Source organism: Marinobacter sp. 1_MG-2023, assembly GCF_030549045.1.
Taxonomy (GTDB): Bacteria; Pseudomonadota; Gammaproteobacteria; order Pseudomonadales; family Oleiphilaceae; genus Marinobacter.
The window spans coordinates 113,815-170,612 of sequence record NZ_JAUOST010000001.1 but is presented as its reverse complement, the minus strand read 5'-3'; the positions used below and the strand labels follow the sequence as shown (position 1 = coordinate 170,612).

The 56,798-nt window shown below is 54.8% G+C and carries 56 protein-coding genes and 1 pseudogene (2 of these 57 only partly in view); 30 read left to right on the top strand and 27 right to left on the bottom strand.

The annotated features are described in order from the left end of the window. Positions 1-1,057: the 3' portion of a DUF3422 family protein gene (locus Q4606_RS00835; protein WP_303606381.1), read on the top strand. It extends 251 nt beyond the left edge of the window; the window shows 1,057 of its 1,308 coding nt (coding positions 252-1,308); its start codon lies beyond the left edge, outside the window; the stop codon is at positions 1,055-1,057. 9 nt (positions 1,058-1,066) lie between these two features. On the opposite strand, the gene Q4606_RS00830 is transcribed toward Q4606_RS00835, so the two are convergent. From Q4606_RS00830 to Q4606_RS00810, 5 genes and pseudogenes are all read right to left on the bottom strand, one after another. After that, positions 1,067-1,849: an ATP-binding protein gene (locus Q4606_RS00830; RefSeq protein ID WP_303606380.1), complete on the bottom strand. Its 783-nt coding sequence runs from the start codon at positions 1,847-1,849 to the stop codon at positions 1,067-1,069. A gap of 180 nt (positions 1,850-2,029) precedes the next feature. Next, positions 2,030-2,608, bottom strand: a complete 579-nt coding sequence (locus tag Q4606_RS00825) for a porin family protein (protein WP_303594839.1) — start codon at positions 2,606-2,608, stop codon at positions 2,030-2,032. 295 nt (positions 2,609-2,903) lie between these two features. Next, positions 2,904-3,425 carry a hypothetical protein gene (locus Q4606_RS00820; protein WP_303594841.1) on the bottom strand — a complete coding sequence of 174 codons (522 nt, stop codon included), beginning with the start codon at positions 3,423-3,425 and terminating at the stop codon, positions 2,904-2,906. After that, a complete protein-coding gene (locus tag Q4606_RS00815; RefSeq protein WP_303594843.1) occupies positions 3,425-3,748 on the bottom strand; it encodes a YqjD family protein in 324 nt (107 codons plus the stop codon). Before Q4606_RS00815 ends, Q4606_RS00820 begins: the two co-directional genes overlap by 1 nt. A 162-nt stretch (positions 3,749-3,910) precedes the next feature. After that, a pseudogene (locus Q4606_RS00810) lies at positions 3,911-4,033 on the bottom strand (hypothetical protein); the annotation flags it as partial. Positions 4,034-4,746: 713 nt separating this feature from the next. Between Q4606_RS00810 and Q4606_RS00805 the strand changes: the two are divergent. From Q4606_RS00805 to Q4606_RS00790, 4 genes are all read left to right on the top strand, one after another. After that, a complete protein-coding gene (locus Q4606_RS00805) occupies positions 4,747-5,295 on the top strand; it encodes an HNH endonuclease family protein (RefSeq protein WP_303606379.1) in 549 nt (182 codons plus the stop codon). 481 nt (positions 5,296-5,776) lie between these two features. After that, positions 5,777-6,583, top strand: a complete 807-nt coding sequence (locus Q4606_RS00800; protein ID WP_303606378.1) for a DUF2971 domain-containing protein — start codon at positions 5,777-5,779, stop codon at positions 6,581-6,583. A 99-nt stretch (positions 6,584-6,682) separates the two neighbouring features. Continuing rightward, positions 6,683-7,330 (top strand): hypothetical protein, encoded by a 648-nt coding sequence (locus Q4606_RS00795; RefSeq protein WP_303606377.1) that lies wholly within the window; start codon positions 6,683-6,685, stop codon positions 7,328-7,330. Between the two features lie 382 nt (positions 7,331-7,712). Further along, entirely contained in the window at positions 7,713-7,973 is a 261-nt protein-coding gene (locus Q4606_RS00790) for an acyl-CoA-binding protein (RefSeq protein WP_303606376.1), read from the top strand. Positions 7,974-8,057: 84 nt separating this feature from the next. Here Q4606_RS00790 and Q4606_RS00785 read toward each other — a convergent pair whose 3' ends face one another. Beyond that, positions 8,058-8,516, bottom strand: coding sequence for a hypothetical protein (locus tag Q4606_RS00785; protein WP_303594853.1), 459 nt, complete (start codon positions 8,514-8,516; stop codon positions 8,058-8,060). A gap of 146 nt (positions 8,517-8,662) precedes the next feature. Between Q4606_RS00785 and greB the strand changes: the two genes are divergently transcribed. Further along, a complete protein-coding gene (greB, locus tag Q4606_RS00780; protein ID WP_303594855.1) occupies positions 8,663-9,136 on the top strand; it encodes a transcription elongation factor GreB in 474 nt (157 codons plus the stop codon). A gap of 251 nt (positions 9,137-9,387) precedes the next feature. Next, positions 9,388-9,669, top strand: a complete 282-nt coding sequence (locus Q4606_RS00775) for a hypothetical protein (RefSeq protein ID WP_303594856.1) — start codon at positions 9,388-9,390, stop codon at positions 9,667-9,669. A gap of 3 nt (positions 9,670-9,672) precedes the next feature. On the opposite strand, the gene Q4606_RS00770 is transcribed toward Q4606_RS00775, so the two are convergent. The 8 genes from Q4606_RS00770 to ftsY form a co-directional block, all read right to left on the bottom strand. Continuing rightward, entirely contained in the window at positions 9,673-11,154 is a 1,482-nt protein-coding gene (locus tag Q4606_RS00770; RefSeq protein WP_303594858.1) for a HAMP domain-containing sensor histidine kinase, read from the bottom strand. Continuing rightward, positions 11,141-11,821, bottom strand: a complete 681-nt coding sequence (locus tag Q4606_RS00765) for a response regulator transcription factor (protein WP_303594860.1) — start codon at positions 11,819-11,821, stop codon at positions 11,141-11,143. Before Q4606_RS00765 ends, Q4606_RS00770 begins: the two co-directional genes overlap by 14 nt. Positions 11,822-11,929: 108 nt before the next feature. After that, the gene (hyi, locus tag Q4606_RS00760) at positions 11,930-12,703 is read right to left on the bottom strand and encodes a hydroxypyruvate isomerase (RefSeq protein WP_303606375.1); all 774 of its coding nucleotides are present in this window, start codon (positions 12,701-12,703) and stop codon (positions 11,930-11,932) included. Positions 12,704-12,709: 6 nt separating this feature from the next. Further along, positions 12,710-13,621, bottom strand: a complete 912-nt coding sequence (locus Q4606_RS00755; protein WP_303594863.1) for an NAD(P)-dependent oxidoreductase — start codon at positions 13,619-13,621, stop codon at positions 12,710-12,712. A gap of 235 nt (positions 13,622-13,856) precedes the next feature. Next, entirely contained in the window at positions 13,857-14,717 is an 861-nt protein-coding gene (gene rpoH, locus Q4606_RS00750; RefSeq protein ID WP_303594864.1) for an RNA polymerase sigma factor RpoH, read from the bottom strand. Positions 14,718-14,913: 196 nt separating this feature from the next. Further along, positions 14,914-15,927 (bottom strand): permease-like cell division protein FtsX, encoded by a 1,014-nt coding sequence (gene ftsX, locus Q4606_RS00745; RefSeq protein ID WP_303606374.1) that lies wholly within the window; start codon positions 15,925-15,927, stop codon positions 14,914-14,916. After that, on the bottom strand, positions 15,917-16,606 hold the full coding sequence (gene ftsE, locus Q4606_RS00740; RefSeq protein WP_303594867.1) for a cell division ATP-binding protein FtsE: 690 nt from the start codon (positions 16,604-16,606) through the stop codon (positions 15,917-15,919). The genes ftsX and ftsE overlap by 11 nt, the downstream gene beginning before the upstream one ends. A gap of 51 nt (positions 16,607-16,657) precedes the next feature. Then, the gene (ftsY, locus tag Q4606_RS00735; protein WP_303606373.1) at positions 16,658-17,869 is read right to left on the bottom strand and encodes a signal recognition particle-docking protein FtsY; all 1,212 of its coding nucleotides are present in this window, start codon (positions 17,867-17,869) and stop codon (positions 16,658-16,660) included. A 181-nt stretch (positions 17,870-18,050) separates the two neighbouring features. Between ftsY and rsmD the strand changes: the two genes are divergently transcribed. Then, positions 18,051-18,710 carry a 16S rRNA (guanine(966)-N(2))-methyltransferase RsmD gene (gene rsmD / locus Q4606_RS00730; protein WP_303606372.1) on the top strand — a complete coding sequence of 220 codons (660 nt, stop codon included), beginning with the start codon at positions 18,051-18,053 and terminating at the stop codon, positions 18,708-18,710. Here rsmD and Q4606_RS00725 read toward each other — a convergent pair. Continuing rightward, entirely contained in the window at positions 18,686-19,864 is a 1,179-nt protein-coding gene (locus Q4606_RS00725; RefSeq protein WP_303606371.1) for a fatty acid desaturase, read from the bottom strand. The two genes, rsmD and Q4606_RS00725, sit on opposite strands and share 25 nt — an antisense overlap. 158 nt (positions 19,865-20,022) lie before the next feature. Between Q4606_RS00725 and mutM the strand changes: the two genes are divergently transcribed. The 6 genes from mutM to Q4606_RS00695 all read left to right on the top strand — a co-directional run bounded on the left by mutM (position 20,023) and on the right by Q4606_RS00695 (position 25,233). After that, positions 20,023-20,835 (top strand): bifunctional DNA-formamidopyrimidine glycosylase/DNA-(apurinic or apyrimidinic site) lyase, encoded by an 813-nt coding sequence (mutM, locus tag Q4606_RS00720; protein ID WP_303606370.1) that lies wholly within the window; start codon positions 20,023-20,025, stop codon positions 20,833-20,835. Positions 20,836-21,038: 203 nt separating this feature from the next. Then, complete coding sequence (locus Q4606_RS00715; protein WP_303594874.1) at positions 21,039-21,371, top strand: hypothetical protein; 333 nt, start codon at positions 21,039-21,041, stop codon at positions 21,369-21,371. A gap of 105 nt (positions 21,372-21,476) precedes the next feature. Further along, entirely contained in the window at positions 21,477-22,166 is a 690-nt protein-coding gene (gene yrfG / locus Q4606_RS00710) for a GMP/IMP nucleotidase (protein WP_303594875.1), read from the top strand. 41 nt (positions 22,167-22,207) lie between these two features. Further along, positions 22,208-22,615 carry a ribosome-associated heat shock protein Hsp15 gene (hslR, locus tag Q4606_RS00705; RefSeq protein ID WP_303594876.1) on the top strand — a complete coding sequence of 136 codons (408 nt, stop codon included), beginning with the start codon at positions 22,208-22,210 and terminating at the stop codon, positions 22,613-22,615. A gap of 57 nt (positions 22,616-22,672) precedes the next feature. Then, positions 22,673-23,527, top strand: a complete 855-nt coding sequence (gene hslO, locus Q4606_RS00700) for an Hsp33 family molecular chaperone HslO (protein WP_303594878.1) — start codon at positions 22,673-22,675, stop codon at positions 23,525-23,527. 173 nt (positions 23,528-23,700) lie between these two features. After that, positions 23,701-25,233, top strand: a complete 1,533-nt coding sequence (locus tag Q4606_RS00695; RefSeq protein WP_303594879.1) for a phosphoenolpyruvate carboxykinase — start codon at positions 23,701-23,703, stop codon at positions 25,231-25,233. A gap of 82 nt (positions 25,234-25,315) precedes the next feature. On the opposite strand, the gene Q4606_RS00690 is transcribed toward Q4606_RS00695, so the two are convergent. Further along, positions 25,316-27,379 carry a TRAP transporter large permease subunit gene (locus tag Q4606_RS00690; RefSeq protein WP_303594880.1) on the bottom strand — a complete coding sequence of 688 codons (2,064 nt, stop codon included), beginning with the start codon at positions 27,377-27,379 and terminating at the stop codon, positions 25,316-25,318. A 39-nt stretch (positions 27,380-27,418) separates the two neighbouring features. Then, the gene (locus Q4606_RS00685; RefSeq protein ID WP_368502297.1) at positions 27,419-28,528 is read right to left on the bottom strand and encodes a hypothetical protein; all 1,110 of its coding nucleotides are present in this window, start codon (positions 28,526-28,528) and stop codon (positions 27,419-27,421) included. Between the two features lie 307 nt (positions 28,529-28,835). Between Q4606_RS00685 and Q4606_RS00680 the strand changes: the two genes are divergently transcribed. Continuing rightward, the gene (locus Q4606_RS00680; protein ID WP_303594881.1) at positions 28,836-29,108 is read left to right on the top strand and encodes an HU family DNA-binding protein; all 273 of its coding nucleotides are present in this window, start codon (positions 28,836-28,838) and stop codon (positions 29,106-29,108) included. A gap of 51 nt (positions 29,109-29,159) precedes the next feature. Here the strand turns inward: Q4606_RS00680 and Q4606_RS00675 are convergent, their stop codons facing one another. From Q4606_RS00675 to gshB, 8 genes are all read right to left on the bottom strand, one after another. After that, on the bottom strand, positions 29,160-30,209 hold the full coding sequence (locus tag Q4606_RS00675) for a putative solute-binding protein (protein WP_303594883.1): 1,050 nt from the start codon (positions 30,207-30,209) through the stop codon (positions 29,160-29,162). A 213-nt stretch (positions 30,210-30,422) separates the two neighbouring features. Then, positions 30,423-31,724: a dihydroorotase family protein gene (locus Q4606_RS00670; protein ID WP_303594884.1), complete on the bottom strand. Its 1,302-nt coding sequence runs from the start codon at positions 31,722-31,724 to the stop codon at positions 30,423-30,425. After that, positions 31,721-32,743 carry an aspartate carbamoyltransferase catalytic subunit gene (locus Q4606_RS00665; RefSeq protein ID WP_303606369.1) on the bottom strand — a complete coding sequence of 341 codons (1,023 nt, stop codon included), beginning with the start codon at positions 32,741-32,743 and terminating at the stop codon, positions 31,721-31,723. Before Q4606_RS00665 ends, Q4606_RS00670 begins: the two co-directional genes overlap by 4 nt. A gap of 27 nt (positions 32,744-32,770) precedes the next feature. After that, entirely contained in the window at positions 32,771-33,280 is a 510-nt protein-coding gene (gene pyrR / locus Q4606_RS00660) for a bifunctional pyr operon transcriptional regulator/uracil phosphoribosyltransferase PyrR (protein WP_303594887.1), read from the bottom strand. Positions 33,281-33,295: 15 nt separating this feature from the next. After that, the gene (gene ruvX / locus Q4606_RS00655; RefSeq protein WP_303594889.1) at positions 33,296-33,727 is read right to left on the bottom strand and encodes a Holliday junction resolvase RuvX; all 432 of its coding nucleotides are present in this window, start codon (positions 33,725-33,727) and stop codon (positions 33,296-33,298) included. Continuing rightward, positions 33,720-34,286, bottom strand: a complete 567-nt coding sequence (locus Q4606_RS00650) for a YqgE/AlgH family protein (protein WP_303594891.1) — start codon at positions 34,284-34,286, stop codon at positions 33,720-33,722. The genes ruvX and Q4606_RS00650 overlap by 8 nt, the downstream gene beginning before the upstream one ends. Beyond that, positions 34,283-35,149: an energy transducer TonB gene (locus tag Q4606_RS00645; protein WP_303594893.1), complete on the bottom strand. Its 867-nt coding sequence runs from the start codon at positions 35,147-35,149 to the stop codon at positions 34,283-34,285. Before Q4606_RS00645 ends, Q4606_RS00650 begins: the two co-directional genes overlap by 4 nt. Positions 35,150-35,194: 45 nt before the next feature. Further along, positions 35,195-36,154, bottom strand: coding sequence for a glutathione synthase (gene gshB / locus Q4606_RS00640; RefSeq protein WP_303594896.1), 960 nt, complete (start codon positions 36,152-36,154; stop codon positions 35,195-35,197). Between the two features lie 300 nt (positions 36,155-36,454). On the opposite strand from gshB, the gene pilG reads away from it, so the two are divergent. From pilG to Q4606_RS00585, 11 genes are all read left to right on the top strand, one after another. Beyond that, complete coding sequence (gene pilG, locus Q4606_RS00635; protein ID WP_303594897.1) at positions 36,455-36,841, top strand: twitching motility response regulator PilG; 387 nt, start codon at positions 36,455-36,457, stop codon at positions 36,839-36,841. Between the two features lie 38 nt (positions 36,842-36,879). Continuing rightward, a complete protein-coding gene (gene pilH / locus Q4606_RS00630) occupies positions 36,880-37,242 on the top strand; it encodes a twitching motility response regulator PilH (RefSeq protein ID WP_072795640.1) in 363 nt (120 codons plus the stop codon). A gap of 20 nt (positions 37,243-37,262) precedes the next feature. Further along, a complete protein-coding gene (locus Q4606_RS00625) occupies positions 37,263-37,808 on the top strand; it encodes a chemotaxis protein CheW (protein WP_303606368.1) in 546 nt (181 codons plus the stop codon). Positions 37,809-37,899: 91 nt separating this feature from the next. Then, entirely contained in the window at positions 37,900-39,975 is a 2,076-nt protein-coding gene (locus tag Q4606_RS00620) for a methyl-accepting chemotaxis protein (RefSeq protein WP_303606367.1), read from the top strand. A gap of 27 nt (positions 39,976-40,002) precedes the next feature. Then, positions 40,003-40,902, top strand: a complete 900-nt coding sequence (locus Q4606_RS00615; RefSeq protein WP_303594901.1) for a protein-glutamate O-methyltransferase CheR — start codon at positions 40,003-40,005, stop codon at positions 40,900-40,902. An 11-nt stretch (positions 40,903-40,913) separates the two neighbouring features. Beyond that, positions 40,914-48,398, top strand: a complete 7,485-nt coding sequence (locus Q4606_RS00610) for an Hpt domain-containing protein (RefSeq protein ID WP_303606366.1) — start codon at positions 40,914-40,916, stop codon at positions 48,396-48,398. Then, a complete protein-coding gene (locus tag Q4606_RS00605) occupies positions 48,398-49,450 on the top strand; it encodes a chemotaxis protein CheB (RefSeq protein WP_303606365.1) in 1,053 nt (350 codons plus the stop codon). Before Q4606_RS00610 ends, Q4606_RS00605 begins: the two co-directional genes overlap by 1 nt. Positions 49,451-49,461: 11 nt before the next feature. Further along, positions 49,462-49,920: a chemotaxis protein CheW gene (locus tag Q4606_RS00600; RefSeq protein ID WP_303594907.1), complete on the top strand. Its 459-nt coding sequence runs from the start codon at positions 49,462-49,464 to the stop codon at positions 49,918-49,920. Positions 49,921-50,036: 116 nt separating this feature from the next. Next, positions 50,037-50,525: a Fur family transcriptional regulator gene (locus Q4606_RS00595; RefSeq protein ID WP_303606364.1), complete on the top strand. Its 489-nt coding sequence runs from the start codon at positions 50,037-50,039 to the stop codon at positions 50,523-50,525. Next, on the top strand, positions 50,522-51,322 hold the full coding sequence (znuC, locus tag Q4606_RS00590) for a zinc ABC transporter ATP-binding protein ZnuC (RefSeq protein ID WP_303594911.1): 801 nt from the start codon (positions 50,522-50,524) through the stop codon (positions 51,320-51,322). The genes Q4606_RS00595 and znuC overlap by 4 nt, the downstream gene beginning before the upstream one ends. Continuing rightward, a complete protein-coding gene (locus Q4606_RS00585) occupies positions 51,309-52,133 on the top strand; it encodes a metal ABC transporter permease (RefSeq protein WP_303594912.1) in 825 nt (274 codons plus the stop codon). The genes znuC and Q4606_RS00585 overlap by 14 nt, the downstream gene beginning before the upstream one ends. Positions 52,134-52,188: 55 nt before the next feature. On the opposite strand, the gene Q4606_RS00580 is transcribed toward Q4606_RS00585, so the two are convergent. Both Q4606_RS00580 and Q4606_RS00575 read right to left on the bottom strand, forming a co-directional pair. Further along, positions 52,189-53,271 carry a patatin-like phospholipase family protein gene (locus Q4606_RS00580; RefSeq protein ID WP_303606363.1) on the bottom strand — a complete coding sequence of 361 codons (1,083 nt, stop codon included), beginning with the start codon at positions 53,269-53,271 and terminating at the stop codon, positions 52,189-52,191. A gap of 119 nt (positions 53,272-53,390) precedes the next feature. Further along, a complete protein-coding gene (locus tag Q4606_RS00575) occupies positions 53,391-54,305 on the bottom strand; it encodes an alpha/beta fold hydrolase (protein WP_303594914.1) in 915 nt (304 codons plus the stop codon). Between the two features lie 234 nt (positions 54,306-54,539). Between Q4606_RS00575 and folE the strand changes: the two genes are divergently transcribed. The 4 genes from folE to Q4606_RS00555 form a co-directional block, all read left to right on the top strand. Further along, a complete protein-coding gene (gene folE, locus Q4606_RS00570) occupies positions 54,540-55,109 on the top strand; it encodes a GTP cyclohydrolase I FolE (protein WP_303606362.1) in 570 nt (189 codons plus the stop codon). 25 nt (positions 55,110-55,134) lie between these two features. Further along, positions 55,135-55,509, top strand: a complete 375-nt coding sequence (folX, locus tag Q4606_RS00565) for a dihydroneopterin triphosphate 2'-epimerase (RefSeq protein ID WP_303594917.1) — start codon at positions 55,135-55,137, stop codon at positions 55,507-55,509. Between the two features lie 24 nt (positions 55,510-55,533). Then, a complete protein-coding gene (locus Q4606_RS00560) occupies positions 55,534-55,971 on the top strand; it encodes a CoA-binding protein (protein ID WP_303594919.1) in 438 nt (145 codons plus the stop codon). Positions 55,972-56,073: 102 nt separating this feature from the next. Beyond that, positions 56,074-56,798: the beginning of an EAL domain-containing protein gene (locus Q4606_RS00555; protein WP_303606361.1), read on the top strand. The gene runs 1,522 nt beyond the window's last position; only the first 725 of its 2,247 coding nucleotides appear in the window; it begins with the start codon at positions 56,074-56,076; the stop codon falls past the right edge of the window.

Here is a 56,798-nt window from a genome sequence, read left to right as displayed (position 1 = left end):
GGAGATGCACCTGGAGTTTGCCTCCTACACGTTCATTAACCTGGCCGCGAGCGATTCGGAACCTTTTGCCGAAACCGGTATCAGCCCGCTGCCGCAAGCCTGGCTGGAACAACTGCCCGGCACGGTCGTTGCGGCCTTCCATCTGGACATACTTCCTGCAGAGGCAGGCGCCGAGGGTGACCCCGACGACATTCGTAAACACTTTGAGGGATTACGACTGGTTGGCAGCAGCCCCCAGGAAGGCGCCGCAAAGGTGTGGGGCACATTCAGGCTGCATACAGATGGTTTCGGGCGCTTTATGGTAGTGAACCATAAGATGTCAGATAGCCAGCTAGGCCGCCTGACCCAGCGGCTTATGGAGATTGAAACCTACCGACTAATGTCACTGCTGGCGCTGCCCGTAGCCCGGGAGATCACGCCATCGCTCAACGACATGGATCAGAAGCTGGCCATCATCACTCAGGCATTGGCCGACAACCACGATGTGGACGAGCAGCAACTGCTGGCGCAGCTAACCAATATAGCCGCCCGTATTGAAGCGTTCAGGGCGAACGCCACCTTCCGGTTCTCCGCCACTCGCGCCTACCACCGCCTGGTACTGACACGACTGGAAGAACTCAGGGAAGATGAGCTTTCCGGGCACCTTACCCTTACGGAATTCATGACCCGCCGCCTGACTCCGGCCGTCAAAACCTGTGAAGCCGTCAGCGAACGCCTGGAAGATCTTTCAAAACGTGTAGACCGCGCCTCAGACATGATGCGCACCCGGGTAGAGCTGGCGATTCAGAGCCAGAACCAGCAGTTACTCAGTTCCATGGACAGGCGTTCGAAAATCCAGCTGATGATGCAGCACACCGTTGAAGGTTTCTCGGTTGTCGCCATCACCTACTACCTGATTGGCCTGCTGAAGCTGATCCTGGACTCGGTTTACGAAGCCGGAATCATCTTCAACAAAACCCTGACTCTGGGCATTGCCATTCCGGTCACGCTGGCGCTGGTGTATCTGGGCATACGATTCGTGCACCACCACTTCATGCGTCTGGCCAAACGGCAATAGCCGCAGGCTTCAACCAGGGTTCTCGTTTCCGGAAAACTGCCGATAAAACTGTTGCGCCGTGCGCCCGTTTCGTACGCCCTTGGAAGTTGCAAAGCGGATAGCTTCACGGTGCAGGTCTTCCCGGTCGGAAACCTCTGGAAACAGAGCATCCACTGCCTGAAGGTAAACCTCCTGAGAAAACGCGTAGAAGGACAATTGCAGGCCAAAACGATCAGCCAACGAAACCTGTTCTTCTATTGCTTCAGCAGGATGGAGCTCCCCGTCCTGAACTTTGCTGTTCAGGTTGTCGGACATGAACTCCGGCATCAAATGACGACGATTGGAGGTGGCGTAGACTCGAACATTGTCGGGCGGTAGCTCCAGCGACCCTTCAAGCACACTTTTCAGCGCCTTGTACCCGGTTTCACCTACGTCGAAAGACAGGTCATCACAGAAGATGATAAAGCGAAATGGCAGGTCGCAGATATCATCAACAATCTCCGGCAGGTTCACCAGATCGTCCTTGTCTACTTCAATGACGCGCAGGCCATTTTCTTTATAGCGGTTCAGCAATGCCTTGATCAGGGACGATTTGCCGGTTCCCCTGGCCCCCCAAAGAAGCACGTTATTCGAAGGATCTCCCGCAAGAAAGCGTTCAGTATTGCGCGCCAGAGCCTGTTGCTGACGATCAATACCAGTCAAAGCACCCCATTGAACAGGATCAAGGCGCCTGACTGCACGAAGACCTGCGCGATGGCGGCGCCAAACTGCGGCGGGAGTTGAAGACCAGTCAAAGGGTATATTTCCAGACATTAGCTCTTTTCCTGAACAGCATTAAAGGTCTGTGCCCAGGCTTGTTCCCGGAGCACCGAAAGCTAGTATATCTGCAAGAGCGGCAGACGAGCTATCGGCCGAAGAGAAGGCACAAAAACAAGCAAAAAAAAGGTGCGGAGACAAAGTCTCCGCACCTTTTTGGGGGTCACATCACTTCGATCAGAACTGGAACTTGAGACCAACCTGAGCGGTATCAAAGTCCGGACCAGAATTGTTCAACTGGCCATTAAAATCATCTTCGTCGATGTCGACGTTATAACGATTGTACTCCAGGAACGTAGTCAGGTGTTCAGTGATGCGGAAGTCTACACCGGCACCGACAACAGGGCTTACATCGTCGTAAGTCTCATCTTCATCGAAAGCATCAACATCAAGCGCGGCAGCAAACGCACCGGCTTTGGCATACACACCGAAGCTCTCGGTGACCGGCAAGCGGCCTATAGCGACAAGCGCTCCACCCTTGAGCTTACCTTCGACATCGTCTTCACCGAAGTTGCCAAAATCCACATAGTTCGCTTCCAGAGCGAAGAATTCGTTGAACTGATAACCGAGGCCTGCTCCGTACAGATCATTCGAATCATCGAAATCGCCGCCGTGTGACTTGTAACCGCCGTAACTACCTTTGATGTACGGGCCAGATGAGTCACGGTCGGCTGAGCTCTGGGCGAGAGCCACAGGAGCTGCGAACACGCTGGCGGACAAAACGGTAGCTAGTGCAATACGAGAGTTAGAGTTCATAATGATTCTTCCTCGCTAGTTTGAGTTCCATTCGTTGGTGCGTTTCTAGAGTCACGAAAAGAATTGATCGCTGCCTCTGAAATGCATGCCACTACCCTAGTAGTTCTGTTCCTCGGTTTGGGTTACATCCGGACTAAAATCTATTCATCTTCTCTTAATTTTTTTCTTAAAAGGAAAAAATTAGCTTTTTAATCATAAACTTAAAAAAATAGCTCACGCACACCTGAACCAAACACAGGAACCTTGCCAAGCTTGCAGTAAAGAGAATTACGGGGTTATCAGAGGGGCAAACAGATTATTCGGAGGGCGAATTATCCGTCGAATGCGCAGGCGCCTCTTCGGATTCATCACTTTGGGGACTGCCGCCAGAGCCGGCAGATTGTCGCATCAGAGTCATGCCTCCCTGAAGCAACAGGTTTTTCAGTCTCGGGTCACCCTGTTCCACAACACCGACGGCAAAAGCCATCAGAGCTGCCTCGATCGGATTGCCCTGGATCAACGAGCGCAAAACTTCGACGGGTGAACCGCTTCCTGAGCCAGACGGTTTACTTTCATTATCGCTATCGCGCAGCTTTCTGGCGGGACGAGTCATGCGGTAGAAAAACAGGGCCAATAGACACAGGCATGCAAGCCCGGTGATTGCCATAGCACCTGGCTCGCCCACAAGGGGAGCCAAGGCCAGGGTTGCTGCGTTAACCAGAAAATAGAAGCCGGTGATCAGCAACGCCGTAAGAAGTACCAGAGCCAGCACGACCCCGGTGAGGGCCGCTACTGCCTTACGAAGGGTGCTCTGGATAGTTGCAGAATCAGGCAGCATCAGCGATCAAGCATTTTGCCAACAATCACGCCCGCCAGGAACATGAGGATAATACTCAGAAACGGCCGCTCCTCAATTTTATGCTCCACACTCTCAACGGACTTTGAGCCAGCCTCAGTAGCGCGGTTCAGAGCCTCATCGCCTCGCTTGCGAAGCTGATCCAACACCGCCCGGGTTTCACGGCTGATTTCACTTTTCAGGTCATTAGCGTTGGACTTCTGGCCATCAGCAACCGCTTTGGTCAGCGATGCCATGTCCTCTCGTAAAAGTTGAAGATCCTCTTTCACGCGGGCGTACTCGTCTTGTGCTGTTTGCTTTTCCATGAGCTGTCTCCTGATTGATTTCTGACTACATTCGACAACGGCCTGGGATGAGCGACTACAAGAGCCCATAAAGCCATACACAAATCACTCTAGCACATGGCCTGATACGCATGACAAGTTACAGCCCAGACAGAAGCACCCAATAAAACCCGAAAAACCGTATTACGCCGCAAAGCAGGACGGTTCGGGCTCGTCCTCTCGCACACGCAAAAAGCTTGCGAAACGTGGCAAGCCGGTTGCCGTATGGCCGTAATATTTGAAGGTGATGCAGGTGCCAGGTGCGGGTAGGTTTTTGCCGCGCATAATCTGGGTTTATTGTGCAGAATAACGAAGCCAAGCCTCTCCTTGGCAGTCACACCACTATGCAGGTGTCGCGCTTTCCTGGCATCCATGCCGGAGGTAAGCCGACACTGTGCTAGCTAGTCGACTCTGCTGCAGATTAAACACTGCGCGCCAAAACTTCTGTAAGCAAAATCTCACACCAACGTAAGCTTTTGCACACACTGTAACTCCGGAGTTACAAGCTTTATTCTTCGAATTCATCGACGCAACGAGCACTCTTTAAGACAGCCTCGGACGCTAATGGTTGTGATCGCTGTAGGTCGTCTAATAGAATTCCCGACCGCCGGGCTCCCCGCAATGACGTATAAGCCGCTAGCATTATTGGCTTTTCTGAGGCGGCATTGAAACTAATAATGGCTGTAGTAACGCCTTTGGTGTTTTCTGCTTGGCCACTTGGCAAACCCATAGCATTCACCTCTAGAGCGGCTTAAGACACCGCCTGCCGCGGACAAGATTGACCAATGCAACGCAGTATCAGAATAGTTATTTTCTTGGTTGTGAGCACTTTCGGACTGATCAGCCAAACGGCGATTGCCGACGTAGTGAAAATGTCCAGCAGCGGCCTATGCCATCCTCCACAGAGCAGATGGTATGAACAAACACAAAACTATCGGGCTTTTCAATCGCTGGATGACTGCTCAGATGCCGGAGGCAAATTGCCTAAAGGTGTAACTGAAAAGACCACATTGATCCTGTCTCAACAAACTCTGGCAATGTCACAAACCTATGAGTATGAGCGCTCGGCGTTCGGGCATGGTTGGGATGATACAGACGGGGATTGCCAGGACAGTCGAGCTGAAGCCCTTATTGCGACCTCTACCACACCGGTACGGTTTGCTACGGACAAGCGCTGTCGTGTCGTTACCGGCCGCTGGATCAGCTCGTTCACAAACCAAGTTATTCAGAACGCATCCGACATCGATATCGACCATGTGGTGCCGTTAGCCTGGTCTTGGGATCGTGGGGCAGCGCAGTGGTCACGTGAAAAGCGCGAACGATTTGCGAATGACCCAGTGAATCTTTGGCCAGTCGAGGCAAGTTTGAATCGCAGCAAAGGAGCCAAAGGACCTAACGAATGGTTACCGCCTGCTGGGCATTGCGGGTATGTGGCTCGCTTTTACCGAATAGTGAAGATCTACAAACTCGAGCCGCGACTGGCTGAAAACGAGTGGACACGAGTCTTCCTGAATGACTGCCAAAGCTGACGACCTGTTAGATTGGGGGGGGGATTACACGTTCAATAAGGCATGAACTTTACCTGTTCGTTGCGAACAGTAAGGCTTTGTTGGTTTGGCTGAACAAAGGATTGACCTGACAGTGGCCCCGTCTCAGGGCCACTTAGAATTGCGGGACAATAACTTAAAATACTGTCGGGGCTCAGTTGATCACTTCAATTACATCCGCCTTTAAACAAAAGCGAACGTTCGATTCAGGGCCTTCCCCAAGAGGCTCCAAGTTAATCACAGCCATTTCATCCCGTATGATTGGCGGAGCATATTGCAGGCGCTGAATGGTTACATGGCAAAGAGGGCCATGCTCGGCTAAGCTATTGTTTTATCGATTTATGTGCAGCGCGATTGATGGATCAAAGTCAGTAATAATGACGCAGTCAAATTGCTGCAATGACAAAGCGCGCCGCCTAATTTCTGTTATGAGATTGTTGCCAAAAAATAAGGTAGCCGCTATATGGAACTTTTTCACTACACAAGCGCGTTTGTTATTCAAGAAATTGTGCTTAAAAGAAAGATATGGGCTACCAACATAAACTACATGAATGACAGCAAAGAAGGTGCCATACCAAGGGAAAGATTGCGGAGGTACGTTAATTCGAAGGGTGCGCATGGACTTGGAGTTGATGAATATCTAAAAGAAGCTATCGAGTATTTTTTGAACAAAAACAAACATTCCTTTGTCGCTTGCTTTTCTGCCGGCCATGATAATCTCAGCCTATATAGAACCTACACGCCTCCGGATGGCGGATACGCCATCGGTTTTGAAAGCGATTATTTAAATAAGATCCCCACAACTGAGCTGATCGGATGTGAGTACGCCCGTGACAACCATGACGGAGAAATACTCCGCTACTTAAAAGATCTTATACAAGCATTAAAGAGCTATGATAGGAGTGGAATTTCCCCATTAGAGTTATGCAATAACTTTAAGGAAACTGGGCAATTTTTGAACCGTCTGGCACACATGTCTGACGCCTTTAAGTCTGATTCGTTCGCATCAGAAAATGAGTCTAGGCTAGTTGGCAGAGATTGGGAAAAGAGAGAACTTCGCGCCTCATCAAGAGGAAATTTTCTTATTCCTTATGTGCCCATAGAGCTACCGAATATAGAGACCAATGTTAGGATTTCCATAGGTCCAAATTCTAATCTTGATCTAGCTATAAAGGGTATCCAAGAGTTGCCAGATATTGCTCGTCGGCAGGGATGCAAATGGAACATTTCGATTGGTGGTTTTGGCGGGGCTTCTTATAGATATATTTGAAGCCGAGAACTCATTAACCAGTGAATTAAGCCGACCAATTTTCCGCTGACGCTCCAAGTTGGCGGCTTATTCAAGGCGTTATGCGATATGAGGTGCACGGTGGATCTTGTATTTTTTCTGAGAGACCGGCTGGAGTTTGCTAAATACTTTTATAGCAATGCTTCAAAGCCGTTCACGAATATAGTGGCGGCGATCGAAAACGAAGAGCCACCATTTGTTCCGGAGTATAATGAGCCTGAGGAGCCTCCTTATCTTCAGGAATGGCAGGATGCTAAAACCGGACTGGAGTCCTTAGGCTTGACGGCATTGTCAATGGTGGCTTCATCACTCCAGCTTTTCCTAAATGACTGGGTTCACTTGCGGCATGAGCGACAACGTGGCGAAAAGTACAAACGAAAGCACGCTAAGGGATGGTTTCATGCTTATCGTAAGATTCTCGAGGATGTTGGCCTTGATATGGAGGGGTGCCCTGCGGATCTGGACTTGATCGAGCAGGCTGTTCTTGCCCGAAATCGGGGCCAGCATCCGGAAGTCTTAACCATGCTACAGACAACTCATTCCAAAAGTGACTTGGAGAAATATCCATCTCCATATTTTGTTTCTGAAGCTGATCAAAAAGCCATCAGCTTTGACGATGGGGAGTTGTCCTGGTGGTTGTCTCCGAATGTGTATGTAGATGAGGTTAAGCTAGAGGCCGTCATCGCCGAGGTCGAGAAGTTATGCAAGTGGCTTGAGGCAGATTGCTGACATCCAGATAGGCATAACCACTGCGGGCACGGGGACGCCCATTACATTACGCCTTTGGCTCCATTCCAAGGGCGCGCATGCTGCAAGCGTTATCGCACCATCTGAATGTTCGCTTTGCGACCGAAGCTGTCCTGTAATCCTCCCGATAAAGAGCTGTGATCAGAAGTGGAGTTTTCCGTAAGCTACACGGAGGGAGATTCCGCATGAAAAAATCACCAAACTTTAATCATGTGCAAACTTTTTCGAAACCGGATGCCACTGTGCCTTACTGGCAATAGCAACCGGAGATTCGGTCAATGACTGCTCGCAGTGCCATAGCTATACTCCTATGAATACTTTCGGAACATCTCTGCAAGATCCCATTACCAAGGAGCAAACAAATATGAGCGACCTGAAAGCCAGATTCGACGAAGCGGTAAACTACATCCAGAATGCGGAAGGCGACTTCAAGCCTTCCAACGAAATGAAGCTGGAGTTTTATGCCTTATACAAGCAGGCAACCGCCGGAGATGTATCGGGCAAGCGCCCGGGCATGATGGATTTTGTTGGCCGCGCCAAATACGACGCCTGGGAAAAGTGCAAGGGCATGTCCAAAGATGATGCCATGCAGAAATACATCGATAAACTCGAAGCGCTCAAATAACAAGCCAGCTTGCGTTCCGATCCCGGCAGATATCCGTCGGGATCAAAATCCCCATGCAGGGCATCTGTTAATAGCGTGTACCTGTCAGCGGTCGGTCATATTCACATTGAGTGCATCGTACGTGCGATTCTCCGGTGGACGAATCACGTAATTGTTGCTGTGTGTCTGTCCGGGGATGGACTTGGGCGTGCTGAAGCGAAACTCTACCGGTATCTCTGAACGGCCGAGATCTGTCCGGCTATCGCCAGGCTGCAACGCCAGAGGGTCCAGATAAAAATCATCGTCACCTGCCGGCTGCACAGGAACCCCTTCCGCAGGAGCCGCCAGGCCGCCCTCAATCACCGTATCAGACAGGTCGTCTTCAGCGATGGATCTGAAAGGAATGGTTTCCAGTGTTGAACGTTGCTCCAACTCGAACACCAGGCCGTCTCCGGCGTTGCTTTGCGCACTGACAGATCCTGCCACCATGAGCAGGAAAGCTATGGAGATAAGCGCAGAGCGTGTCAATTCAGACGATCTGGCAATAGGATGCAAGACATTCATGGCGCCCTTCCTGAGCTGAGACACGCCTTCGTTGAAAGGTGTCAATTTTTGATCAGTCTATCGCCAAGTTAGTCGTATTTCTCGATTGATTGACCGATTTGTGACAAGTTTCCAAACTCACTCTCAACGCATTAGCCGGAGCAGCCTTGAAAACACCACTTATTACCCGCCAGGGCTATGAAGACTTGCGGAAAGAGCTTGATGAGCTCTGGCGGTTCGAGCGCCCGGAAGTCACGAAAAAAGTGAACTGGGCGGCTAGCCTTGGTGATCGCAGTGAAAACGCTGACTATCAATACAACAAGAAGCGGCTTCGGGAAATCGACCGGCGTGTGCGCTACCTGAGGCGCTGCCTCGAGAATCTCAAGGTGGTTGATCAACGCCCGGAGCAGGAAGGGAAGGTCTTTTTCGGTGCCTGGGTGGAAGTGGAAAACGACGATGGCAAGATTTTGAAATTCAGAATTGTTGGCTACGACGAAATCTTCAATCGCACCGATTATATTTCTATCGATTCGCCAATGGCCCGGGCACTGCTGAAGAAGGAAGTGGGCGACGAGGCGGAGGTAAGAACTGAGGCCGGGACGATTACTTGGTATATCAATGCCATTGAATACAAGGCATAAAAAAACCCCGTCAAAACGGGGTAAGGCTAGCGCTGTGCTGGAGGAAGAAGCAAGCGGCTATTGATGCTTGCTTCTATCTACAGTGCCTATTCTCCACACCCGGTATTACCACGCCCTTGCTGATGGATTACCTTTTAGTCAGGGTGAGAACACAACAGCCGGCACACCGAATTAGGTTGTACACTCTAGGGAACGGCGATAGCTTCCACGTATCAAATCTTTTTATCCGCTTTAGCGTTGGAGATAGCAGAATGAATACACAGAAGTTCCTGGATATGGCCCTTGAGGGCGTCGATGCCTTGGGCTTTCGCCTCGACCAGATGGGCATTACCGGAAAGGTTAATCGCCACAATATTGCGGCTTTGCTGATGCTGGAACAAAAGCATCTTGAGGGTGAGTGGGACAGCATTCAGGTTCGCTTGAACCTTCGCCGCTCACAATTCGAACGGCTTACCCAGCAGATTGAAACCCGCAAAGATGCCTTGGTCGGGCCGGTGCTTTCGCAGGTAAACCGGTTCCGCCCGAGCCACTGAACTTCAGGCGTTGCCGGTTTCTGCAGAAGGGGAAGTGTCTCCGCCGGCAGAGTCCGGCGCCTGCTCGGCTTGGGTAGCCTTGATGCGTTTGCGTAAACGGATATATGCAGGCATGTGCACAGCTACCGTCAGGCCAGGTGGCGTTTCATCCGGGTAGGTATCGCTAAGTATAATCCTGCCCTGATGAATCTCGGCAACAGCACTTACCAGGCTGAGGCCCAAGCCGTTACCCGGAAGTGAGCGGCTCTTGCCAACGCGGTAGAAGCGCTGGAAAACCTGGTCCTTCTCATCATCGGGAATACCAATACCACTGTCCCGAACTTCGAAAACTGCATCTTCTCCCTCTTTTCGCACCGCCACACCGATCGTGCCATGCTCGGGCGTGTATTTAATGGCGTTATCAATCAGGTTGCTGATCATCTGGAACAACAGGTCCCTGTCCCCTTCGATGATGACCCCGGCCTCAAGAGACTGATCAAATACCTGCTCCTTATCCTCAGACAGCGCTTCATAGAGTTCACAGGCATCGGATACCAGCTCATCCAGAGCAACCTGCTTCATATCACCGGAATTGCCCTTGGTTTCCAGGCGGGCGATTCGCAAAAGTGCGTTGAACGTCGCCAGCAACTGGTCCGCTTCTGCAACGGCGCGGCCTGCCTGCTCTCTCGCCTCGTCGTTATCAACGGACATCAGGGTGTTTTCAAGTTGGTTACGCAGGCGCGTCAAAGGGGTGCGAAGATCATGGGCGATGCTGTCAGACACGTGCCGGATACCTTCCATCAGGTAAACAATCCGATCCAGCATCTGGTTAAGGTTTTCCGCGAGCTGATCGAAATCATCCTCTGTACCGCGAGTCGGTATACGGAGGGAGAGGTGTCCGTTCATGATTCGCCGGGAGGTATTATTGATCACTTCAATACGCCGCGTTGTGCTTCGGCTCATTAAAAAGCCGCCAAGCAACGCCAGTGCAAGGGTTATTCCCATACCCCAATTGATGGCCGTTTCAATAACCCGCTTGAGGCTGGTTAGCTCATCAACATCCCGGCCAACCAACAACCTCAACCCACCCTGAACCTCGAAGATGCGGGCCCGGGCAAGCCGCTCGGAGCCGGTCCAACCAACATCCGAGTTAAGCGTAAAATTGATCCAGCCACTTTCCGAGCGGGATCCATCCGGCCAGGTCTCTATGTTGCCTGCCAGTTTTACAAATTCTTCAGTGGTAAGCAGGTAAATGGTTTTGGCATTGGGATCACGTGCGACCCGCTCACGAATAATCGTGATCAGGCCATTTACGCCACGCCCCCGATATTGCTCCGCCAACCCGGCGATTTCAGCTTCAATAGTTTCGTCGGTCTGGGCGGTCATAAAGCCCGCTGTACGCCAGTAAATAAAGGCCAGTAACAAAAATACCGAGGTGGCAAATACCACCATGTACAGCAGGGCAAGCTGGAAGGACGATGTCCTGAGCTGGCTAAGCAGTTTCACGCAACATGTACCCTGCACCCCGGATGGTCTGCAGTAGGGGTGTTTCGAATTCCTTATCGATCTTGGCTCGCAGACGGCTGATGTGCACGTCGATCACGTTGGTCTGGGGATCAAAATGATAATCCCAGACTTTCTCCAGCAGCATGGTCCGGGTGACCACCTGTCCTGCGTTACGCATCAGATATTCAAGCAACCGGAACTCCCGGGGTTGAACATCGATATTCTGACCGGAGCGCTTCACTGTGCGGGCCAGCAGATCCATTTCCAGATCGGCTACCTTCAGCACGGTTTCAGTTTCCGCAGACTGGCGATTTCTGCGTACCAGCGACTCGATCCGGGCCAGGAGCTCGGTGAAAGAGAAAGGCTTGGTAAGATAATCATCACCACCGCCTCTAAGGCCTTCAACGCGATCGTCTACATCGCCCAGCGCGCTGAGGATCAGAACCGGCACCTGGTTTCCCGTGGCACGAACGGTTTTGATGATGGAAAGCCCATCCATGCCCGGAAGCATACGGTCGACAATCATGATGTCGTACTCGCCACTGGCGGCCATCATCATTCCGTCTTTGCCGTCAGCAGCGTGATCGACCACAAAGTCTGATTCCTTCAGACCTTTAACGAGATAATTTGCTACGTCCTGATCGTCTTCGATTACCAGCGCTTTCACCGGATCCCCTCCTGATAGCGAATTACATTAACAACAGAGTACGAATAACTCGGGACACCGGCCAGTTACGATCTTGTAAGAGGGTGTCGCCAATGGCGACGGTCGGGTCTAGGCCGTTATCCAGTGCAGGCTTTCTGTTGTGGCGCCTGAGGGCCGGTATTCGGCACTTACCCAGCCGTCATAATCCATCTTATCGATGGCGGCGAAAACATTCGGAAAGTTAATCTCTCCGGTTCCTGGTTCGTTCCTGCCGGGGTTATCCGCAAACTGTATGTGACCAATCCATGGCAGCAGGCACTCCATGGAGCGCATGAGGTCCCCGTGCATGATCTGCATATGGTATATGTCGTACTGCAAGCGCAAGTTATCCGCATCAATTTCCTCGATCAGCGCAATAACCTTACCGGAGGTATCGAGAAAAAATCTGGGCATGTCGACCCGTGAATTGATGGCTTCCAGGCACAGTGTAATGCCCTCATCCGCAAGCTTGTCAGCCGCCCATGCAACATTGGCTGCCAACGTTTTCCAGGCCGTCTCCTCATCCAGCTCCACCGGTTTCAGGCCGGCCAGGCAGTTCAACCGTTTGCAATCCAGTTCCCGCGCATATTCGATCGCCTGAGCCACCCCGGCGCGAAACTCTTCAACCCGATCCGGAAGGCAGGCAATGCCACGCTCGCCGGCATCCCAGTCACCCGGGGGCAGATTGAACAGAACCTGCGTAAGACCATTGTCTTTCAACGCACTGGAGAGCATTTCTTTGGGCCAGGCGTAGGGAAAAAGATACTCGACACCGGTAAACCCGGCCTCAGCCGCTTTGGCGAAGCGCTCAGGAAAGGGTACTTCGGTAAACAGCATAGACAGATTGGCAGCGAAACGCGGCATGGGCAATTACTCCTTGGGGCCCGGGCCGGTAGCACCAAGGCGGGTTCCGTTAATGTGTTCCAGTTCCAGCAACAAGCCGCTGTGATCAGCATCACTATGGCCATTGGCTACCAGAGACAAATATTCATTATGCACTTGTTGCGACAGTGGCAGCGTTAACCCCTCTGCCCGAGCCTCATCCAGAATCATACGCAGATCCTTCAGCTGGATACGGGCAGGCGCACCAGGTGCAAAATCGCGGTCAATCATGCGCTGACCATGCAACTCCAGAATCCGGCTGCCGGCAAAGCCTCCCATCAGCGCCTCGCGCACTGCCGCCGGATCCGCACCGCCCTTGGCGGCCAATAGAAGGGCTTCAGACACTGCCCCGATGGTAATGCCCACAATCGCCTGGTTTGCCAGCTTGGCAAGCTGCCCGGCCCCCACAGGGCCAATCCGCGTGCACTTGCCGAGCACCTCAAACACTGGCCTAGCCCGGGAGACATTTTCCTCAGAGCCGCCAGCCATAATACTCAAGCGCGCTTCCTGCGCTCCCAGAGTGCCACCGGAAACCGGAGCATCCACATAACCTGCGCCTTTTTCAGCCGCAAGCGCAGCGTGACGACGAGCCACCGAGGGCTGAACGGAGCTCATATCAATTAGCAGAGCCCCCGGTTTGATGGCTTCCAATGCGCCGCTTGCAACCAACACCTGTTCCACCACGTCGCTGTTTTCCAGCATGGTGATCACAACATCTGCTGTTCGCACGGCATCTGCAGGAGTGTCAGCAATCGTTGCTTCACTAGCAAACGGCTCGCACTTGCTGGCTGTGCGGTTCCAAAGAGTCATGGGGAAACCAGCATCCAGCAGATTGCGGGTCATGGGAGCACCCATCAGGCCAATGCCGAGAAATGCGATCTGAGGAACTTCTTTTGTCATTTTAGCGGTCTCGATTTCAAGTATCGGGAAGAAGCAATTGGGCAGGCCTTTGCAAAACCGTGCGGAGCCATGGATGGCGGAGCCGAGCGTACAGGGATGTATTCACAGCGTGTTGTGGAAGGGCCTGTCCAATTGCTTCGTACACCAGACTATAAGATACAAAAGGCGCAAACAAAAACGCCACCAACCGAAACGGTGGTGGCGTTCTCAAAGTGCTTTCAGATGACCTACCAGATCAGGCAGCTTCAACCATCTGCAACCGGATCTTCTTCATGGCATTCTTCTCAAGCTGTCGAATACGCTCAGCAGAAATGCCGTACTTGTCAGCCAACTGATGAAGCGTTGCCTTGTTCTCGGATAACCAACGCTCACGCAGAATATCCTGGCTACGCTCATCCAGCGCTCCCAATGCCTGCATCAGGCGACCATTGGAATCCTCAGTCCAGTCCGAGTTCTCGAGCTGAACAGCCGGATCGCTACGGTGGTCTTCAAGATAATACGCCGGCGCTTTGTAGGCCGTGTCGTCGTCATCATCCATGGGACCGTCAAAGGCCGTGTCGTGAGAAGACAGGCGACCTTCCATTTCCCGAACCACCCTGGGTTCAACTCCCAGATCCTCAGCTACTGCATTCAGTTCGTCGTGGCTCAACCAAGCCAGCTTTTTCTTCTGGCTGCGCAGATTAAAAAACAGTTTGCGCTGGGATTTGGTGGTGGCCACTTTCACTATGCGCCAGTTGCGCAGAATGAACTCGTGAATTTCTGCCTTAATCCAATGCACAGCAAAGGAAACCAACCGAACTCCGTATTCCGGATTAAAGCGCTTGACGGCCTTCATCAGGCCCACATTTCCTTCCTGGATAAGATCTGCTTGCGCCAGGCCATAACCTGAATAACTGCGCGCAATATGAACAACAAATCGCAGGTGAGAGAGCACCAATTGACGAGCCGCATCTACGTCTTCGTCATAGTGAAGGCGCTCGGCAAGCTCCTTTTCTTCATCCACAGTGAGAACCGGGATACGGCTCGCAGCCTGTATGTAAGCCTCAAGATTGGCGCCCGGAACCAGTTTATCAATGAGCTGTAAGCTCGTACCCATGCTTTAACCTCCGAACCTGACGACCGCATAATATATGCGAATAAAAATTAGACCGTCAAGAGCCTTAAAAGTTCCCGAAATTCTCAATAAAACGTTTTAAATCAACAAAATGAGAAATTCACCATAACTTTTTCAGTTAACAACCTACCCTGAAACAAGCCGTAGCTTCAATACGCTTTTACCGCAATCCGGATCATCACCCTCCGGCAATCTCGCCTGGCTCGATGTCATCCAGGTGACGCTTTACCGCAACCCAAGCGCCCAGCCAGCCTAGCAGCATCGCTACAATAATCAATGCAAGTATCCCATCAACACCCAGCCCGTTAAGCGAGAAGTCACTGCGATACAACCCTGCCAGACGTTCAACCGGGCCGCTCAGCCACCACAGCGAAGCCTGAAGCAGTATCCAGGCAACAACGCCGCCGCCCAGGCCAAACCAGGCCCCTGTGTACAGGAATGGCCGGCGCACGAACCCATCCGTACCGCCAACCAGCTTCGCCACCAGAATCTCATCACGGCGGCTTTCAATAGACAGCCGTACAGTGTTGCCGATCACCAGCACTACAGCTGCTGCGAGCAGTATTGCAAGTGCCCATATAGCCCTTGCAAGCAGATCTGTCATGGCATTCAGGCGCTGCAACCAACCCAGATCCACCTGAACTCGCTCAACGCCATCCATACCCTCAATAAAGGTCACCAACGCCGCGACACCATCTGCGGACCGGGCATTCTCCTCGGGTGTGATAAGCAATGTGTGAGGCAAGGGATTCTCGTCCAGATAATCCAGTGCCTCATCGAGCCCCGACGAGGCCCGGAACTCCGCCAGCGCCTGGTCTTTATCGACCAGCTCCAGCTCCGTCACACGTCCATCCGAACCGATTTCACCCGCTAGCTTTCGGGTTTGCTCAAGACTGGCATCCTGCTTCATGTAGGCAGTTACACGAGCGCTACTCTCCCACCCTGCACTCACGCCCTGGAGACTGGTTAAAAGCAGCAATAGCGCAACCGGTAGTGCCAGCGCAACGCCCATAACTGTCCAGGTCATCAGGCTTGCCACGGGTGTTCGCCACAGGCGGCCGGCACTGTCTCGGGCTACTTTTCGGTGATGGGTGAAATAGGAATCTGCCTGCTCGCGCCAAGGCGAACGAGCTACTCTCGCTCCCCTTGCCGGGTCCGGTTTGCGAGGCCTTGATGATGAATCAGTTGCCACTCGCACCTCCCTGCAACGGCGTGCCACCGGCAATCAGGTTGCCATGGTCCAGTGTCAGTGTGCGCCGACCCATCTCGTTAATCAGGGCAAGGTCGTGACTGGCGATCAGTACGGTTACTCCGACCTGACTGAATTGGGCAAACAGATTCATGATATCGGCAGACAGCTTTGGATCCAGGTTACCTGTAGGCTCATCTGCCAGCAGTAAGGGTGGCTTGTTCACCACAGCGCGGGCAATGCCCACGCGCTGCTGCTCACCGCCGGAGAGCTGCAAAGGGTTCATTTTTTCCTTGCTGAGCAAGCCGACTTTATCCAGCGCCGCACGAACCCGACGCCCCGCATCGCGAGGGGAAGCTCCCATCACTTCCAGCGGCATGGCCACGTTATCAAACACGGTCCGGTCAAAAAGCAGTTGGTGGTTCTGGAATACCACTCCGATGTGCCTGCGAATATAGGGAATTTGCCGCCGCGGCAGGCGGTTCAGCACCTGCCCGCCAACCACAACTTCACCGGCACTTGGCCGCTCCATCACCATGAGCAGTTTCAGCAGCGTGCTTTTTCCCGCACCTGAGTGCCCGGTCAAAAACGCCAGTTCACCACGGCCCATATGGAAATTTACCTGGCGCAGCGCCGTATGGTCACTGTCATACCGTTTGGTAACCTGACGGAATTCGATCATGGTGGGCTACTGCTCCAAAAAACCGGATCATGCGATAAACTGTTCAGTCGTTTATTCAGCAAACAAGGCATCCACAAACGTCTCGGCATCAAAGCTGCGCAAGTCATCAACCTGCTCGCCAACGCCGATGAAGCGGATGGGAAGCTGCAACTGACGGGCAATGGCAAATACGATACCGCCTTTGGCTGTGCCGTCCAGCTTCGTTAAGGTAATACCACTTACGCCAACGGCTTTCTGGAAGACCTGGGCCTGGCTAAGAGCGTTCTGCCCCGTGCCGGCATCCAGCACCAACATCACTTCATGGGGCGCAGAGTCATCCAGCTTTTTCATCACCCGGACGACCTTTTCCAGCTCGCCCATCAGGTTGTCCTTGTTTTGCAATCGGCCTGCGGTGTCGGCAATCACTACGTCCACGCCGCGGGATTTGCCGGACTGAATGGCATCGAAGATCACCGAAGCGCTGTCGGCTCCGGTGTGCTGAGCTACAACCGGAACATCATTGCGCTCACCCCAGACCTGAAGCTGCTCGACCGCAGCAGCACGGAAGGTATCACCGGCCGCCAGCATGACTGACTTGCCTTCGCTCTGAAGCTTTTTGGTGAGTTTGCCAATGGTCGTGGTTTTGCCGACGCCGTTTACGCCAACCATCAGGATCACGTAAGGCGTTGTGCCCGAGTCAATCACCAGTGGCTTGGTGACACCCTTGAGAAGGCCATGCAGTTCGTCACGCAGGGCTTTACGCAGAGCTTCACCATCCTTGAGCTGATTACGCTGGAGCTTGTCAGTAAGGGACTCAATAATTTCTGACGTGGCGGTCACGCCCACATCCGCCATCAGCAGTGTGGTTTCGATCTCTTCCAGCAACTCTTCATCTATTTTCTTGCCGACGGAGAACAGATCCGCCATACCGCCGGTCAGGCTTGCACGGGTTTTTCCCAGACCCTGCTTGATACGCTCGAAAACACTGACCTGTGGCTCGGGCTCAGGTTCCGGAGTTTTTACCGGCTCGGGCGCAGGCTCTGGCGCCACCTCAGGTTCCGCGGTTACCGGTGTTTCACTGACTTCCTCAGATACAGGCTCCGGGACTACCTCTGTCGTTGCCTTCTCGGGCGGAGCTGCAGGCTCTGGACCTTTTACGGCCTCAGGCTTGCGCTGAGGAACAGGTTTCGGTCGCGGGACACGGCCGCGATTGCTGGCGATATCCAGAACAAACAGGAGTACTAGAAGGGCCAGAAGGCCGATTGAAATCCACTCTGCCATCATAAAGTCATACCATCATTCTGAATGGGCGGGACGAATAGAGCGCACATTCTAGCAGAGTGTCTGCGGGAAGTGAGGATCGCGTGAATTATCACCAAAGGTCCGGTTTCCGCTAAGATACGCGACATACAGTGGCTATGCAGTGGCTATGCAATGACTATGATCAGCTTCCGGAGCTAACACCATGACGCGCAGAAAACCCGGAGGCCCGCTCCCTCCAAACAAGCACAAAAAGGAAGCTACCGCGAGACAAAGCCAGAAGCAGAATGCAGCAGGTGAGCTGCGCATCATTGGTGGTGACTGGCGTAGCCGAAAACTCCGCTTCCCGGATGCGGGCGGGGTGCGCCCTACTCCGGCACGCACACGAGAAACCCTGTTCAACTGGCTTTCATTTCATCTGGCGGGAAGCGACTGCCTGGATCTGTTTTCCGGTTCCGGCGCGCTTGGCCTGGAAGCACTCTCCAGAGGCGCCGCCCATGCCACACTTGTTGACAATAACGCTGCTCTGTCAACCGCCCTGCGGAGCAATCTCAGGCTACTCGGATCTGAGTCCGGCACTGTAATATGCGCCAACGTGGACACTTATCTGAGCCAGCGCACAAGGCCAGCGTTCGATATCATTTTCATGGACCCACCCTTCCGGCAAGGCTGGCTGGCAACCCTGCTCCCAATGCTGGACGCTCAGGGCTGGGTTAAACCCGGTGGTTGGGTTTACGTGGAGCACGAAAGCGACCTCCCGGCCCCGACGGCTCCCGCCAGCTGGCAACTACACCGACAAAAGACCGCCGGGCAAGTCACCTACTGCCTATACCGGGTGGCTCAGGCTGCAGGGCGCAGCGAGTAGGCCCGCAAATGGGCTGCAAAATCTTCCAGATACCGGATACCGCTGGTTTCTGCCTCTTTGCACCATTCCATCAATGCCTGCAATTTATCCTGGGGCTTGAGCCCACGCTGGCGCCAGAGGGCCTGTAACTCATGGCTCTTCTCGTAGATCTGGCGCAAAACAGCATTGCTCTCCAGAAGCGACTCCAGCGTTTCTTTTTCCCGGGGCTTTATCAACGTTACTTCCCGCGACAAAAGCTGCTTGAGCTTGCGATACCGGGGGCGGATCTCATCATCCATAAGACTCTTCTGCTGGCGCAAAACAGGCTCCGTCACCCGCTTACGGTATTGACGCATAATATCAAAGCGGTTGTTGGCAATGGCCTGCACTGTTTCCACGTCCACCTCCTGCTTGCCGGGCACATAGTGGGCAATCGGGCGATAGCCTTTTGGCTTGGCAAGGCCGAATAGTTGAAACAGGCGAATATAACCCCAGCCAATATCCACTTCGTACCAGCGACGCGAAAGCTTGGATGAATTCGGATAGGTATGATGGTTGTTGTGCAGCTCTTCACCACCAATAAGCAGCCCCAGAGGAGAAATATTGCGGGCGTTATCAGCACACTCAAAATTACGATAGCCCATCCAGTGACCAATTCCATTCACAACACCGGCGGCCCAGATGGGGATCCAGGCCATCTGCAAAGCCCATATCCAGATACCATGAACACCAAAGAGTGCCAGATCGATCAGTGCCATCAGTGAAATGCCCGCCATCCTGTAGCGGCTGTACAGGTTGCGCTCAATCCAATCTTCCGGAGTGCGCTGACCGTATCGCTCAAGGTTCTCCGGCGTTGCTGCTGAAGCATAGAGCTCGGCACCCTCGAAAAGCACTTTCTTTATACCCAGTACCACCGGGCTATGCGGATCTTCTTCCGTCTCGCACTTGGCGTGATGCTTGCGGTGGATCGCGGTCCATTCTTTGGTATTCTGAGCTGTGGTCAGCCATAACCAGAAGCGAAAGAAGTGCTTGAGTACAGGGTGCAAATCCAGTGAGTTATGAGCCGAATGACGGTGCAGGTAGAGTGTCACACTGATAATCGTGACATGGGTCATGCCCAGAAAAACCAGAATCAGTTGCGTCACCGACAGGTCAAGAAGACCGTTAAACCACATAGTTAATCCTCAAATCAAAATCCAAGGCCGCAGAAAAGCGCCAATGGCCGTACTTTAGCGTACAGGTGTTAGCCAGAACAACAGACTTTGATGGCAATTTTGTTACCGTTCACACTTGAGCAACACGCCCCCAAACACCCGATCCGGAGAACGGCTGCGTGCCCGAACTACCTGAAGTTGAAACCACACGACGCGGTATCGCGCCCTACTGCGAAGGCCAGGCCGTCACTCACGTAAATGTGCGAAATGGCAGGCTGAGATGGCTGGTACCGGAAGATCTTGCGGCACAGATGGAAGGCCAGACAATCCGGACTGTGGATCGCCGCGCCAAATACCTTTTTCTTAATTTGGACCATGGGACAGCCATCATCCATCTGGGCATGTCCGGAAGCCTTCGTGTCATCACCGACGACACACCTGCACTGAAGCACGACCATATCGACCTCACACTGGGTTCCGGCGTTATTCTGCGCTTTAACGATCCGCGCCGGTTTGGCTGCTGGCTATGGGCCGATTCTGCAGCGTCGCATCCGCTGATCGCCAGCCTGGGGCCCGAACCACTGTCGCCAGACTTCAGCGGCCGAATGCTGTTCCAGTTATCACGAAGTAAAAATACGCCGGTCAAATCCTTCATCATGGACAGCCACGTGGTTGTAGGTGTGGGAAACATCTATGCCAATGAAGCTCTGTTCAAAGCCGGGATTCACCCTGGGCGCAAGGCTGGCCGAATCAGTCTCGACCGTTACCACCGGCTTGCGGAGGCCATCAAAGAAACCCTGAGCGCCGCCATTCTGATGGGCGGCACAACTCTGCGGGACTTCGTCAACAGCGACGGAAAACCTGGCTACTTCGCCCAGTCACTTCTGGTATATGGTCGAACCGGGGAGCCGTGTACCGAATGCGAGAAACCGCTAAAGGAAGTGCGCATGAGCGGGCGGTCTACGGTTTACTGCACCAGGTGTCAGCGGTAGATCCTTGCGACCTTCTGCTCTAACGGCATGGAGTTGCACAATTCGCAACGAAAATTCGTTTGAAAATACGCAAATATGATTCATAGTTAACAGAGGATTAATCCCCGGGAGTTACAATAAGGTTCGATCTATCCGATTCGAATCCGGTGTTGGGTAAAAACAATCCAGCATTAACGGGGCCCAAAAGTTCAGGAGACAGACTAATGATCCGCAATATTTCACGCACCCTGGTGGCCACTGTGGCCGTCTGCCTGCTGGCTTTTTCATCCGTAGGCCACGCGCGCTCTATCGACGAAAGCCCGTCGGCATTGGCCATGGCTGGCGATGCTGTGTTTGTTCGCCCGGTGCTGCTGGCAACAACCATCGTAGGAAGTGCCGTGTACCTTGTATCGCTGCCTTTCTCGCTGCTCGGCGGCAATGCTGAAGAAGCAGGTGACGTACTGGTCGTCGGCCCGGCGAAAGCCACGTTCGTACGTTGCCTGGGCTGCACTAGTTCGGGTCGGAAAGCAGAACCAGTAGAACAGACTGGTAACTGATTTACCCCTGCAACACCGCCTTTGCATGACATCAGTACCATTCCGGCTTGCCTCAGGCCGGAATCTGCGGCAGCCTGACGAAAATTCTTCAGGCTGTTTTTGTTTATGATCAACTGGACCTCCCTCGAGACCGTGTTCCTGGACATGGACGGAACACTGCTTGACCTGCATTTCGACAATCACTTCTGGCTTGAGCATCTGCCCAAGCGCTATGCCGAGCAATACGACTTGCACCCGGGCGAAGCAAAAGACCAGCTGATCAGCATGATCATGGCCGAAAGGGGCACGCTCAACTGGTATTGCACCGACTACTGGAGTGAGCGGCTCGATATGGACATCACCTACCTCAAATCCGAGGTCGGCGACCGCATAGGTTACAGACCCCACGTAGCAAATTTTCTCCAGGCCCTGAAAAAAACCGGTCTACGGTCTGTGATCGTAACCAACTGCCACCCGGACCCACTGGAGCTGAAGCTTCAGCGTACCGGCCTGGAGAAATTCGTAGATGGCATTGTTTCCAGCCATCAACTGGGCAGGCCCAAGGAAGACATCGCTTTCTGGAAGGATCTACAGCGACTGGCGCCCTACAGCAGCGCAACCACTCTAATGGTGGATGACAGCTTCCCGGTGTTGGAAAGTGCCCGCTCTGCCGGAATTGCACAATGCCTTGGCATTCTCACTCCGGACAGCAAGCAAGCTGCCCGGGAAACACATCCCGAGATACCCTGCGTCCACCACTTCGATGAAATCCTGACAGCTATTCACCAGCAACGGCCCCTGCCATCTATCGGCTGAGAGCGCTATAATTCAGACATGTGCCCATCAGGTGAGGAGACATGGCGGCATCTACGTCAAACGATCAAAGGGTAAGGCTCGACAAATGGCTATGGGCTGCCCGCTTCTACAAAACCCGTTCACTTGCGAAAGAAGCGGTTGAGGGCGGCAAAGTCCACTACAACAGCCAGCGCTGCAAACCTGGCCGACTGGTAGAGCCAGGCGCAACGCTGACCTTGCGCCTTGGGTTTATGGAAAAGGTCGTGATTGTAGACGATGTAAGTGAACGCAGACGCGGTGCGCCTGAGGCTCAGAAGCTTTACCACGAAACCGAAGACAGCGTAAAAAAGCGGGAAGACCTCTCGTGGCAGCGCAAGACCATGCAGGCCGCCCAGTTACCACCAGCCAGACGACCTTCCAAAAAAGATCGTCGGGACATTCAACGATTCCGCGACCACAACGGTATCTGACCAAGACCGCTCAGCCGCCACCATCGATACAAGCACCCAGTTTTCAGGAGAACCAGCATGGCATCCCGCGATCAGTTCCAGCGTTTTATATTTGAACACAGCCAGGTGCGCGGAGCCTGGGTGCAGCTCAACGAGAGCTTTCGTGAAGTCACCAGCCAGGCACCCTACCCGGAGTCCATTCGCGGGCTGCTTGGAGAAGCCCTTGTCGCCAGCATTGTGATGAGTAGCAGCCTGAAATTTGAGGGCACCCTATCGATTCAGGCCCAGGGAGAGGGCCCGTTACGGACGCTGATGGCAGAATGCAGTCACGACCGCAAAATCCGTGGCCTGGCGCGATTCGATGAGCATGCGATAAGCGAGGAAAGCTTTCATAATCTGCTGGGCGACGGCCGCATGGCCATCACCATCACTCCAAATCAAGGCAATCGCTACCAGGGCGTGGTTCCCCGGGAACGGGACAGCCTCGCAGCCTGTCTTGAGGAATACTTCGAGCGTTCCGAGCAGATCCCCACCACCCTGTTCCTTTTCTCCAATGAAAATGGCGCCGCCGGCCTGATGCTCCAGCGCCTGCCCGGAGCTACGGACGAGGACAACGATCTCTGGGACCGTGTGAACCACCTGGCACGCACAGTCGAAGCCGACGAACTACTGGAACTGGACAGCGAAACCCTTCTGCATCGCCTGTTCAATGAAGAAACAGTGCGGCTTTTTGACGCTGAAAACGTGGCGTTTCACTGCAGTTGTTCCACAGAAAGAACGCTCAGCGCGCTTGAAGCCATCGGCAAAGAAGAGTGTTACAGCATACTGGAAGAACAGGGAGCCATAGAGATGGATTGCCAGTTCTGCCACGCACACTATCGCTTCGATAGGAATGATATTGACCATCTTTTCTCTGGTCATACGCTACACTAAACATGGTTACAGATTTGCGTCGAGGCCAGCAAATGCGCGGCTTCTGGAGCATTCGTTTTTTACCGGCGCCTCTGGCATAATAGCGCGCCTGAACTGACCCGATTGTTCAGTTTTCCGCCAATTCCCGGGGGCGGCCTGAGCAGTCACTAAGACATCCCGAGGGCGAGGTCGAAGTGAGCAACACTTATAATGATCTGAGTACAGCACAGCTGGTCGAACAAGCACTGGCGCGTAACGAAGGCCAGCTGGCTGCCAACGGTTCACTGGTTGTAAAAACCGGTGAACGTACCGGACGATCCCCTATGGATCGCTATATCGTTGAAGAGCCGAGCACCTCCGACGATATCCACTGGGGGCCGATCAACCGCCCGTTTGACGCCGACAAGTTCGACGCCCTGTGGGATCGCGTTGAAGCTTACATTGCTGAAAAAGACAGTTTTGTTTCCCTGGTTCACGTTGGCTCCGACCCCGAGCACTATCTGCCTGTCAAAATGACCACTGAGACTGCCTGGCAGAACTTGTTTGGCCGCAACCTTTTCATCCGCCCGGAAAATTACAACCAGGCCGATAAGCAAGAGTGGCAGGTTCTCAATGCTGCTAACTTCGAGTGCGTTCCTTCACGCGACGGCACCAACAGCGATGGCTGCGTGATTATTAACTTTGCCCGTCGAAAGGTACTGTTGGCCGGAATGCTGTACGCCGGTGAAATGAAAAAAGCCATGTTCTCCGTACAGAACTTCCTGCTGCCGGAAAAAGACGTGCTACCAATGCATTGTTCTGCCAACGTGGGTGAAGATGGCGAAACCTGCCTGTTCTTCGGCCTTTCCGGCACCGGCAAGACCACTCTCTCTGCCGACCCTCACCGTTTCCTGATTGGTGACGACGAGCACGGTTGGGGCCCTGGCACCGTTTTCAACATTGAAGGCGGCTGCTACGCCAAATGCATCGACCTGAGCAAGAAAAACGAGCCGATCATCTGGGACGCTATCCGTTTCGGCGCGATTGTTGAGAACGTTACCATTGATCCGGAAACCCGCGAGCCGGACTACAATGATGTTTCCCTGACCGAAAATTCCCGTTGCGCTTACCCGCTTGAGCACGTGGAAAAACGCGTTCTTGAAAACCGCGCAGGCGAGCCATCACACATCGTGTTCCTGACCTGTGACATGACCGGCGTACTGCCGCCTGTTTCCATTTTAAGCCGTGAAGGTGCTGCCTATCACTTCCTGAGCGGCTACACGGCGCTGGTTGGCTCCACAGAGATGGGCTCATCGTCCAAACTGAAGTCTACCTTCTCTACATGCTTTGGCGCGCCCTTCTTCCCACGTCCTGCAGGCGTATACGCTGAACTGCTCATGAAGCGTATCGATGAGTACGGCAGCAAAGTCTTCCTGGTCAACACCGGTTGGACTGGCGGCCCCCACGGTGAAGGTACCCGTTTCAGCATTCCGACGACCCGCGCCATCATCAGCGCGATCCAGAACGGCGATCTGGACGATGTGGAAACTGAACATCTGCCTACACTGAACGTAGATGTACCCAAGCATGTACCGGGTGTAGATTCAGGCCTGCTGAATCCGCGTAACACCTGGACCAGCACGGACTACTACGATGGCAAGGCTCAGGAGTTGATCAGCCAGTTTGTAGAAAACTTCAAGAAATTTGATGTTTCCGATGCAATCGTAGAGGCCGGACCCAAGCTCTGATTTTGCTTCACATGAAAAAGCGCCCTGCGAAAGCACGGCGCTTTTTTTGTAGCCCCAAGCCGCGCTTGCGCATTAAATGTCCTCAGGCGTAGAACAACAGCGGCACAAATGCCACAAGAATCAGCGAAATACCCATGGCAATCAGCGGCATGATGATGCGCTCATGGCGCTGATAGAAGGTACCCGTTTCCTGTTGTGCCGCCAGCACTTCAGCTTCCCCTACTACCTGCCTTGTCAGAAGGTGATTCAGGGCGACAGGTGGACTCAGGTAGCCCAACTCAAAGGCCACCAGGGTTACCATCCAGAAATGGATAGGGTGAATGCCGCTGGAATACGCAATCGTTGCCACTGTCGCTGTAACCAGAATAACGGCGCCAAAAGCATCCATGATCATCCCCAGAATCACCAGAATGACCACCATCAGGAGCATGGCAGACCAAGCGCTGTCGAACGACTGGGGGAAGCTCTGCATGATATCGGAGCGCTCAATCACGCCACCAATGCTCACAGACAAACCGAGTAGCAATAGCAGGGCACCAATCTCCGCCGTGGTGTCATTGGTAGCTCCACGCAAGCTGGGCTCCAGCCCTTGATGGTTAACCTCATCGGAGACCCTGCCTTTGCGGTTTCTCAGGCTTACGTGCTCATACACCAAAATGGCCAACATAATGACCGGCAACAACCGAGGTGCCGAGAACTCATCCATGCTCACATCCAGCGCATATCGGTAGAGAAGTACAACGCCAGCGATTACCAATATATAGGGAATCAAGGGCCTGAAGGCCCGAAGCATGGCCGGTAACGCCTGGGGTACCGGCGCCAGGTCAAACTGACTCTGGCGGTTTACGGTGAGCGCAACCAGGGTAAACATAACAGCCGTCAATACGAACACCCAGATACCCCACGCGAAGAGATCGTCGGTGGTGACTTCCCGGTTGAGGTAGGCAATAACGACAACCAACAAGCACGGGCGCAACACCACGCCGAGCGAGCCGGACATGGCAGTGGCCGCAAGTGCCAGTTGCCGGCGTGCTCCCGCAGCCCGCAATTCGCTATAGATAACAGCCCCCGCAGCAATCACAAAAATCCCAGAAGCTCCGGTATAGGCTGTCGGAATTGCTGCGACCAGCACCGCCACCACAGCCAGCATTTCCGGTGGCATACGCCAGGGCCGGAAAAGATTAAATACAAGCGTCGCCAGCCGGGTCTGTTTCAACATCATGCCAACCCATACATACAGGGCCACGTTCAGAAACATGTCCGCCAACTCCATCATCTTGCCCAAGTAAATGCCAATACCTGAGGCATGGCCAATCAGCGCAAAATAGCTTCCGGAAATCAGACACATCACTGTATATAACGGCACTGCCAGAAACGCTTTATTGAGGCTTCCACCGGGAATCAGATCTGAGGGCGCACGAATCAGACGATAGAGACTGGCCAGCGTGAGGCAGGCAAACCCGATGACCCAGAAGTTGTGAAGCAGGAGCTCTTCCGAGGACACGGCTGTTTCAGCCCCCAGACTGGACTGCCGGAAAATCAGGCTGGAACCCAACAACATTGCATTGGCAATGGTCTGCAGCAGGTGGGAAACGGTGTAATCCAGACGAGTCTCCATGGCTCGCATGGCAATATGGTGGCGGGTAAGGGTTGCTGTTCCGGCGCACAGCATCACCAGAAGCACCAAAATATAGCGCTGGGACTCGAGGCCAAAAGCAATCAGATCGGCAATGAAAAGCTCCACTGCGCGATAAGCTTTAACTCCCGGCGTAAGCTGCTCTCTCTGATTGTCATAGCTTTGGTGGGCGGTTTTGCAGTCGGCTACCGAGCGCTCAATGGCCAGCCGTACATCGGCGGGATCTCTTTCCTGAACACCGAGCAGCGCCGCCATCGGGTCGTCTTCAACAGTCTCTTGGGCAAGCTCCTGCGCCACAGCAGCCTCAATATCCCGTTCTGGATTACAGGTTGGTACAACCGGGTCCATACGAAGCTTGTAATAACCGCTCCAGAGCTGCTCTCCGCCCCGGAGCATCTGGTTATGGATATCACTGCTAGTGGAGAAAAGAACCACAGATAACAACAACAGACAGACCGGCAGCGATGAAAACCACTCCAGACCGCTACGACGCAAACCACCCTTGAACATAACTGGATACTCTATTTATTGCTCTGAAACCCTGGCGCGTTAAAGCAGGTCGTCCAGATCCATGGTTTCGATTGCTTGCTGTTGGTCATCCCAGAAAGTTCCAAGCTGCCCAAAAGGTGTTCGGTGGCCGGTGTTTTCTACCCACAGGCGATCAGAGAGAGCAACGACCATGTCGGTCGCCATCGCATCTACGAAGGCCCAGTCTTCGTTTACCGGTTGCGCATCAAGGGACTCCGCGTGCTGGCGGATAACCGCCTTCACTCTTTCTTCATCGCCTTTATTGGTCGCTGCAATGGCATGAAAGACATGACTAAGACGCACGCCCGCCTCTTCGCCTTGTTGGTCGGCCATAGCCAGCCGCTCAAAGGCATCTTCACCCTCGGGCAGTGCTCCCGGCATCATTGACCATACCGTTGCTTTGAGGGCCATAGGCGCCCCCCACCACTTTTCGTTTTCCAGGCAGTTTGTGGCTCGCGCCACGATTGATCCCACATTCTTGGGAACGCCGATAGCCGAGGTAGACTGAATTTCTGAATTGAGCGCCTGCAGGCCTGCGAGCAGGCCAGCCAGGTAAACGAACTCGTCCATATCATCATCAAAACCCGGGCACTCACCGGTGCCTGGCTCGCCGTAAAAAGCGTTGTGATGCTGCCAGGATTTCAGATAGCGCCTGGATGCCTGGGCGTAGGCACGCTTCTGGCGGATCATGGCATCTTCAGCCGCATTGCCGTTTCTTTCATACATGGCTGCCAGGGCCGCCAGCTCATACTCACGCCCTTGCTGCTCGGCACACCCGCCGGCAGATAGATAAAGCATTACGGCAAGCTGGTCCGGCTCGCTGGTTACACGGCCAAAGGACATGAGTAGCGGCGCAGTCGCCTCACTCATGGCACAACCCATGTCCAGATCACCACTGGCCATCAGGTAAGGTATGGTGTGTTCACGAGAAAACCCCTGCATGACATCACCGGTGGTTTCATAGAGCATGTTGTTGACTGCGCCACACCCGGATAAAAACGAGCCGAGGGCAAGAGCGAAAATAAAGCGCCTGAGCGGGACTACCCGTCGCAAAAACCCTGGCACTATAGACTGCGAGCGGCGGTGATCCCGGAGTGAATACTCCGGAAGTGATTTCACGTAAGGCATCATGGTTTTTACACCTTTTGACGATTTGTATTGTTGTTCTGTCAGCGCTGTTGTCGCGCCTGTATTCTCGGCTCTGGATTTATATCTGTGCGTTTTAACTCGAAGCTCAATTTGTTACAGACTGTAACCAGAGCGGCATTATGGCCTACAGAGCCCGCGCTTTTTGAGACAGACACCGCAAATGACGCCTGTATGCACAGTTTTTAACCTCTCCAGGGTTTGCACAAAATGCTGCAAACCAGTATAGATTCATGCAGCCGCACGCCATTCCGGCTGCAGCACCCACAGACAAAAACAAAAAGGAATACCGATGCGAAAACCTGAACTTGCGGCGTCTATCGCCGACCACACTGGCCTTACGCGAGAAAAAGCCAGCGAGGTGATCAACGCCTTTACAGATCAGATCTCAGCGGCCGCTGCCAGGGGTGAGGACACTACCCTGATAGGCTTTGGCACTTTCAGCATTCGCGCACGAGAGGCGCGGGATGGCCGAAACCCCCAAACCGGAGCGTCTATTCGTATTCCGGCCAGCAAGACAGTAGGCTTTAAAGCCGGCAAGGCATTCAAAGACTCGTTTCGCTGAGAACCTCCCCCACCCGGTCTTATGGGTGGGGGAGTTCGGTATCGCCGGGTATCAGCCGCCGGCCACAGAAGCGCACTCTGAACGAGTTGCATCAACACGGCAGCGAATAGCTTTCATAAGTTTGATCGCTCGTTCGTCGTAGATCCCGTCGTCCAACAATGACAAGCGTACCTTGCGTAGCATCTTGTCGTACTCGGCCGTATCTTCCTGCGGCAAATTCATCCACACGGTTTCGGGTATCTCAGCTTCTGCCTGGGCGATAATTTCGTAGGCTTCGTCGAGACGCTTGATGGATTCATCACGCACCATCTGGCCCGCAGATTCCGGAAAACGATCGCGGTGAATAATTACCTGGAAATTCATGTAGCCGAGCGCGTACTTCACAACGGCACCATCAGGCTGAACGCCCTTGTAGAGCTCCAGCGGCGTATAGGCAACGGCCGGCGCGTAGGCGAGATCAACGCTGCCGTTATTAAACTTGCCGGCAAAGTTGGCAGAGTTGGATCCAACCACTGATGCGCCCACGTGGCGCACCATTCGCACAGAGGCCTGGTCGTAATCGAGTGTTGCGATGCGCTTGCCCTGCAGCTTTTCAACAGAATCGATGCTGCGATCGCGGGTATGCAGATAAATTGCGCCACCCGGGAATACGCCAGCCACTTCGTATGGGCCATCAATCAGCAGTGGACGGGCTTTAGGCTGGCTAAGGGTGTTGTAAAGCAAGCGCATTTCGTCTTCACCAGGTACAGCGCCCATGGCTTCCAGACTACCGGTAAACCTGTTGAATTCGCGGGCGCGAGTACCGGTAAGCAAGACGGCGTCACACTGGCCAGCCTTGAAGTCTTCGGCGGCAACTTTTTCATCGGTGTAGGCGCTCAGGTTGAGTTTGATGCCATTTTTAAGTGCAACTGGCTGAAAGGTCTTCGTGATCGCAAACAGTGGCCCGCTGGCTCCTACCGGATCAAAGACACAAAAGCTTCGCTCCAGAATGTCGGTGCTGGCATCCGCACTCGCCTGTGCGTGCCCGAGTGAAGGCAAGCCAAGGCAGACGCAGAAAGTAGCCGCCAAGGCCACCCGATGTGAGAAGGTTACTGGTTTCACGGGATGACTCCTGAATTATTATTGTCTGGTCGCAGCGCGCATAGGCTCGTCGGCCTTGTCACGTTTCGTTGCACCAACGGTACGCCGGCAGGCATAAGAATACGTTGGCACATGCGCCCTGTTTCAAGAGTTTTTCGGCAACAAATGGGATTATGTGATGGCGTCGACAGAGGTTGAACCACCTCTGCCGCACTTTCTGCCGGTATCAGAGCCTCATGAGCTCGCCCAGGCCTCCTGCCCATCTACCAGAGTGAGCCTTACCGTCCCGGTCAACGCTTGGTCCAGTATCGGTGCGTGGAGGCCTGCAGAGATCAAAGATTGGCAATCCGGGGTCCAGCAGGCCTCGGGATCAAACACACAAAGGTCCGCAATTTCATCATGGCTGATCGTTGCAGTGCGACCGATCACCGATGCCGGTCCAGAAGTAAGGCCACGCACCAGTTCCGTGAGCTTCAGCTCACCACGTTTAACCAGCAGCAGGCCCAGTGAAAGAACGCTCTCTACACTGGAAAGGCCAGGCTCGGTAGCCGGCAAAGGTGCCTGTTTGGCAGCGCTGTCATGGGGCAAATGCTGGCTAACGATCGCATCGATCACTCCCTCGCGAACACCTGCAAGCAGAGCCTTGCGATCCGCTTCAGAGCGCAGCGGCGGGCGCAGATGAAAGCGACTGTCAAAACCTGCAAGCGCGTCTTCTGTAAAAACAAGCTGGTGCATGGCCACGTCCGCTGTCACCGCAATTCCCCGGCGGCGCGCATCGGCAATCATTTCAACACTGCGCCCGCAGGAAAGCTGGCTCAGGTGTAGCCGTACGCCAGTCTCTTCCGCCAGCAAAAGCATTTCCATTACCGATGCGGTCTCCGCCACCTCCGGTATACCCAGAAGGCCAAGGCGGGCGGTAACCAGCCCATCATGAGCGTAGCCGTCCGCTGCCAGCGACTGGTTTTCCGGGCGGAACATCACGGTCAAGCCAAAGGTTTGAGCATAGGCCATGCAACGGCGGAGTATGCGCGCACTGCGTACGCCACGGGATCCGTTTCCAACGGCAACACAGCCAGCTGCAGCAAGGCCCGCCATATCACTTAGCATCTCCCCTTCCAGCCCCCGGGTTACTGCCCCCACGGGCAACACACGGATGGGTGAACTGGTAGCCGCACCGTCCAGAATAAGATGAGTAACGGCCCGGGAATCGTTAACCGGGGAGGTTTCCGGAGAGGCGCACACAGTCGTGTAGCCGCCCCTTGCAGCAGCGCGGGTTTCCGAGGCGATGTTGCCTTTCTGGCCATTGCCCGGCTCCCGCAGGTTACAACACAAATCCACGAAACCCGGCGTAATCACACAGCCGTCAGCATCAAGTGTCTGATCGGCTTCGGCTTTTAACGCCTCATCACCTGTGGCTGCAATGCGCCCGTTGCGCACCAGAAGGGCACTGTTTGACGTTTCACTTTCATGGCCATCCAAGAGCCGGCCACCGATTATTTTCAGGCTGGCGCCGGAAGATTGCTTGAAACCACTCATGCCAGGCCCCGCTCTGTCAGTTCAGTCAATTTCTGCTGGCGCTCAGCTACCTGCCCGCCCATCGCCATGGACATGACAGCCATGCGAATTGCAATACCATTGGTCACCTGGTTCAGGATGACCGATTGCGGGCCATCCGCGACAGCCGACTCGATTTCCACGCCACGGTTGATTGGTCCCGGGTGCATGACAATGCACTCCGGATGCGCCAATGCGAGCTTTTCCTGGCTTAACCCGTAAAGCCGGTAGAATTCGCGCTCGCTCGGCAGCAACGCACCCTCCATACGCTCTTTTTGCAGGCGCAGCATAATCACCACATCCAGGTCTTTCATGCCCCTGGCCATGTCGTATTCAACCGTGCAACCGAGACTCTCGACGTCGCTCGGCAACAGTGTGCCCGGCGCAATAACACGGATCTGTTCGGCACCCAGCTCATTCAGTGCACGGATCTGGGAACGCGCGACCCGGGAGTGCAGAACATCCCCTACTATGGCAACTTTGAGGCCCTCAAATGCCCCCTTATGCTGACGAATAGTGAGCATGTCCAACATGGCCTGGGTGGGGTGGGCGTGGCGGCCATCACCGGCGTTGATGATCGCTACTCCCGGGGTAACACTTTCCGCAATGAAGTGTGGTGCGCCGCTCTGGGCATGGCGCACCACAAACATATCGCTGGCCATGGCTTCGAGGTTCAAAAGGGTGTCGGAGAGGGATTCGCCCTTGGACGTCGCAGAGGTGTTGATATCAAGGTTGAGTACATCCGCAGAAAGACGTTTGGCGGCAAGCTCGAAGGTGCTGCGGGTGCGGGTACTGGACTCGAAAAACAGATTAACTACCGTTCGCCCCCGCAGCAGAGGGACCTTCTTGATGCGTCGCTCACCCACCTCGATGAACGAATCTGCGGTGTCGAGAATGTCCGTTAGCAGTTCCCGGCCCAGACCGTCCAGAGTCAGGAAATGCCGCAACTGCCCGTCCCGGGTTAGCTGCAAATGGTTGGGGGAAGTTGCGTTCGCGATCATGGTTTGCCTGCTATCGGGTTCGGGGGGTTATTGTGCGGTTTCCTGGAGTTCGATCCTGAGTGGATCCGGTCCGCGAAGTTTCACGCGCTGCTGCGCCGCAAGCTCCAGTGCCTGCCCTGATACATCAGGCTGAATCGGCAGTTCGCGTGCACCAAGATCAATAAGCGAAGCGAGTATGATACTGGCCGGCCGGCCATAATCGAACAATTCATTCATGGCAGCACGAATGGTGCGGCCACTCATGATGACATCGTCGACCAGTATGATATCCCTGCCTTCCGTATCAAACGGCAGACTCGAAGGTGTGACCTTCGGGTTCAGGCCAATACGGCTGAAATCATCCCGATAGAACGAGATGTCCAGCTCCCCGAACGGTTCTTCAATCCCAAGGCGCTTACCGAGGATATCCGCCACCCAGACGCCACCGGTGCGAATCCCGACAAGCACCGGCGACTCAATATTCCGTTCTTTTAGCAGGCGACGTAACCCTGCTTCCAGCTTATCCATTAACTGGTCTATATCAAGCAATGCGCTCATTAGGTTCTCGCTTTTTTAACCTGTCTGCAGCCGACACCAGGATTCCAGTATCAGCACCGCTGCACGATCGTCCACTCCGTGCCGACCAAAGTCCCGGCTACCCCCTGCCGCTATGACGTCGCCCTTCGCTTCATAACTGGTGAGGCGCTCATCGACCATTTCCACCGGAACATGAAAGCGCCCATGCAAGCGTTTGCCGAATTTACGAGCGCGACCACACATGTCGTTTTCGCTGTCGTCCATGTTCAGGGGCAAGCCCACCAGCACCACGTCCGGGCGCCATTCTTCAAGCAGTTTTTCCAGCTGCCCCCAATCCGGTGTTCCGTTGTCGGCGGGGATCATCGCCAGGGGCTGCCCCGTCCCAAGCATCTCCTGGCCAGTAGCAACGCCAATACGGCGCAGACCAAAATCGAATGCCACAAGGCTACGACGACCGACTTCAGGCATGCCCAACCGTCTCGCTAAGCTGGTTCAGGTCAATCCCGATCAGTTTGAGAACGGCACTGTAACGATCCGCCCAAGGCGTTCGAAACAGTATCTCCGTCGTTGCCGGGCAAGTCAGCCAGGCATTACTTCCCAGCTCCTCCTCCAACTGCCCCTCACCCCAACCGGAATAGCCCAGGGCCATCAAAAACTCTTCCGGACCCTCGTTTCGCCCAATGCCAGCAAGTATGTCTCGGGAGGTCGTTAACATAACCTCGTCCGTAACTCGCGCGGTGTTTTGCCAGCTTGCGCCGGGCGCATGCAGGACAAACCCCCGTTCCGTCTCGACCGGCCCACCGCTGAATACTGGCAGGTCGAGCTCTCCACCCTGAAGGTCGAGCTGCTCCAGAATTTCTCCCAGATGAATGTCCAGAGGCTGGTTGATCATCAGCCCGAGGGCACCATCGTCGGAATGTTCACATAGATAGATAACGGCACCGTGGAAGCGTGGATCTGCAAGGTAGGGCGAGGCCACCAGAAAATGATGCCGCAAACTGTGAGGAGAGTGCTTTGATGCCGTCATCCGGATGTCAGCCCCCGTTGCTGGAAGGACCAGGTACGTATGATTTCCAGTTCATCCACATTTTCGCGCATTTCATCCGGGAAAGGGGCGAACGGCGCGGCCATCCGGACAATGCGAATTGCAGCGTCATCTAGCAGAGTGCTCCCGGACGATTGCAGTATAGCGACCTCTTTGATTGTGCCATCTTTTTGCATGGAAACCAGCATGCGCAGCGTGCCATAAACTCCCGCCCGGCGAGCTTCGGTGGGATAGTTGATATTGCCAACCCGAGTTACCTTGCTCACCCAATTCTGCACGTACCAGGCGTTACTGGACTTGAGGGTGGAGGCAGCCGTTACCCGCATCACTCTGGGCTTACGTGCGTAAGCCTGCTGCTGAGCATCGAAACGGGCCTCAAGACTGGCGATCTCCAGGCTCCGTTCCATCAAGCTCTTCTTCTCTTTTACGGGCAAAGGCTCTTCTTCTGGCCTGGTGCGCTGTTCCGGCTCCTGAACCTGACGGCTCGACTGGCTTTCTGTCTGCACCACGGTTTGCTCCTGGCGCCGAACTGGCTCTGTTTGAGCCTGCGGCTCCGGTTGTACCTGCGCCACTTCCGACTGCTGGACTTCGGCCGGCTGCGTTGTGGTCATCTCCCGGACTTCTTCCTCGGTGCCACTGCCCTGCTGGCTGGTCTGGGCCAGAAAATCGGCCTCATCTGGCGCCTGCTCGTCGTCAAACTGCGACAGGGTGATTTCCATGGTCTGAGCAGAAGAGCGCGGAGCTTCTGGTGCAAAGGTAATACCCAGAACCACCACCGCATGTACCACCAACGCCATAAACAGCGTGAAGGAAAACCTGTCGAAATCGCTGACCTGCACTGCCATTACTACGCCCGTTCCTGTCGTTGGCCCTGATCCATGATGTCCCCGTCAGCTCCGGCTCTGCTTGAGACGTTTCTCGACGGCATCCATCAACATTCCACCGATGTCCGTTCCAAAAGTGTCATCCAGCTCGCGGATACACGTCGGGCTGGTCACGTTGATCTCTGTGAGATAATCACCGATAACATCCAGCCCGACAAACATCAGGCCCTTTTCCTTAATGACCGGCGCAACCCGCGCACAAATCTCACGATCCCGTGCTGTAAGCTCACGCCCCTCACCCTTGCCACCGGCCGCCAGATTGCCGCGATTCTCGCCCTGCGAAGGAATCCGCGCAAGTGAGTAAGGTACAGGTTCACCCTCAATCATCAGAATACGCTTGTCGCCGTCGCTGATTTCGGGGATGAACTTCTGGGCCATGGCCTGATGCGAACCGTAGTTGGTCAGAGTTTCAATAATTACTCCCAGGTTGAAGTCATTTTCCTTGATACGGAAGATGGAATGGCCGCCCATTCCGTCCACCGGCTTCATGATGACGTCACCGTGCTCTGCATAAAAGTCCCGGAAGCGCTTCGCCGACCGACTTACCAGCAGGGGCGGCGTAAGGTCCTCAAACTGGGTCGCAAACAGCTTTTCGTTACAGTCTCGAAGGGTCGCTGCCGGGTTTACCACCAAGGCGCCCTGCTGTTCTGCTGATTCAAGAATATAGGTGGCAATCAGGAACTCGCGATCCACAGGTGGATCCTTGCGCATGAGAATCACATCCAGATCGCCCAGCGCACGATCCCTGGTCGGGCCAAAGCTGAACCAGTTCTCGGGGTCCATGTGCACCGTGAGACTGCGGGTGTGGGCCATGGCTTTGCCACCATCCATATACAGGTCGGGCAACTCCATGTATTCAATTTCCCAGCCCCGGTTTTGAGCTGCCAGCAACATAGCCAGAGAACTGTCTTTTTTGAAATGGATATCCTCAATCGGATCCATCACGATCCCGAGTCGAACTGTCATAGTGCGTCCTGAGCTCCCTAGAGGTTAAAAACACGAACCGGTCTGCAGAGTGTACCGGGCAATAAGTGCTATGCTTCGAAATCAGATGGTATTGTACCCGAGCCATGAATGCATCCGGAGAAATCCTTGATGAATTACGTGATGTTTCAGGCAGAAGTACATTTGGTCACAAAGTATTACTTTTTATCGAGCCATCGATAATCTATAAATGAGCGGGGTTTATAGAACAACCTTAAGGTTTGTGCTAAAAAACCCTCGTTTGAAAACAATGACAGTCGCTGAGCGCAAGGCACCTGGATAATGGATGACAACTTCGAGAACTTGAAGATCATGGTGATCGACGACAGTAAAACCATCCGTCGCACCGCAGAAACTCTCCTGAAAAAGGTTGGCTGTGAGGTTATTACCGCGACAGACGGTTTTGATGCTCTGGCCAAGATTGCCGACTCACAGCCGGACATCATTTTCGTGGATATCATGATGCCTCGCCTGGACGGTTATCAGACCTGCGCGCTCATCAAGAATAATTCCTCTTTCAAAAAGACGCCGGTCATCATGCTGTCCAGCAAAGACGGACTTTTCGACAAAGCGAAAGGCCGCATCGTTGGCTCGGACCAGTACCTGACGAAACCGTTCAGCAAGGATGAGCTGCTCAACACTATCCGTCACTATTTACCCGTGACGTAACAGTAAACCTGCTGACACATAGAACCATCGAGGACCCCATGGCCCGAATTTTGATTGTTGATGACTCTCCTACCGAGGTTAAGAAAATCTCCACCATTCTGGAAAAGCACAAACACGACGTGCTTACGGCGGATAATGGCGCCGATGGTGTTGCCAAGGCTCGCGCCGAGACCCCGGACCTGGTGCTCATGGATGTGGTCATGCCTGGCCTCAACGGCTTCCAGGCAACCCGTCAGCTGACCAGGGCCCCGGAAACGGCGTCCATCCCTGTGATTATTGTCACAACCAAAGATCAGGAAACCGATCGCGTGTGGGGCACTCGCCAGGGCGCAAAAGGATACCTGGTGAAGCCGGTTAACGAAGACGACCTGATCAAAACAATCAACAGTCTGATTGCCTGATCCCCAACCGTGGAGTAAGCATGTCCGCCCAGGCCGCCCCCTTTGCCGTTCTGACGGATATCGCCCAGCGCAGCCGGTCCATGGCCGCTGGCCTGCCGGAACAACAGGAAGCCGTAGAACTGTGGAACGGCATCGGTTTTGTTCTAGCAGGTGAACGCTATGTGGCTCCCATGGGTGAGGTCACAGAAATTTTGCATGTTCCCCGGTTTACGCACATTCCGGGAGTACGGCCGTTTTTAATGGGTGCTGCCAACGTTCGAGGGCGCCTTCTTCCCCTGGTAGATCTTGCCGGATTCTTTGACATTCCCCGTTCCTCCCGCAGCCAGCGGGAACGGCGGGTGCTTGTGATTGAGCAGGGCGACATTTTCAGCGGACTGGTCGTCGATACCGTTTTGGGCATGCAGTACTTTGCAACCGACAGTTTCAAGGCAGCGCCCACTGGCGTGCCTGAAAACGTTCAGCCGTTTGTCGCAGGCGGCTATGAACGAAATGAAGAAGTCTGGAGAGTGTTTTCCGCCGTCGACCTGCTCGAAGACGAACGCTTTTTAGACGTCGCACAGTGGTAAGGGCGCTGATCGTGGCAGGACAAACGCCCTGACTGCCTGAATCCTGAATAAAACAACTGCCAAAATACTTGAAGAGGCCGGGAGCCAGAAAATGAAAAACAGAGCCGGAAGAATCGGTATGGGACAGGGAGGCAACAAACTCGTTGCCGGCCTGATCGCCTCGCTGATCGCACTCACCGTCCTGCTCGTTGTGGTCCTGTTTATCATTAACAGGGACAGCCAGAACGATCAGGAATACATCGCCAACACCGCTGAGCTCAGGGTGCTTTCACAGGAAATCGCGAAAAACGCCACTGAGGCCGCCGGCGGTACCGCCGAGGCATTCGACCAGTTGCGTCGCTCCCGCGATGAATTCCAGCAGCTCTGGGCCAACGTGACCGAAGGCAACCCGGCAACCGGCCTGCCTCCCAGCGAACTGGCCCGCGACAGTGGTGTTCAGCAGCACTGGAATTCGGTGCGCGAGAATGCCGACAGCATCCTGACAACTCAGGACGCCGTGCTCGGCCTACACGAAGTAGCGCGTACCCTGAACGAAACCATCCCCCAGCTTCAGGTTGAGTACGACGACATCGTACAAATCCTGCTGGACAGCGATGCACCCGCAGAACAAATCGCGCTGGCACAACGCCAGTCCCTGCTTGCGGAACGGATCGTTCGCTCGGTAAACAACGTTCTTTCTGGTGACGAAGATGCCGTAATCGCCGCCGACCGTTTTGGTCGCGACGCCAGTCTGTTTGGCCGCGTCCTTATGGGCCAGCTTAATGGCAACCCTGCCATGGGCATTTCTCAGGTAGATGACGAAGACGCCATCTATGGCCTTGAAGCCGTTGATGAGTTGTTTGAATTCGTATCCCAGAACGTAGACGCTATCCTTGAAGCTTCTCCCGACCTCTTCAAGGTGCGTACGGCAGCCAGCGATATCTTCCAGAATTCCGAGATCCTGCTCTCTGAGCTATCGACTCTGGCAGAAAACTTCCGTGGCGAAAGCGGCTCGCGTGTTGTAAGCCCGACGCTCGCCTTTATCATTCTGGCAGCCATGGTCGCCATGGTTGTATTTATCGGTCTGGCCCTCTACCGCGAAGCTCAGGCGCGTCTGGCAACGACTCAGGAACAGAACGAGCAGAACCAGAATGCTATCTTGCGTCTTCTGGACGAACTGGCTGACCTGGCTGATGGTGACCTTACCGCGGAAGCAACGGTAACCGAGGACTTCACCGGTGCGATCGCTGACTCCATTAACTACGCGATCGATCAGATGCGGGGACTGGTTCAGGCGATTCGTGGCACGGCAGTTCGTGTGGCCTCAGCGGCCCAGGAAACCCAGTCTACGGCGATGCACCTTGCAGATGCTTCTGAGCATCAGGCCCAGGAAATTGCCGGTGCTTCTGCGGCGGTTAACGAAATGGCCGTATCCATCGACCAGGTTTCGTCCAACGCCGCCGAATCCTCTGCGGTTGCGGAGCGCTCGGTTGCCATCGCCAAGAAAGGCGCTGAAGTGGTACAGAACACCATCCGCGGCATGGATAACATCCGTGAGCAGATCCAGGAAACATCCAAACGGATCAAACGCCTGGGTGAATCTTCCCAGGAGATCGGTGATATCGTATCTCTGATCAACGACATTGCCGACCAAACCAACATTCTGTCTCTGAACGCTGCAATCCAGGCCTCCATGGCCGGTGACGCGGGTCGAGGCTTCGCGGTTGTTGCGGACGAAGTTCAGCGCCTTGCGGAACGTTCCTCTGCGGCAACCAAGCAGATTGAAGCGCTGGTTAAGACGATCCAGTCTGACACCAACGAAGCCGTTATTTCGATGGAACACACCACTGCCGAGGTAGTTCGTGGTGCACGGCTGGCACAAGACGCGGGTATCGCCCTCGAGGAAATCGAGAACGTATCCATGAGTCTTGCGGAGCTGATTCAGAACATCTCCAACGCCGCACGTCAGCAGTCGTCCTCTGCAGCGCACATCTCCAACACGATGAACGTTATCCAGGAAATCACTTCCCAGACGTCGTCCGGCACCAACGCGACTGCGAAATCTATCGGGAATCTGGCAGAAATGGCGTCCGAGCTGCGGTCTTCCGTTGCCGGCTTTACGCTGCCTGAAGAAGACCTGGTAGACCACGAGGAAGAGGAAGACAGCAACGTTCCGGTGGTGAGCTGATACACAGCCTGAGGCTAATGGCGGTTTATGTCTGAGCTTCACAACAATCCGTCAGCTGCCGAAAGTACCTGGTTTCTGCGCCGTCTTCCTGACATGGACGAGGCGCAGTTCAACCAGTGGCAGAAACTGCTGGAGCATCGCACGGGCATGACGCTGCCTTCAGAGCGTCGCTCATTTCTGGAGACCAACCTGGCCATCCGGATGCGCGAAATAGGCTACAGCAGTTATCAGGCTTACTACGAAGCGATCGTTCGAGGGCCAGATGCTATACGGGAGTGGTCGACACTGGTTGACCGGCTAACGGTTCAGGAAACCCGTTTTTTCCGTGATCCCGACGCCTTCCGACTGGTCGCCGACTATATTCTTACGCGGCCCAGAGAGCAGTTACGGAAGCAAGCGCTTGAAGCCTGGAGTGTCGGATGCTCTACCGGTGAAGAACCCTACACTCTTGCGATGGTGCTGAACGAGTGTATGAGCCAGCTGGCACTGCAGCCGCTGTACGGCGTAACCGGCTCGGATATCAGTTCGCCGGTAATTGAGAAGGCCCGGACTGGCCAGTTTAATGCCCGCAAGCTTCTGGGCATGGAAGAGCACATGAAGACCCGGTATTTTCGCCCGGCCGAGCGCAATACCGTTGAAATTATTAAGAGCATCCGGGAGAGGGTCTGCTTTACCAGACTGAATGTGTTGGATCTGGATAAGGCACCCATGCACGGGATGAACATTATTTTCTGCCAGAATCTGCTGATTTATTTCCGTCGCTGGCGCCGGCGGGACATTGTCAGGCGACTTGCAGAGCGGCTGGCGCCCGGGGGACTACTGGTTCTGGGCCAGGGAGAGCTGACCGATTGGCAGCCCCCAGGCCTGCAAAGAGTACCCTCGGAACATGTACTGGCGTGGATAAAGCGCCAGACTGACGAAGAATAACCGGAGAGGTTATGGGCAACCACCATGACAGCATCGCCCTCGACTGGGTTCGGGGCGAGATACAGGATACGCTGACTCAGGGTCAGCACGCGCTGGAAGCGTATGTCGAGAATCGTGACGACACCGCTCGCCTGCGCTTCTGCCTGAATTATCTCCATCAGGTGCATGGCACTCTGAAGATGGTCGAGCTTTACGGTGCAGCCCTGCTGACCGAGGAAATGGAAAAGCTTACTCAGGCGGTACTGAATAACAGCGTCACTAGTGTGGACGAAGCCGTTAATGTCCTGATGCAGTCTATTCTTCAGCTCCCGCAGTATCTGGAACATCTGGGCAGTAGCCAGGATGATTTCCCAATGGTGCTGCTACCTTTGCTGAACGACCTCCGCGCAGCCCGTGGCGAACCCCTGCTCTCTGACACGTCTCTGTTCAAGCCCGACCTGACTGCATCGCGTATGTCCGTGGCAGGCAATGTTTCTCAGCGCCTGCAGGATCCGACAGTACTTGGTCACATCCGCAAGCTGCGCCAGATGTACCAGTTTGCGCTTGCCGGAGTTATTCGCGAAGAAGACCTGAACGCACAGTTTGCCTACCTGCAAAAAGTGATTCATCGTCTTGTTCGTCTATGCCAGCAGACCCCTCGCGGCGAACTCTGGAAAGCGGCCGCAGCGTTTGTAGAAACGCTCCAGGCCAGAGCAAACCCGGTCAACGCTGCGGTCAAATCCCTGCTGCGAAACCTCGACAGTGAGATCCGTAGTCTCATAGACGAACATACCGACATCCTTGCACAGCCGGCACCCGACGCACTGCTCAAACACCTGCTTTATTACGTTGCCCGGGCTCGTGACCTGGACTCCGAAAAAGTTCGTGATCTGCGTAAACGCTATCAACTCGAGAATGCCCTGCCCTCTGAGGATGACGTAGATGCCGCCAGGAGCCGCGTTTCTGGCCCTGGACGTGAAGCCATTCACTCTGTGGTCAGCGCGCTCAATGAAGAGCTTGCCAAGCTGAAAGATCAGCTGGATCTGTTTGTTCGCTCAGACGAGCGCCAGAACAGTGAGTTGGAGGACCTTTTACCCGGTTTGGTGCAGGTAGGTAACACACTTGCGGTACTGGGCCTGGGAATTCCGCGCAAAGTTATTACCGAGCAGATGGAGCTGGTTGAGAAACTCAGCGCCCAAAGCGAACCGGTTGACGATGGCACCTTGATGGACATCGCCGGCGCTCTGCTCTACGTGGAAGCCAGCCTCGCCAGCCTGGACAGTGATCGACAGCCAGAGCTTTCAGAAAACAGGGGCGACAATCTGCCCTCCAACAAAGGTTCCCTTGAACTTGGAGAGGCCAGCAGCGCCCTCCTGCGGGAATCCCGTAATACCTTGGAGCAGGTCAAATCTGCTGTCATTAACTTTATTGCCTCCCAGTGGGATACCCGTGAAATTGAGCACGTCCCCGGTCTGCTCCACAGCATTCGCGGCGGCCTGAGCCTTGTTCCCCTCGAACGCGTAGCCAGCATGCTCGCCTCTGCGGAGCGCTATATTTCAGATGTTCTGCTCAGCGACAAACACGTCCCCGACTGGAAGCAGTTGGATACGCTCGCCGACGCGGTCACCAGTATCGAGTACTATCTGGAACGCCTTGCTGAAGGCATCAGTGATAACGAAGACGTCCTGAGAATCGCTGAAGAAAGCCTCACGCGCCTTGGCTTCCCGATAGGGGAAGAACCGACCTGGGGCAACGAACAACTCACCCATGACGACGCGCCCGTTAAAGAAGCGGCCGAAGATAGCGTCGTGCCTGCTGAGCAAACTGAAGCCAAGGCAGCGGATGGGGACCTTCTCGATGAAGAGATCCTCGGAATCTTTGTTGAAGAAGCCGAGGAAGTCCTGCAGACCATCCACGAATTTTATCCCCGTCTGCGGCAAAACCACGACGATCGCCCGGCACTGACAGAAGTTCGCCGCGCCTTCCATACACTCAAAGGCAGTGGTCGTCTGGTTGGCGCAAGCAGCCTTGCAGAGCTTGCGTGGTCGGTAGAAGACCTGCTTAACCGGGTCATTGACCAGAGCATCAAACCGAATGACGACCTGTTCACTTTGCTGGACGAGGTCATCGCGCGTATCCCGTCATTGATTCAAGAGTTCCGTGAGGGCCTTGTAACGGGTGATGTAGCCGGGCTGACCGGGCGTGCGGAGTCAATGACCACAACTCGCCGCAGCGACAGTGAACCCACCTTTGCACCTGACGAACGGGCGGAAGAACCAGCGCACGAGGAAATCCCGGAGCTGGAAGAGGCGGTCAGCAACGACCAGCAAGACGATCTGATTGACGATGAAATCCTCGAAATCTTCATCGAGGAAGCCGGCGAGGTTCTGGATACCATCCGCGAATACCTGCCCATGCTTCTTCGCCAGCACGATGACCGGAGCGCCCTTTCCGAAGTGCGCCGTGCGTTCCATACCCTGAAGGGTAGTGGCCGCATGGTCGGTGCCCTGGTGGTCGGCGAGCTGGCCTGGTCTGTAGAAAACATGCTGAACCGCGTCATCGACGGCAGCATTTTCATGAACGACGATATTGCTAACCTGCTGGACGAGGCCACCAGCGTTCTTCCAGCCCTGGTAAGTGATTTCGAGAACCATCAGCCTCCTTCAATTGATAGCGCTGGCCTGCAGGAGCGCGCCACGGCACTGGCCAATGGAGAAATTCCCGATGCCAGCGCCATGCCAACGGCTGAAACCGAAGGCGTGGCCGGTAGCAGTGCAGTGGAGACGGCCGAACCAGCCTACGATGCAGATGAGAGTGGCGTTGACCCGGTACTACTCGATATTTTCCAGAGTGAAACCGAAACCCACCTGCAAACACTGAATGAGTTTTTGGACTCGGCCGGCGACAAGGTCAGCGTCTCCTACACTGACAGCCTTTCTCGGGCTCTACATACTCTCAAGGGCAGTGCCCATACAGCGGGGATCGCCCCAATTGCAGCGATTATTGCTCCGCTCGAAGGCTTCATCAAGGAATCCCGTGCCCAGAACTTGCGCGCCGATCGCGATGTACTATCGCTGATAGAAAGTGCCTGCGATTTCCTGACAAAGGGATTGGCCCAGATTCGCAAAGATCCCCAGGCTTCACTGGATGGCACCGAAGCGTTCCTGGAAAAACTGGAACAGGTCTCCAACGAAAGGCTCCGCACATACAGCGAGGAACCGAGGCCTGACGGAGAGCAGCCGGCACCCTCACAGCTCTTGCAGCTGTTCCTTAATGAAGGCCTGGACGTTGTTCTCGATGCTGACCTTATTCTTGATCAGCTGGCGGATAATCCACAGGATACCCAACCGCTCACCCGTCTCAACGCCGAACTGGCGCAACTTACCGATGCAGCGACCGATGCTGGCCTGCCCGATGTTGCCGCTCTGTCTGAAGCATTGCAGGAAGTATACGAAGCGACCATCATCCGGAATGCAATACCGGAGGAACATTTCTTCCCGACGCTTCGCAATGCTCATGAACATCTGATCAATATGATGGATCAGGCCGCAGCCGGCCTGGCAGTTGAGTCGGGGGACGAACTGGTTTCCGAGCTGGAAGCCCTCGCCCGATCATTGTCTGGACAAGACACCAGCGCCTTCGACCAGGAATTCACCGAAGACCTGGAAGAAATCGATCTCAGCTTTGACATGGAGGAACTGGAAGCCCTCGAAGCTGAAACGACCGACGCAGACCAGCAACCACCGTCCGACCTGCCTTTGCCGGAAACGTCCGAGAGCGAACTGGACGAAGAGCTTGCCGAAATATTCCTCGATGAAGCCCGTGACCTCATCGACAGTACAGCCGATGCACTGCAGAGCTGGAGCGAATCTACCGGTAATCAGGATATTCTGCGCCTCCTTCAACGCGACCTGCACACCCTGAAAGGGGGTGCACGTCTGGCCGACATTCCATCGGTCGGTGACTTGTCCCACGAACTTGAAAACCTCTTTGAAGGTCTCACCGAACAGCGGCTGTCGGTCAACGACGAACTGTCGGATCTGCTTTTCCGCTGCCATGATCGCCTGGCTGGCATGGTAGAAAGTATGGAGGCGAAAGAGCTTCCACGACCGGCACCGGATCTGATCAGCGAAATCCGCGTCTATATGGACAATACCAGCGGCTCGCGCCCGGTTACCGATGTTGCTGTTTCAGACGCCGGGCTCATTGAACCCGAAGCCGAGGAAGCAGTACTTCCTGAACCTCAAACCGAAGAAGTTGAAGAGGCCGGCGGTAGCGAGGATGGAACCTACCTCTCGCACATGGATCCGGAGCTTACCGGCATTTTCCTGGAAGAAGCTTACGACCTGATCAACTCCACAGGCAGTGCGCTGCACACCTGGAGTGAAGATCCGTCGAACCGTTCCGTAGCCGCAGAACTCCAGCGGGACGTGCACACCCTCAAGGGTGGTGCGCGTATGGCCGGCGTGGACGCTATTGGTGATCTGACGCACGTACTTGAAGATCTCTTCGAGAAAGTGGCGGAGGGGCAGCTTGAATCCAGCAATGCCATGACCGATCTGCTGTTCGCCTGCCACGACAGGCTGGCGCAGATGGTTGAGCAGGTAGCGACTCAAAAGCCCTGCCCACCAGCCAATGAACTGGTAGACCAGGTTGAAACCATTCTCCGCGGTGAATCCGTGCCCGAGGATGCTGCTGACAGAAGCGATGCCGAGCCACTACCCGAAATCACTCACGCTGAAGTGCCTGCGGAAGACAGCGACGAAGAACTCACCAATATCTTCCTCGATGAAGGTAACGAGATCCACGCTGCTATCAGCGAATGTCTCGACCAGTGGCGCGAAGACCCGCTCGCAATGGACGGCGTCGCTCAGCTTCAGCAGGAGTTGCACACACTCAAAGGCGGGGCGCGGCTATCCGATTTGGACCCCATTGCCGAATTGGCGGATGGCTGGCTGGACGCACTGGATTCGCTGATCTCCAGCCCCGGCAACCAGAAGCTTCTTTTAGCGCTCAGCGACCGTGGCCTGGCTGACCTGACGTCCATGCTCGCCGCGCTCGAACAAGGTACAGAGCCGGCTGCCGATCTCGAGCTTCTTGCCATCTTCAACAGCATCCAAAACCCTGATGAGGCCAGCGGCGACCTTTCAGAGGAGCAGACTGCTGCAGCAGATCAGGAAACGGTTGATCCGGAAATACTGGAAATCTTCCTGGAAGAGGCCGTTGAAATCATGGATCAGCTTGAACAGATCCTTGATGACTGGCGTAAAGAGCCCTCCAGCAATCATTTCAATCACGAAGCGCAGCGCGCTCTGCACACACTCAAAGGTGGCGCCCGTTTATCCCAGATATCTGTGCTGGGTGATAGCGCACACAACTTTGAAACCAGTCTGATAGAACTGGATGGCAAAGCGCCAGATGAAAGCCAGTGGCAGGCCATTACCGAACACCATGACGGCATCATCGCGTTGGTGGCGAGTGTACGTGAACGTTTCGAATCTGGCGCAGCGACACAAAAGCAGCTGAGCGAAGCTACCGCGGCAACCGAGGTTCAGACGCAACCGGAAGTATCAGCAGATCAGGACACAACCGTCACTCCGGCAGAGCCTGCGCCCAAGCCCGTACTGGCAAAAGCACCGGCAAAGAACCGGAAAAAGGCTGCAGATGCACAACGCACCGCTGCGCAGGAAACTATCCGGGTATCTGCACCTCTGCTGGATGATCTGGTCAACCTGGCAGGCGAAACCAGTATTACCCGTGGCCGACTGGAGCAGCAAAGCAGTGATTTCGGCCACACACTGGATGAGATGGCCGCAACCATTGAGCGCTTACGCGAACAGTTGCGCCGGATGGACATAGAAACAGAGGCCCAGATTCTCTTCAGTGCTGAAAAAGAGCATGGCCCGGATTACGGCGATGACTTCGATCCGCTGGAAATGGACCGCTACTCGTCCATTCAGCAATTGTCCCGGGCTTTGACCGAGTCATCATCGGATCTGGCAGATTTGCGCGAGACACTATCTGATCGGGTCAGGGACACTGAAACTCTGCTGGTCCAGCAGTCCCGCATCAATACGGAACTGCAGGAAGGTCTGATGAAGACCCGAATGATTCCGTTTTCTTCCATGGTGCCGCGTTTACGCAGGATTGTTCGTCAGATCAGTGGCGAGCTGGGCAAGAAAGTTGAATTTGATGTTCGCAATGCTGAAGGCGAAATGGACCGCAACATCCTGGAGCGCATGATCGCGCCGCTGGAGCACATGTTGCGCAACGCCATCGACCACGGTATTGAGAGCCCGGACGAGCGCCAGAAAAACGGTAAGTCCGAAACAGGGCAGGTTACCCTCTCACTGGTCCGCGAAGGCGGCGATGTGGTGCTTCGCATGATAGACGATGGCGCCGGCATTCCATCTGAGGTCATCCGGGATAAAGCTATACGTCAGGGCCTCTTGCGAGCAGACGAAGACCTCTCGGAACGGGAAATTCTTCAGTTTATTCTGCAACCAGGCTTCTCGACCGCGCAGAAGGTAACCCAGATTTCCGGCCGCGGCGTTGGCATGGATGTGGTGGCCAGCGAAATCAAACAGCTCGGCGGCAGCCTCGATATCGAGTCGCAGTTCGGCCAGGGTGCCGTATTCACCGTGCGCCTGCCGTTTACCGTCTCGGTAAACCGTGCCTTGATGGTGTCCACGGGTGAAGACTTCTACGCAATCCCGCTCAATACCATTGAAGGTATTGTCCGGGTCAGCACCTACGAGCTGGAGGAATACTACAAGCCGGACGCGCCTATGTACGAGTACGCGGGTCAGGAGTATCGCCTGCAGTATCTCGGCAGCCTGCTGAACAGTGATCATCAGCCCAAGCTCCAGGGCCAGGCTCTGCCATTGCCGGTAATTCTGGTTCGCGGTGCAGAGCAGCCCATGGCGCTGCAGGTAGACAACCTGATGGGTAGCCGGGAAATCGTTGTTAAATCCCTTGGGCCTCAGTTCGGCACTGTGCGCGGCGTATCCGGTGCCACCATTCTGGGGGATGGTAACGTAGTAGTGATTCTCGACCTGCCGGCAATGATCCGTTCCGACATACTGTCTGAACGCCAGCGCCTGGCCGACCTGGCAAATGCGCGGGAGTCTGTCCGCTACGAAGAGCGCGCTACCGTTGTGATGGTCGTGGATGATTCAGTAACCGTCCGAAAGGTTACGTCTCGTCTGCTCGAGCGCAACGGCATGGAGGTCATCACCGCTAAAGACGGCCTGGACGCGGTTGCCCAGTTGCAGGATCACAAGCCGGACATCATGCTGCTGGATATCGAAATGCCGCGTATGGATGGTTTTGAGGTGGCCAGCTTCGTGCGGCACGACGACAATCTGCGTGATATGCCTATCTGCATGATCACATCACGAACCGGTGAGAAACACCGGGAGCGGGCTCTGGCGATTGGCGTAAACGAATACCTCGGCAAACCGTTCCAGGAGACTGAATTGCTGACAACGATCGAACGGCTGACCGGTAAACAGTGATGACCGGCCAAAACGGTCGGGCTCAGGTCGGAATTGTTTCGGACGTTGTTTTGCAGAGACATCGCCTGCAATCAGCAACTGCGAAATTCGGCCTTGAGGTCTGCTTCTCCGGAGACCCTGAAAGGCTTCAGGGCCAACCTGGTTTCCCGGAGGCTGGTTTATGGCTGGTGACTCTGGAAGATGAGGCGGATCACCCTGCACTGTTCGATTACTTGCTGGAGAATACCGAAGCACCGGTTCTTTTCGGTCTGGACCAGGCTCCTGCATCCAGCAGTATGGAGTATATTCGCTGGGAGCGCAGGCTCCAGGGCAAGCTGGAGCAGCAGCTGGGAGAACTGCTAAAGCTGGATTCCAGATCAAGTCTGGAAGAGCTTGCTGAACAGGCTCCGGAGAGCGAGACCGCATCGAAGCCTCCCCAGTGGCTGACAACTGCAGCACCCGGATCGGTAGCGGAAGATGTATGGGTATTATGCGCCTCTCTGGGTGGGCCGGCAGCAGTAAAGGCATTCCTCGACAGCCTGCCACCAGGCTTGCCGGTGGGTTTTATCTACGCCCAGCACATTGATGGTCATTTTGCCGAGGTGCTGACCCGCGTGCTCGGGCGTCACGCGCATTACCAATTGCGGCATGCGGAAGAAAACTACCGGGTGAAAAACGGCGACGTGGTGCTGATGCCGGTTGAGCACGAATGGAAGTTTGAAAGTACCGGCGTGCTGACCGAACTGGATACGCCCTGGCCCGGGCCTTATGGCCCCTCAATCGATCAGGTTCTGCTGAATACAGCAGATCATTATGGCGCACGCTGCCACGCCATCCTGTTTTCCGGCATGGGGGACGACGGGGCGACGGCAGCACCTTTGCTCAAGGCTTATGGTAGCCGGATATGGGTTCAGGAAAGCGCAAGTTGTGGTAACAGCTCGATGCCTGATTCCGTAGCCGCTACCGGCTGCTCCAGTTTTTGCGGTACGCCCGAACAACTGGCCCGGGAACTGGTTAAAACTATTGAAGAATCATGCCTGCTTAAAGGCCGGCAGAAGCGGACTACCGCCTGAGGACACAAGCAATGAAAGACAACAGCCAAACCCTCTCCTGCGTTATGATCCCCGTAAGCAGGCGGCAGCTTATTCTGCCCAACGTATCCATTGCCGAAGTAGTGGACTACGCCAGCACCGACTCAGGTATCGGCGCCCCGGACTGGCTTGCGGGGCAGCTGGAGTGGCGCGGATTAAACCTGCCAGTTATCTCTTACGACGCAGCTAACGGCGGCACCCTGTCAGTGCCCGGCGAAAACAGAGGCCGGATTGTCGTGCTCAATACCATCAGTGCCAATAAAAAACTGCGTTTCATGGCGCTGATTACCCAAGGTATCCCCAGCCAGGTTCGTATTACGGAAGACCAGCTCAAACAGGTGGATGGTGAAAACGGCCCCGCTGATATTATGCAGGTTGATGTTGATGGTGAAATAGCCTGGATTCCCGATCTGGACTACCTGGAATCTCTCGCCAGCGAAGCATTGGCCTGAGCCTGACTTCGGAAACCACGGAGTCGGCTGACATCCGGGTTACTCTGATAGCCATGGCATGAGGATCCGTGCAAATGTTATAATATTGCACTTTTTGCAAACGCAGGATCCCGGCCATGTCTGCCCATGCGCTTCCGTATCGACCTCACAACCATCAAGCCTGCGTCACCCAGGCGCTGGCTGATGCCAGGTCAATCTGTCAGCAGCAGAATGTTCGCCTGACGCCCACCCGTGAGCGGGTTCTGGAGCTGATCTGGCAATCCCACAAGCCCCTCGGCGCCTACGATGTACTCGCGAAACTGACCTCCGAAGGCCACAACGCTGCACCACCGACCGTATACCGGGCCCTGGACTTTCTGCAGCAGCAAGGGCTGGTTCACCGTATAGCATCGCTTAATGCCTTTACTGGCTGCACTCATGCCGGCGAACACCACACGGGCATGTTCCTTATCTGCCGTGCCTGCGGCAATGTTCTTGAGCTAACCGACGCCTCGGTATCCGCTGCAATACATAATGCCGCTGAGGCCGAAGCGTTCAGAGCCGAAACAGTGACCCTCGAAGTGGCCGGTTTGTGCCCCGGATGTCAGGCAGAAAAAGCAGTATGAGTGAGGAACTGGTCGCCATCGAAAATCTCACCGTCCGGTTTGACGAAAGACCGGTTGTTGACCGGGTAAACCTGTCCCTGCACCGTGGCGACATCATTACCATCATAGGGCCCAACGGTGCCGGCAAAACCACTCTGATCAAGGCGATTCTGGGCATTCAGGCCGCCACCAGCGGACGTATAAAGCGCGCCCGCAACCTCGTTATCGGGTACGTACCCCAGCATCTGAGCCTGGAATCAACCCTGCCACTGAGCGTTAAACGCTTCATGTTGCTTAGCGGTCGATCGCTGGCAGATTGCGAGTCCTCGCTGGCAAGAACGGGGGTCAGCCATCTGCTTAACGCCTCTGTGCACCACCTGTCAGGCGGCGAGCAGCAGCGCCTTCTGCTAGCTCGGGCGCTGGCCCGAAAACCGGATCTTCTGGTGCTGGATGAGCCAGCACAGGGCGTTGATATCAACGGTCAAGCCGCGCTTTACGATCTGATTCGCCAGTTACGGGACGAGCTGAACTGCGGGGTCATCATGATTTCCCACGACCTGCATCTGGTCATGGCCGCAACCGACAAGGTTATCTGTCTGAACCAACACGTATGCTGTAGCGGGCACCCTGCGGATGTCTCTCACGATCCGGCTTTTATTGAAACCTTCGGGCGCCCGGTGGCGGAATCTCTGGCGGTGTATCACCACCACCACAACCACAGCCACGACCTGCACGGGAATGTGATTGATCGCGACCATGCAAGCCTGGGCTCGGGGACTGGAGATTGTCATGAGGGGTGCCAACATGACCATCATTGACACCATACTGAATGACTTCTTTTGGCGCGCACTCGTTGGCGGCCTTGGCGTGGCCCTGATCGCCGGCCCTCTGGGCTGTTTCGTGGTGTGGCGCAGGATGGCCTATTTCGGCGACACCCTGGCTCACTCCGCACTGTTGGGCATAGCACTCAGCTTTCTGATCAGTGTCCCACTGAATCTCGGGGTTATCATCACCAGCGTTACTCTGGCGATGGCACTGATGCTGTTTTCCCACAACAAAACACTCGCTACGGATACGCTACTGGGCATTCTTGCCCACAGCGCCCTGGCAATTGGCCTGGTGGCTCTCAGCTTCATGCCGGAGGTCAGAGTTGACCTGACCGGTTTGCTCTTCGGTGATCTGCTGGCCATGAACCGAAACGATCTGCTGTGGATCTATGGCGGTGCGATAGTAATTCTTGCGCTTCTGGCGGTGCTTTGGCGCGGCCTGTTGATGAGTACTATCCATGAGGAGTTGGCGCGTGTCGAAGGCGTACCGGTTGCCCGCCTGCGCCTTCTGCTAATGTTAATGTTCGCTTTGGTAATTGCGGTCGCTATGAAGATGGTGGGCGTTCTGCTGATTACCGCGCTGCTGATCATTCCCGCAGCTACAGCACGCAGATTGGCCAGCACCCCGGAACAGATGGCCGCTCTGGCTGTAGTGTTCGGATTTACTGCGGTAGCTGGTGGGCTCGGCATGTCCTGGCACCTGGATACACCAGCCGGTCCTTCGGTCGTGGTGACAGCCTTTGTCACATTCCTCGTTGTCTATGGTGTCGTTGGCCGGTTTTCGGCACAGGGCTCAAGGTAAGCCAGAGGCAGCCTGGCTCCAGCAAGCACTTCTTCAGAATCTCTCCGGCCTGCAATCACAAAGGCTGGAGAACATCCATCAGGCGACCGGTTGCCAGCAGCTCAAGGAACTCGTCACCCATTCGTTCACTCTCGGCAATGGCTTTGCGCCACGAGCGCTCCCGGCCAAGGTCATCCCCTGCATAGCTTTCAAAATCCTTACGGTCCGGAAGCTTGCCGTCTGGCAGATGTTCCAGATAATCCGCGGAAGGAGCTACCAGCAAGACATCCTGCAAACGGGTCGCATCTCCACGCCGCCAGGGTAGCGTCTTGTCGAACCAACCGGGCACTACGCGATCCGTGAAATGCGGGTACAAAACCACGCCTGGCTGTTCATAGGGGAGATCGAGATGGTAATCCAAGAGCCCTCCATCACGGTATAGCCCTGTTGGCGCACCAGGAATATCACGGACTCCGGACATAACCATGGGTATAGATGCCGAGGCGAGCAGAGCGGGCAGGAGATTCTCGCGGCTTAGAGGGATTTCATGACTTCGAAAGTCTATCAGCGGTGACAGAGGCGCTTTCAGCCGGGCATCGTGGATGATACCCCGCTCCATAAAGCGTCCAAGGTGTCGTCGGCCCACGATATTTGCGCTTATGGCCCCCATCAGGCCGAAACCAAGGCGTGCTCTGGACTCGGGTTCGAGCATTCCAAAGGTGCGAACAACAACCACGTTCAGGCGATACCACGGGTGCTGAAGAATATAATCTTCCCGCCCCCCGATCAGTTCTTCGAGAAACAGAACACTTTGACGCGTAACTTCAGCAGCAGTGACACCTTTTGAGAACCGCTGCGAGGTATACAGCTCAGCAAGTCGTGTAAGTTGAGCCCGCGGATTATCCGAAGAGGCAATCGCCGCAAACCGCCAACTGCCAATGGAAGAACCAATCAGGGAGCGCTCCTGCTCAGCCTGCGGCAGCCAGTCCCCGAAAATGGCCTTGTCCAGACCACTGAGCCCAAGCGCCTTGGGACCACCGGCCGCTCCGGGTAAAACGTGAACATCATCCGGGGTCAGCGGTTTTTCCCGCAGGCGTTCCATGGTTCGCCGGCCCGCCCTTATGGTTAATGCGGGGGCGCGGGTGTGGATGGCAGTCATATCAGGTTTCCCGTCGGCGTTTCTTCAAGAACGATGGTCAGATCGCAGAGTCAGCAAATTTTAACGAAGCGAACTTCGCGGGCCAACTGAACAAAAGTAATAGTAGCCAGCCCCGCACTTCAGAAGCGTTTTCGGAACTCCCTGTAGGCGCTGAATACCTCCCAGGGGCTTTCAAAGTGCGGGTAATGACCCACATTCCTCAGTTGCACGACATCGGCATCATGAATCATCTCCTTATAGCGGTGCACCATGACAGTTCCTGATACCGGGTCTGCGATTCCCGAAATGAGGCGCATGGGCTGACTCGCGTTCTGCAAGGCGGACACCCAGCGATGACGGTGGCACCGTCGGTCTTCCATAAACTGGATCAAATGGTGAAGAATGCCGCGACCGTTGTTGTAAGTGATGAGTTGCCAGAAGTCGTCCAATTCCTGCCGGCCCGGAGTACTTCTACTGCCGAACAGCTTCATAAAACTTCGCTCAAAGCTGCGCCGAGTCAGGCCCCGGCTGATTAGTCCGCCTAACGGGCCGCCCAACAAGCGCTGAATCAACAAAGGGTTGTGCACTTCCGGAAACAGGGCTCCGTTCAGGAAACAGACGCTGGCAATCTGGAAAGGCAGCGCCCCCTCCTGCTCCCTGGCCAGGAGTTCCTGGGCAACACTGCACCCATAGTCATGGGCTAAAATATGCACAGACTTCAGGCCAAGACCTTCCAACAGACCCTGCATCAGGTCTGCCTGATCATCAATGCTGTACTCATGCTCTCTGGGCTTGTCAGAAAAGCCGAACCCCAGCATGTCCACAGCCAGCACATTATTGCTCCTAAGCAGCATGGGCCAGATACGGTTCCAGTCCCAACTGGATGTCGGAAAACCGTGCAGGAGCACCAGTGGCTCGCCCTGGCCTGCCATCCGGCTGAATATCGCGTGGCCGTCATAGCTGAACCATTTTCCGCCCTGCTGCCACACCTCAAGCGTCGCCTCTCCGGACCCGGCTGCCTTTTCACCCCCGATATCCGGTATCTGCCGTTCCATGCGATGTCTCCGATAGATCTTTCTTAGTAAGCGACTTTAAGATAAACCCGGCCCTCCCGCCAGAGACCTGGCAATTGCGCTTCGCAAACTGAAAACGGGAACTGGTCTTTTCCGGCAGTGACATCGTAAACCGTAGAGATACCGGTCAAATTCACTTAAGCTTTGGCCCTCGTACCATACCCCTTACCCTAACCTGAAACATAACCTTTACCATAAAGAGAACCGGAAGCGACTATGACCAAACTCCTTGACGACCTCGCGGGCCACTACCGCGCCATCATCAACGGGCTGGGTGAAGATACCAACCGTGAAGGTCTGCAAGACACTCCGATGCGTGCCGCCAAAGCCATGCAATTCCTGACCCACGGCTATGAGCAGGACCTGGGCGATCTCGTCAACAATGCGGTTTTTGAATCCGCGATGGATGAGATGGTTGTAGTGCAGGATATTGAGCTGTACAGCATGTGCGAGCATCACGTGCTGCCTTTTATAGGGAAGTGCCACATCGCCTACCTGCCCCAGGGTCGTGTTCTGGGCCTGTCCAAGTTTGCACGTATCGTGGACATGTATGCACGGCGCCTGCAGATTCAGGAAAACCTCACCCGCCAGATTGCGGAAGCAGTTGAGAGTGTCACCGGCGCGAAAGGAGTTGCAGTAGTCATCGAAGCCCAGCATATGTGCATGATGATGCGGGGCGTGGAGAAGCAGAACTCCAAGATGAAAACGTCCATGATGCTTGGGCAGTTCCGAAAATCCCAGGCAACGCGCGCAGAGTTTCTCAACCTGATCAGCAACAATCGCTGATTGCAGCCATTTGAATGGAGGCGGTATGACAGACGTTATCTGCAACCACCAGGCAAGAATACAGATCAAGGATCTGCTGTTGCGTGCCTACATTGGCATCAAGGACGAAGAGATCAATAACCAGCAGGACATCAAGATCAACGTGTGCCTCACGTACGATGCCACGGAAGCGATTAACCGGAATGAGATAACGGCTGCGCTCAATTATCGCACCATTACCAAGCAGATTATCGGCCATGTGGATGGAAACCGCTTCGCCCTACTTGAGCGCCTGACGCACGAAGTACTCAACATCGTGATGGAACATGGGGCCGTAAAGTGGGCGCAGGTAGAAATCGACAAGCCTCACGCGCTACGCTATGCAGAGTCCGTGTCTGTCTGTCTTGAAGCACATCGTTAGTCCAAACCCAGGTGGCCCGAAACCATGCCAAGCAATCAACCTGATCAGATGCGCGCCATTCTTGAGCAAGTCCGCACCATTGCTCTCGTAGGTGCCAGCGAGAAAACCAATCGACCCTCCCACGAAGTCATGGAGTTTATGCAGGCACATGGGTATCGGGTTATTCCAGTGAATCCCCGCCTCGCAGGCAAGACAGTGCTTGGAGAGACCGTATACCCCGACATAGCCTCCCTGCCCGAACCCGTTGACATGGTTGAGGTGTTTCTGGCACCTGAGCGCACAGATGCGCTAATTGATCAGGCCATCGAACTGAAGGTTCCGGTGATCTGGTTGCAGATTGGTGTTATCAATGACGAAGGCGCTGCCCGGGCCGAAGCTGCGGGGCTCACCGTTGTTATGGATCGTTGCCCGAAGCAGGAAATTCCGCGCCAGGGTTTGCCAAAAATCAACTTCAGAGACTGAAGCTCCACGAACCGCAAGAAGCCGTTCGGCAAAGAATGGCTTATTATTACCGACATGCAGGCGTTACACTGGTTCGTCGGTCTTTGGTAAACGGAGCACTTCTTGGCATACTCACCTTTGAATGGCGGGCTTTTTCCGAAGAGACTGCTACACCCTGCCTTTCCGGTGGTGATCTTCATAGTATTTTTCGGTCTGGCGGCAGGTTTCCGCTACGGCCTCATCGGGCAGTACACAGGCCAGATACAGTCCAACCTCGAAAATGAAACCCGGAGCATGGCCAACACCCTCGAACGGGAGTTCATGGTTCACGCTGATGCTATTCGGCGCATGGCAAGTCGCCTGGCAAAAGACCCGCAAAAGCCGGAAAGCGAATGGCGTGAAGACGCACGCAACTATCTTAACGACTTCCGTATCTATCAGGCCATTGAGTGGATAGACCGCGACTTCATTATTCGCTGGCTGGAACCTTTGGCCTCCAACGAAGGTGTCGTTGGCTTCAACTCTGCGTTTAATCAGCAGCGCCGCAGCGCTCTCGAGGCTGCGATACGAACTGGAAACTATGACATTTCCGGGGTGATCGAACTACGCCAGGGGGGCAAAGGCATTGTTATTTACGCTCCGGTCGGCACCGGCCCCAATAACAATGGTTTTGTTGCGGGTGTATTCAAGATGGAAACCCTGGCGCGACAGCTTATGGCCACACGGGAGCCGGGAATGTTCCGGATTGAGATCCGTAGTCGCGGTGCGACGGTTTATACGCTGAGTGATTTCGAGCGTTCAGATGCCACCGCCTCCTATACTGTGCCAATCAAACTTCCCACACTGAA

What these genes read in the sequence shown, in the direction of transcription:
- Q4606_RS00830 (WP_303606380.1), bottom strand. Translation starts at nt 1,849, where the DNA reads ATGTCTGGAAATATACCCTTTGACTGGTCTTCAACTCCCGCCGCAGTT.
- Q4606_RS00825 (WP_303594839.1), bottom strand. Translation starts at nt 2,608, where the DNA reads ATGAACTCTAACTCTCGTATTGCACTAGCTACCGTTTTGTCCGCCAGC.
- Q4606_RS00820 (WP_303594841.1), bottom strand. Translation starts at nt 3,425, where the DNA reads ATGCTGCCTGATTCTGCAACTATCCAGAGCACCCTTCGTAAGGCAGTA.
- Q4606_RS00815 (WP_303594843.1), bottom strand. Translation starts at nt 3,748, where the DNA reads ATGGAAAAGCAAACAGCACAAGACGAGTACGCCCGCGTGAAAGAGGAT.
- Q4606_RS00800 (WP_303606378.1), top strand. Translation starts at nt 5,777, where the DNA reads ATGGAACTTTTTCACTACACAAGCGCGTTTGTTATTCAAGAAATTGTG.
- Q4606_RS00790 (WP_303606376.1), top strand. Translation starts at nt 7,713, where the DNA reads ATGAGCGACCTGAAAGCCAGATTCGACGAAGCGGTAAACTACATCCAG.
- Q4606_RS00785 (WP_303594853.1), bottom strand. Translation starts at nt 8,516, where the DNA reads ATGAATGTCTTGCATCCTATTGCCAGATCGTCTGAATTGACACGCTCT.
- Q4606_RS00775 (WP_303594856.1), top strand. Translation starts at nt 9,388, where the DNA reads ATGAATACACAGAAGTTCCTGGATATGGCCCTTGAGGGCGTCGATGCC.
- hyi (WP_303606375.1), bottom strand. Translation starts at nt 12,703, where the DNA reads ATGCCGCGTTTCGCTGCCAATCTGTCTATGCTGTTTACCGAAGTACCC.
- Q4606_RS00755 (WP_303594863.1), bottom strand. Translation starts at nt 13,621, where the DNA reads ATGACAAAAGAAGTTCCTCAGATCGCATTTCTCGGCATTGGCCTGATG.
- rpoH (WP_303594864.1), bottom strand. Translation starts at nt 14,717, where the DNA reads ATGGGTACGAGCTTACAGCTCATTGATAAACTGGTTCCGGGCGCCAAT.
- ftsE (WP_303594867.1), bottom strand. Translation starts at nt 16,606, where the DNA reads ATGATCGAATTCCGTCAGGTTACCAAACGGTATGACAGTGACCATACG.
- ftsY (WP_303606373.1), bottom strand. Translation starts at nt 17,869, where the DNA reads ATGATGGCAGAGTGGATTTCAATCGGCCTTCTGGCCCTTCTAGTACTC.
- rsmD (WP_303606372.1), top strand. Translation starts at nt 18,051, where the DNA reads ATGACGCGCAGAAAACCCGGAGGCCCGCTCCCTCCAAACAAGCACAAA.
- Q4606_RS00725 (WP_303606371.1), bottom strand. Translation starts at nt 19,864, where the DNA reads ATGTGGTTTAACGGTCTTCTTGACCTGTCGGTGACGCAACTGATTCTG.
- Q4606_RS00715 (WP_303594874.1), top strand. Translation starts at nt 21,039, where the DNA reads ATGATCCGCAATATTTCACGCACCCTGGTGGCCACTGTGGCCGTCTGC.
- yrfG (WP_303594875.1), top strand. Translation starts at nt 21,477, where the DNA reads ATGATCAACTGGACCTCCCTCGAGACCGTGTTCCTGGACATGGACGGA.
- hslR (WP_303594876.1), top strand. Translation starts at nt 22,208, where the DNA reads ATGGCGGCATCTACGTCAAACGATCAAAGGGTAAGGCTCGACAAATGG.
- hslO (WP_303594878.1), top strand. Translation starts at nt 22,673, where the DNA reads ATGGCATCCCGCGATCAGTTCCAGCGTTTTATATTTGAACACAGCCAG.
- Q4606_RS00690 (WP_303594880.1), bottom strand. Translation starts at nt 27,379, where the DNA reads ATGTTCAAGGGTGGTTTGCGTCGTAGCGGTCTGGAGTGGTTTTCATCG.
- Q4606_RS00685 (WP_368502297.1), bottom strand. Translation starts at nt 28,528, where the DNA reads ATGATGCCTTACGTGAAATCACTTCCGGAGTATTCACTCCGGGATCAC.
- Q4606_RS00680 (WP_303594881.1), top strand. Translation starts at nt 28,836, where the DNA reads ATGCGAAAACCTGAACTTGCGGCGTCTATCGCCGACCACACTGGCCTT.
- Q4606_RS00670 (WP_303594884.1), bottom strand. Translation starts at nt 31,724, where the DNA reads ATGAGTGGTTTCAAGCAATCTTCCGGCGCCAGCCTGAAAATAATCGGT.
- Q4606_RS00665 (WP_303606369.1), bottom strand. Translation starts at nt 32,743, where the DNA reads ATGATCGCGAACGCAACTTCCCCCAACCATTTGCAGCTAACCCGGGAC.
- pyrR (WP_303594887.1), bottom strand. Translation starts at nt 33,280, where the DNA reads ATGAGCGCATTGCTTGATATAGACCAGTTAATGGATAAGCTGGAAGCA.
- ruvX (WP_303594889.1), bottom strand. Translation starts at nt 33,727, where the DNA reads ATGCCTGAAGTCGGTCGTCGTAGCCTTGTGGCATTCGATTTTGGTCTG.
- Q4606_RS00650 (WP_303594891.1), bottom strand. Translation starts at nt 34,286, where the DNA reads ATGACGGCATCAAAGCACTCTCCTCACAGTTTGCGGCATCATTTTCTG.
- Q4606_RS00645 (WP_303594893.1), bottom strand. Translation starts at nt 35,149, where the DNA reads ATGGCAGTGCAGGTCAGCGATTTCGACAGGTTTTCCTTCACGCTGTTT.
- gshB (WP_303594896.1), bottom strand. Translation starts at nt 36,154, where the DNA reads ATGACAGTTCGACTCGGGATCGTGATGGATCCGATTGAGGATATCCAT.
- pilG (WP_303594897.1), top strand. Translation starts at nt 36,455, where the DNA reads ATGGATGACAACTTCGAGAACTTGAAGATCATGGTGATCGACGACAGT.
- pilH (WP_072795640.1), top strand. Translation starts at nt 36,880, where the DNA reads ATGGCCCGAATTTTGATTGTTGATGACTCTCCTACCGAGGTTAAGAAA.
- Q4606_RS00625 (WP_303606368.1), top strand. Translation starts at nt 37,263, where the DNA reads ATGTCCGCCCAGGCCGCCCCCTTTGCCGTTCTGACGGATATCGCCCAG.
- Q4606_RS00620 (WP_303606367.1), top strand. Translation starts at nt 37,900, where the DNA reads ATGAAAAACAGAGCCGGAAGAATCGGTATGGGACAGGGAGGCAACAAA.
- Q4606_RS00615 (WP_303594901.1), top strand. Translation starts at nt 40,003, where the DNA reads ATGTCTGAGCTTCACAACAATCCGTCAGCTGCCGAAAGTACCTGGTTT.
- Q4606_RS00610 (WP_303606366.1), top strand. Translation starts at nt 40,914, where the DNA reads ATGGGCAACCACCATGACAGCATCGCCCTCGACTGGGTTCGGGGCGAG.
- Q4606_RS00605 (WP_303606365.1), top strand. Translation starts at nt 48,398, where the DNA reads ATGACCGGCCAAAACGGTCGGGCTCAGGTCGGAATTGTTTCGGACGTT.
- Q4606_RS00600 (WP_303594907.1), top strand. Translation starts at nt 49,462, where the DNA reads ATGAAAGACAACAGCCAAACCCTCTCCTGCGTTATGATCCCCGTAAGC.
- Q4606_RS00595 (WP_303606364.1), top strand. Translation starts at nt 50,037, where the DNA reads ATGTCTGCCCATGCGCTTCCGTATCGACCTCACAACCATCAAGCCTGC.
- znuC (WP_303594911.1), top strand. Translation starts at nt 50,522, where the DNA reads ATGAGTGAGGAACTGGTCGCCATCGAAAATCTCACCGTCCGGTTTGAC.
- Q4606_RS00585 (WP_303594912.1), top strand. Translation starts at nt 51,309, where the DNA reads ATGACCATCATTGACACCATACTGAATGACTTCTTTTGGCGCGCACTC.
- Q4606_RS00580 (WP_303606363.1), bottom strand. Translation starts at nt 53,271, where the DNA reads ATGACTGCCATCCACACCCGCGCCCCCGCATTAACCATAAGGGCGGGC.
- Q4606_RS00575 (WP_303594914.1), bottom strand. Translation starts at nt 54,305, where the DNA reads ATGGAACGGCAGATACCGGATATCGGGGGTGAAAAGGCAGCCGGGTCC.
- folE (WP_303606362.1), top strand. Translation starts at nt 54,540, where the DNA reads ATGACCAAACTCCTTGACGACCTCGCGGGCCACTACCGCGCCATCATC.
- folX (WP_303594917.1), top strand. Translation starts at nt 55,135, where the DNA reads ATGACAGACGTTATCTGCAACCACCAGGCAAGAATACAGATCAAGGAT.
- Q4606_RS00560 (WP_303594919.1), top strand. Translation starts at nt 55,534, where the DNA reads ATGCCAAGCAATCAACCTGATCAGATGCGCGCCATTCTTGAGCAAGTC.